At 71.1% G+C, this 43423-nt stretch carries 35 protein-coding genes and 1 pseudogene (1 of these 36 running past the window's edge); 26 read left to right on the top strand and 10 right to left on the bottom strand.

Annotated features, from left to right (window positions below; translation table 11 throughout):
- Nucleotides 1-254 precede the first annotated feature (254 nt).
- The 5 genes from AAH979_RS30285 (at nt 255) to AAH979_RS30265 (ending at nt 4105) form a co-directional block, all read left to right on the top strand.
- Nucleotides 255-1289, top strand: coding sequence for a GH25 family lysozyme (locus AAH979_RS30285; protein WP_346261548.1), 1035 nt, complete (start codon nt 255-257; stop codon nt 1287-1289).
- Nucleotides 1290-1300: 11 nt separating this feature from the next.
- Entirely contained in the window at nt 1301-2194 is an 894-nt protein-coding gene (locus AAH979_RS30280; RefSeq protein ID WP_346261547.1) for a hypothetical protein, read from the top strand.
- A gap of 19 nt (nt 2195-2213) precedes the next feature.
- Nucleotides 2214-2633 carry a hypothetical protein gene (locus AAH979_RS30275; protein WP_346261546.1) on the top strand — a complete coding sequence of 140 codons (420 nt, stop codon included), beginning with the start codon at nt 2214-2216 and terminating at the stop codon, nt 2631-2633.
- Nucleotides 2630-2776 carry a hypothetical protein gene (locus tag AAH979_RS30270; RefSeq protein ID WP_346261545.1) on the top strand — a complete coding sequence of 49 codons (147 nt, stop codon included), beginning with the start codon at nt 2630-2632 and terminating at the stop codon, nt 2774-2776. Before AAH979_RS30275 ends, AAH979_RS30270 begins: the two co-directional genes overlap by 4 nt.
- 66 nt (nt 2777-2842) lie before the next feature.
- Complete coding sequence (locus AAH979_RS30265; RefSeq protein ID WP_346261544.1) at nt 2843-4105, top strand: S8/S53 family peptidase; 1263 nt, start codon at nt 2843-2845, stop codon at nt 4103-4105.
- Here the strand turns inward: AAH979_RS30265 and AAH979_RS30260 are convergent, their stop codons facing one another.
- The 3 genes from AAH979_RS30260 to AAH979_RS30250 are packed head-to-tail and all read right to left on the bottom strand — an operon-like array spanning nt 4106 to nt 7695.
- Complete coding sequence (locus AAH979_RS30260) at nt 4106-6676, bottom strand: CHAT domain-containing protein (protein WP_346261543.1); 2571 nt, start codon at nt 6674-6676, stop codon at nt 4106-4108.
- Between the two features lies 1 nt (nt 6677).
- Nucleotides 6678-7142 (bottom strand): hypothetical protein, encoded by a 465-nt coding sequence (locus AAH979_RS30255; RefSeq protein ID WP_346261542.1) that lies wholly within the window; start codon nt 7140-7142, stop codon nt 6678-6680.
- On the bottom strand, nt 7132-7695 hold the full coding sequence (locus AAH979_RS30250; RefSeq protein WP_346261541.1) for a sigma-70 family RNA polymerase sigma factor: 564 nt from the start codon (nt 7693-7695) through the stop codon (nt 7132-7134). The genes AAH979_RS30255 and AAH979_RS30250 overlap by 11 nt, the downstream gene beginning before the upstream one ends.
- 150 nt (nt 7696-7845) lie before the next feature.
- On the opposite strand from AAH979_RS30250, the gene AAH979_RS30245 reads away from it, so the two are divergent.
- Genes AAH979_RS30245 through AAH979_RS30235 form a run of 3 tightly spaced genes read left to right on the top strand, consistent with a single transcriptional unit; the run spans nt 7846 to nt 11160 of the window.
- A complete protein-coding gene (locus AAH979_RS30245; RefSeq protein ID WP_346261540.1) occupies nt 7846-8538 on the top strand; it encodes a LuxR C-terminal-related transcriptional regulator in 693 nt (230 codons plus the stop codon).
- Between the two features lie 19 nt (nt 8539-8557).
- Nucleotides 8558-9928 carry a hypothetical protein gene (locus AAH979_RS30240; RefSeq protein ID WP_346261539.1) on the top strand — a complete coding sequence of 457 codons (1371 nt, stop codon included), beginning with the start codon at nt 8558-8560 and terminating at the stop codon, nt 9926-9928.
- Between the two features lie 5 nt (nt 9929-9933).
- A complete protein-coding gene (locus tag AAH979_RS30235; RefSeq protein WP_346261538.1) occupies nt 9934-11160 on the top strand; it encodes a hypothetical protein in 1227 nt (408 codons plus the stop codon).
- 230 nt (nt 11161-11390) lie between these two features.
- Here AAH979_RS30235 and AAH979_RS30230 read toward each other — a convergent pair whose 3' ends face one another.
- The gene (locus AAH979_RS30230; RefSeq protein WP_346261537.1) at nt 11391-12593 is read right to left on the bottom strand and encodes a cupin domain-containing protein; all 1203 of its coding nucleotides are present in this window, start codon (nt 12591-12593) and stop codon (nt 11391-11393) included.
- Nucleotides 12594-12843: 250 nt separating this feature from the next.
- On the opposite strand from AAH979_RS30230, the gene AAH979_RS30225 reads away from it, so the two are divergent.
- From AAH979_RS30225 to AAH979_RS30190, 8 genes are all read left to right on the top strand, one after another.
- Entirely contained in the window at nt 12844-13029 is a 186-nt protein-coding gene (locus AAH979_RS30225; RefSeq protein ID WP_346261536.1) for a thiomuracin/GE37468 family thiazolyl RiPP peptide, read from the top strand.
- A 14-nt stretch (nt 13030-13043) separates the two neighbouring features.
- The gene (locus AAH979_RS30220; RefSeq protein ID WP_346261535.1) at nt 13044-15794 is read left to right on the top strand and encodes a lantibiotic dehydratase; all 2751 of its coding nucleotides are present in this window, start codon (nt 13044-13046) and stop codon (nt 15792-15794) included.
- A 1-nt stretch (nt 15795) separates the two neighbouring features.
- Nucleotides 15796-16773, top strand: coding sequence for a lantibiotic dehydratase C-terminal domain-containing protein (locus AAH979_RS30215; protein ID WP_346261534.1), 978 nt, complete (start codon nt 15796-15798; stop codon nt 16771-16773).
- 3 nt (nt 16774-16776) lie between these two features.
- Nucleotides 16777-17871, top strand: a complete 1095-nt coding sequence (locus tag AAH979_RS30210) for a thiopeptide maturation pyridine synthase (RefSeq protein ID WP_346261533.1) — start codon at nt 16777-16779, stop codon at nt 17869-17871.
- Complete coding sequence (locus AAH979_RS30205; RefSeq protein WP_346261532.1) at nt 17868-19256, top strand: SagB family peptide dehydrogenase; 1389 nt, start codon at nt 17868-17870, stop codon at nt 19254-19256. Before AAH979_RS30210 ends, AAH979_RS30205 begins: the two co-directional genes overlap by 4 nt.
- A gap of 17 nt (nt 19257-19273) precedes the next feature.
- Nucleotides 19274-21355 (top strand): YcaO-like family protein, encoded by a 2082-nt coding sequence (locus AAH979_RS30200; protein WP_346261531.1) that lies wholly within the window; start codon nt 19274-19276, stop codon nt 21353-21355.
- Nucleotides 21356-21512: 157 nt separating this feature from the next.
- Complete coding sequence (locus AAH979_RS30195) at nt 21513-23348, top strand: TOMM precursor leader peptide-binding protein (protein WP_346261530.1); 1836 nt, start codon at nt 21513-21515, stop codon at nt 23346-23348.
- 30 nt (nt 23349-23378) lie between these two features.
- The gene (locus AAH979_RS30190) at nt 23379-23711 is read left to right on the top strand and encodes a hypothetical protein (protein ID WP_346261529.1); all 333 of its coding nucleotides are present in this window, start codon (nt 23379-23381) and stop codon (nt 23709-23711) included.
- Nucleotides 23712-23939: 228 nt separating this feature from the next.
- Here AAH979_RS30190 and AAH979_RS30185 read toward each other — a convergent pair whose 3' ends face one another.
- From AAH979_RS30185 to AAH979_RS30175, 3 genes are all read right to left on the bottom strand, one after another.
- A complete protein-coding gene (locus tag AAH979_RS30185; RefSeq protein ID WP_346261528.1) occupies nt 23940-24593 on the bottom strand; it encodes a response regulator transcription factor in 654 nt (217 codons plus the stop codon).
- Nucleotides 24594-24754: 161 nt separating this feature from the next.
- The gene (locus AAH979_RS30180; RefSeq protein WP_346261527.1) at nt 24755-25414 is read right to left on the bottom strand and encodes a TfuA-like protein; all 660 of its coding nucleotides are present in this window, start codon (nt 25412-25414) and stop codon (nt 24755-24757) included.
- The gene (locus AAH979_RS30175; RefSeq protein ID WP_346261526.1) at nt 25411-26757 is read right to left on the bottom strand and encodes a YcaO-like family protein; all 1347 of its coding nucleotides are present in this window, start codon (nt 26755-26757) and stop codon (nt 25411-25413) included. The genes AAH979_RS30180 and AAH979_RS30175 overlap by 4 nt, the downstream gene beginning before the upstream one ends.
- Before the next feature lie 645 nt (nt 26758-27402).
- On the opposite strand from AAH979_RS30175, the gene AAH979_RS30170 reads away from it, so the two are divergent.
- Nucleotides 27403-28044, top strand: coding sequence for a GNAT family N-acetyltransferase (locus AAH979_RS30170; protein WP_346261525.1), 642 nt, complete (start codon nt 27403-27405; stop codon nt 28042-28044).
- 22 nt (nt 28045-28066) lie between these two features.
- Here the strand turns inward: AAH979_RS30170 and AAH979_RS30165 are convergent.
- Nucleotides 28067-28318 (bottom strand): annotated as a pseudogene (locus tag AAH979_RS30165) (transposase domain-containing protein); the annotation flags it as partial.
- Between the two features lie 426 nt (nt 28319-28744).
- Here AAH979_RS30165 and AAH979_RS30160 point away from each other — a divergent pair.
- The 7 genes from AAH979_RS30160 to AAH979_RS30130 all read left to right on the top strand — a co-directional run bounded on the left by AAH979_RS30160 (nt 28745) and on the right by AAH979_RS30130 (nt 36825).
- The gene (locus AAH979_RS30160) at nt 28745-29440 is read left to right on the top strand and encodes a DJ-1/PfpI family protein (RefSeq protein ID WP_346261524.1); all 696 of its coding nucleotides are present in this window, start codon (nt 28745-28747) and stop codon (nt 29438-29440) included.
- A 23-nt stretch (nt 29441-29463) separates the two neighbouring features.
- A complete protein-coding gene (locus AAH979_RS30155) occupies nt 29464-30948 on the top strand; it encodes a PepSY domain-containing protein (RefSeq protein WP_346261523.1) in 1485 nt (494 codons plus the stop codon).
- Nucleotides 30949-31225: 277 nt separating this feature from the next.
- A complete protein-coding gene (locus AAH979_RS30150) occupies nt 31226-31786 on the top strand; it encodes a sigma-70 family RNA polymerase sigma factor (RefSeq protein ID WP_346261522.1) in 561 nt (186 codons plus the stop codon).
- A 509-nt stretch (nt 31787-32295) separates the two neighbouring features.
- Nucleotides 32296-32883: a copper chaperone PCu(A)C gene (locus tag AAH979_RS30145; protein ID WP_346261521.1), complete on the top strand. Its 588-nt coding sequence runs from the start codon at nt 32296-32298 to the stop codon at nt 32881-32883.
- Between the two features lie 23 nt (nt 32884-32906).
- Nucleotides 32907-34124, top strand: a complete 1218-nt coding sequence (locus tag AAH979_RS30140; protein ID WP_346261550.1) for a Dyp-type peroxidase — start codon at nt 32907-32909, stop codon at nt 34122-34124.
- A 38-nt stretch (nt 34125-34162) separates the two neighbouring features.
- Entirely contained in the window at nt 34163-34750 is a 588-nt protein-coding gene (locus AAH979_RS30135; protein WP_346261520.1) for a copper resistance CopC family protein, read from the top strand.
- Complete coding sequence (locus AAH979_RS30130; RefSeq protein ID WP_346261519.1) at nt 34747-36825, top strand: cytochrome c oxidase assembly protein; 2079 nt, start codon at nt 34747-34749, stop codon at nt 36823-36825. The genes AAH979_RS30135 and AAH979_RS30130 overlap by 4 nt, the downstream gene beginning before the upstream one ends.
- 327 nt (nt 36826-37152) lie before the next feature.
- Here AAH979_RS30130 and argG read toward each other — a convergent pair whose 3' ends face one another.
- Nucleotides 37153-38604 carry an argininosuccinate synthase gene (gene argG / locus AAH979_RS30125; protein ID WP_346261518.1) on the bottom strand — a complete coding sequence of 484 codons (1452 nt, stop codon included), beginning with the start codon at nt 38602-38604 and terminating at the stop codon, nt 37153-37155.
- 226 nt (nt 38605-38830) lie between these two features.
- On the opposite strand from argG, the gene AAH979_RS30120 reads away from it, so the two are divergent.
- Together AAH979_RS30120 and AAH979_RS30115 are read left to right on the top strand one after the other, a co-directional pair.
- Nucleotides 38831-40687, top strand: coding sequence for a sialidase family protein (locus AAH979_RS30120; RefSeq protein ID WP_346261517.1), 1857 nt, complete (start codon nt 38831-38833; stop codon nt 40685-40687).
- Nucleotides 40688-40857: 170 nt separating this feature from the next.
- Nucleotides 40858-42852, top strand: coding sequence for a beta-galactosidase (locus AAH979_RS30115; RefSeq protein ID WP_346261516.1), 1995 nt, complete (start codon nt 40858-40860; stop codon nt 42850-42852).
- Nucleotides 42853-42895: 43 nt separating this feature from the next.
- Here the strand turns inward: AAH979_RS30115 and AAH979_RS30110 are convergent, their stop codons facing one another.
- On the bottom strand, nt 42896-43423 hold the 3' portion of the coding sequence (locus AAH979_RS30110; protein ID WP_346261515.1) for a dihydrodipicolinate synthase family protein. The gene runs 405 nt beyond the window's last position; the window shows 528 of its 933 coding nt (coding positions 406-933); the start codon falls outside the window, past its right edge; its stop codon occupies nt 42896-42898.

Below are 43423 nucleotides of genomic sequence, written 5' to 3'. Positions count from 1 at the left end.
ACGGCGTGAGCGACTACAGAAGGTAGCAGGATCAGACAATACGTGGTTAGCCCTGCTCTTTCACGATGCGTGAGTGGTGGTTGATGCCGATGCCATGGGCACGCAGCGAACGGAGGTGGGTCAGGAACTCCCTGGTGCAGCCGGCGGCCCACCCCGCTGCCCTCCCGTTGTCCTGAAGCCGGCCGCCGGATCCGCCCGCCGGCTTCAGGGCTAACCCGGATGGCTGGTCCGGCCCCAGGACGGACCCTGGGGCCATGAGCGGGATCGAAGAGAAGTACCAGGAACTGCTGCATCAGGGCTGGGGGCCGGCCGTGCCGCTGCCGGTCGTACCCCTGCCCGTCCCCGGCACCCACGGACGCTTCTTCGGGTACGTGCTGTCCACCGGCGTCGCGGTCACGATCTACGAGCACCCGGACACCGGCACGTTCGAGGTGCACGGGGCGATCCTGGCCCGCTACCTCGAGCTCGGCGGCCCGCTGGCCCTCGGTTTCCCGGTCAGCGACGAGGTCGACGACGTCGTCGGCGGGCAGCCGGTAGGCCGGGTGAGCCACTTCCAGCACGGTTCGATCTTCTACCACAACGGCACCCTGGTGGAGCTGAGGGCGCTCAGCGCCCCCGGCGCGGCGTTCGAGATCGTCGACGGCATCGACGTCTCCTACGCCCAGGGGAACATCGACTGGCCGGCCGTCGGCCAGGCCGGTCTCGGCTTCGCCTACATCAAGGCCACCGAGGGCGACAACCACACCGACAACCAGTTCGCCCACAACTGGGCTGGCAGCGCCGGCCGCGTGCCGCGCGGCGCCTACCACTACTTCCATGCCCGCACGACGCCCGACGCGACCCGCGCCCAGGCCGACCACTTCAGCAACGTCGTGACGGCGGCGGGCGGCGGCGCCGAGCTGCCGCCGGCAGTCGACGTCGAGACGCTGCCGCACGGGGTGACCGCAGAGCAAGCCGTGGCGTCGCTCCAGTTCTTCATCAGCATCGTGTGGCAGGCGACCGGACAGCGTCCGCTGATCTACACGTACCCGTCGTTCTGGACCAGCCAGATGCGCGGGAACGCCGCCTTCGACGGTAAGCACCACCTGTGGATCGCGAGCTACGGCCGGCCGCTGGGCCACGGCGCCCACGCCACCCGGCCCAACGGCCCGCTGCTGCCGCGCGGCTGGTCGGACTACTCGGTCTGGCAGCACGCCATCGGCGCCGGCATCCCCGGCATCGCCGGCCTCGTGGACCGCAACACGGTCGCGGTGCCCGGCGGCCAGAGCCTCGTCGACTTTCTGCACTGACGGGAGACACCATGGACACCTTCCTCGGCCAGCCGATCACCGGCGGCGTCAACGCGACCATGGCTCAGGTCCTCGCCGCGGTGGAGGACGACCTGTGGCGCACGTGGAAGGCCTCGCCGGACGAAGGGGACTTCCACACCTGGGCCGGCTTGGTCGAGCCGATCATCGGCACCCGGCCCGGCGACGGCCGCCACGCGACCGGCGCGGCCGTCGATCTCAACGTGACCGAGTGCCCGTACATCGTCACGCGCACCGGTGAGACGTACGGCGGCGAGGCGGCCGCGCACGACCAGCAGGAAATGCGCCGGCGGGTGGTCGAGGTCTACGACCGGGCGGTCGCGTTCTTCACCGTCAGCGGCCGGCGATCCGACACCAGCATCCGGGTCAACGACACGATCGAGGTCACGTACGACCGGTTCCGCGAGCTGTCCGACGCGCTGGTGTTCTACCTGTCCTGGGCGGTCTCGGCCGCTCACGTACGGGTGAACCGGCCACCCATCGCCGACGCGCATGCCCTGCCCGACGGCCATCCGGCGCTGCGCGCGATCCCCGCACCCGAGCTGGCCCAGCCGGCCGACGCCGCCATCCCGGCGATCGAGTTCCTCTACGCCGACGAGTTCTGGGCCCAGAACCACCAAGGCTGGCCGTACGGGCCGGAGCAGCAGTACTGGCAGATGCTGCGCGACTACGAGACCGTGCGCACTCCGATGCTCCACGGGAACCCGGCCCAGCCGATCACGGCGACGCGCAACCCGGCCCACGGGTTCCTCCAGCTCCGTAAGGAGTTGGTGTGCTCACTGATTCACGTGGGTGACGCGATCATCGGCACCCGCCGGATGCGGTGGGGCGCCAGCGACTTCGGCGCTCGGGAGAGCGGCGACGTCATGCACTTCGACTTGGGATAGAGCTGAAGGGAGAAAGGTGATGACCGACAGGAAGACCATCGACGAACGACTGGACGTGGCCCGTACGGTCGGGCTCGTGGCCGAGCTGCGGGCGGCTGTCCCGGTTCTCGGCGGATCGGCCGACGACCGGGCCGCGGCGCGCGAACGGCTGGGCCACACCCTGGACGACTACGTGGCGGCCACCACACGGCTGGCCGACGTACTGTCCGACCGGGCCGACGAGGTGCGGTCCAAGCTGGACGCATTGCAGGAGAAGCGCACCGCCCTCGGCGAGCCGGACGCCGCCCACGCGTTCGAGAACGCGATGGTGCAGATCCGCACGCTGATCGACCAGACCACCGACGGTGACGTCGCCGCGTTTGCCAAGCTGATCGCCGGCCGGGTGGCGACGGCCGCGACTCAGCTGCGGACCGAGACAGAAGGGAAGGGCGGGCAATGATCACCGTGGTCGACCGATTTGGACAGGCCATCGGCTACATCGACGAAGCCGCGATCCTGCCGGAAGGCGGCGGCGACGGCACCGGCGGCGTGGGACTGCTGGAGGGGCTACTCGTCGTCGGACTGGCGATGCTGGCGCTCTAACGGCCGATGGTGCAAGGGGTGGCACCGGCGCCATGCTGGTGCCACCACGCCACGAGAGGATCCGCGATGACCATCGAATGGCTGCCCCAGGGAGCCGTCTCCCCGGTCGTCGCCGGCCGCGACGGCTGGTTCCGGCCGGACGAGATCCTGGTCGGGGTGGAGGTCGAACCCCATCTGCCCGACCTGCTGGCCGCCGCGGACGTGTCGGCCGAGCCGTACGTACCCGGCCACACGCCTTGGCGGGACCGGGTGGCCGGGCCCGACTACGGCGACGTCAACGAGCGTCTGGCCGCGGCCGAGGCTCACCAGCGGCTGTGGACGGTAACCGACCGTCGCGGCCGCGACCTGCCCGACCTGGCGGCCGCGTTGCGAGCGCGCGGGGCCAGTGTCCAGCTCAACCACGTGTTCGTCGGCGAAGACTGGTACCACGGCGGCCCCGGCGACCGGCCGCGGCCGGTGCCACCGCCGACGCACTGGCCGCTCGCCCCAGGAGAGGCGAACGGCGCGGCGCACGTGGCGGTCCTCGACACCGCGATGCCACCGCAGTGGCGTGAGCTACCCGGTGGCCTGCGGGCGCTCGTCGTCGAGCGGTTCCCGGTGCCGGACCGGATCGGCAACCCACTGGACGAGAACGAGGACGGGCGGCTGGACCGGCAGGCCGGGCACGGCTTCTTCATCTGCGGCCTGGTCGGCCGGGTCGCACCGGCGGCGGGCGTCGCGGTCTCCACCGTGTTGCACGCCAGCGGCGAAGGTGACGAGGCACGGATCGCGCTGGCCCTGCTGGAGGAGGCGACCGCACCCATCGTCAACCTCTCGCTGGGCGGCTACACCGAAGGCGACACCCCACCGGCGGCGCTGATCGCGGCCGTGCGCCGGATCCTCGCCGCCGGCCGGGTCGTGGTGGCGGCGGCCGGCAACGACGGCGAGGGCGCCGAGCGCGCCGAGCGGCCGTTCTGGCCGGCTGCCATCAAGGGCGTGGTCGCGGTCGGCGCCTATCAGACGGTCGAGGGGGGGCCGGCGCCGGCGCCGTTCACCAACCGGGGGCCGTGGGTCGACGTGTACGCGCCAGGCGTCCGGCTGTGCAGCGCCTACGTCGACGGGCACGAGGACGAGGCCGGGTCGGCCTTCACCGGCTGGGCCAGTTGGAGCGGTACGTCGTTCGCTGCACCCCTGTTCGCGGCCGAGCTGGCCCGGCGGTTGATCGCCGACCCCGCCGGTGGCACCGCGGCCGCGCACCGCGACCGGCTGCTGGCCGAGCTGCCGCCGGTGCCGTGGCCCGGCTTCACCGGCCGGTTGCTGCCGGCCGGCGACATCGAGAGCACCTGGTAGTCAGCCGCCGAGGCAGACGAAGCTCGCCGCCGCGGCGAAGGCGGCGTGGTCTGGACCGGCGCCGGCCCGGGCGGCGGCCAGTGCGGCGGCCGGGCGTTGCCCCGACCGCAGGCACCGGTGGAAGTCGCGCATCAGCGGCTCCGTCGCCCCGTCGGCCACCGGCAGGACGGTCGCGACGACCGATCGCGTGCCGAGCGCGAGCAGGGCCGATGCCAAGCCGAGCAGCTCGTCGCCGGCCCGCACGGCGGCGACGCCGGACTGGCAGGCCGGCAGTACGACCGTGTCTGGTGCCGTGGCCAGCCGCTCGAGGTCGTAAACGGTCAGTGGGCCGTCGGCCAACGTCAGGGCCGACAGCAGCGGGTTGTCCACGCGCAGAACACCGTGGGCAGCAACGTGGGCGAGCGCAGCACCGTCCATTCCGGACAGCACCGACTCGACCGTCGCCGCGCCGTCCAGCAGGGCCGTACCGCCGGCCAGACCCGCTACCTCCTGACGGGCGCCGGGCAGCCCCGGACCGGCGGCGAAGAGCCGGTGTCCGGGGCGCACGGGCCGGCGCTCGGCCCGCAGCCAGGCGGCCGCCGACGGAGCCAGCGTCACCGGCCGCCCCGACACGCTGGGGAGCAGCCCCCACGGCACGGCGTGCAGCAGGCCGGTAGGTACGACGACCAGCGGCCGGTCGCCGACCGCACGCCGCAGCGGGGCCAGGAGCAGCCGGTCGAGCGCTAGGCCGGCCGCCTCGGCCAGGTGCCGCATGCGGTCGGCGGCCGCCGGCGGCCCGAGGCCGAGGGCGAGCCGGCGCAGCGTGAAGTGGGACGCCTCCAGCGGCGCGGTCACCACCGCGGCCGGGCCCAACCGGTGCAGCGTGCAGCGTCGGGCCGCAAGAGAGACCGCCAGCAGGTCGTCGCGATGGCGGACGTACGCCACGAGTGCCCGCTCGCCCAGCTCCGCCGCCAGCGCGGCCGGGTCGGGGGGAAGGTCCACCGGCCGGTGCAGCGGTCCGCCGGCCGTGCGGCTGATCCGCACCACCCGGCTCTCGGCGGCCGCCCGCGCCGCCGCGGTGGGGCCGGCCGGGCCCGCCTCGGCTGCGAGCCGGCGCAGGTCGGCCAGTGCCGCGGCGAGCTCCGGGTCGTCCGGCGGACGGACCGGACGCAGCCGCAGCGCTCGCGCCCGCGACCGTTCGGCCCAGACGAGCACCGCCCGCGCCGGGCCGGAGGCCACCACCAGGTCGAGCCCGTCGGCGGCCAGCGTATGACCGAGCCCGGCCACGTGGGCCCGCATGTCGGTCGCCCCGAGTACCGCCTGGGCGTCGTCGAGTTGGCGCAGGCCGGCCCGGAGCGCGCTCAGGGCGCCGGGCCGGTCGCCGGCGGCCCGGCGCCGGTCGGCTTCGGCGTGCCACCAGCGCACCCGCAGGTCCAGGGGCGCGGTTGCCCGCCGTGGCCGGACGCGCCGGAGCTGGGCAGCGGCCGCCGCGGGGTCGCCGGCGCCGAGCGCGAACCGGGCCGCCACGACCCGCGCGTCCTGCTCGGCGCCGCGCCAGCCGGCCGCGGCCAGCGCCTCGGCGCAGGCCAGTGCGTCGCGCAGGCCGGCCCGGGGCCGGGCCGACGCCGCGCGCAGCGCGGCGAGCCGGGCCAGCAGGGCCCAGCCGTCGCGGCCCTGGCGGGCGAACGCCCGGCCGGCCGCGCGGGCCTGCGCCACCGCCTCGGCCGGACGGCCGTCGGCCACGGCCGCCTCGGCCAGCAGCAGCCGCGCCTCGGCCAGATCGGTCGCGTGCCCGCTGGCCCGCAGGGCCGCCACCGCCCGGACGGCCGAGGCGTTCGCCTCGGCGGTCAGCCCCACCGACATGAGCACCTGGCTGCGGTTGAGCCACAGCTGCGGCCGCGGCGTGCCGGCCCGGGCGTGTGCCGCCTCGGCCCGGTCGAAGCCGGCCAGCGCGGCCGGTACGTCGCCGCGGTGGGCGGCCACCGTGGCCCGGTTCCACTCGGCGTCCGCCGCGAAGCGGTGCAGACCCAGCTCGGTGTAGAGGGCCGCGGCCCGCACCAGGTCGGCGTCGGCCGCCTCCAGCGTGCCGCGATGTTTGTGCAGCAGGCCGCGGTTGTTGAGGGCCCGCGCCTCCCACAGTGTGTCGCCGGCCGACCGCAGGGCAGGCAGCGCGGCGGCGTACCCGGACAGGGCCTCGGCCAGCCGCCCGGTCCGCTGCAGGATCAAGGCCCGCTGAGCCGCCAGCCGCACGGCCGGCAGCCCGTCGAGCGCGGCGGCGGCTCGGTCGGCCTCGGCCAGCGCCGCCCGCAGCCGGCCCCGGTCGACCAGCACGAATGCGAGACTCATCCGCGCCTCCGCCGCGGCGTCGGCGACGGGCCCGGCGCTACGCACGGCGACCCGGAGGCGGCGCTCGGCCGCGGCCGGATCGCCCAGCTCGCGCAGCGCGAGCGCGGCCGCCCGGTGGGCCCGGGAGACGGCCGCGCGATCTGCCCCGTCGGCCCGTACGGCCGCGTCCGCCGTCTCCAGCGCGCGGCGGGGATCCGCGCCGACCAGATCCAGCGCGCGAGCGGCGAGCGCGGCGGCAGCCGACACGTTACGGCGCGATCCAGCCGGTCGAGATACCGCCGGTCGGCCGGCCCGGCAGTCGCACCCGCAGCGGCCCGTCCGGCAGATCGGCCACCGTGAACCAGCCGCTTTCGTCGAGCGGGGCGGCGTGCGGGCCATCGCTCGCGTCGACGACGGCCTCGCTCGCGTCGACGACGACCTCGCTCGCGGTGCTGGCGACCAGGCCGCGCACCGCCAGGCCGCCAGCGGTGCGTTGGATCTGGAGGTCGATCGTCGTGTCGGCGTGGGCGAAGGACAGGAGCCGGGGCTGGTCGTCGCCGCGGACCACCTGCACGGCGGTGTCGAGCGCGGAGTCGGCCAGCAGGGCGGCAAGCTGGTCGTCGAGCCTGCGGGTCGACAGCGCGTGCCGCGCGCTCGCCACGACGAGTTCGGGCGGCGGGTCGGCGGCCGCGGCGACCCGGGTCAGCTCGGCCAGCAGCTCGTCATCCGTCACGGCGGTCTCCTATGGCCAGTTGCGTTTCGGCCAGCGCGCGGCGCAACGCGGCCAGGCAGCGTTGCCGGGCCGGGCCGATGCTGCCGATCGGCATGTCGAGGGCGGCCGACACGTCGGCGTAGGCCGGCGGCGGCACCGCCATCAGCACGCGCAGCAACTGCTGGCATCGGCCCGACAGCGTGTGCAGGGCCCGCCAGAGGCCGGCGTCGCGCTCCACCCGCAGCATCCGGGCGTCGACGGGCGGGCCCGGGTCGGGCACGGAGGCGAGCCAGTCGTCGACCGCCGCCGGCCGCTCCCGCCGGCGCCGCAGTAACTGCAGACACTCGCGGCGGACGGTCGTGGCCAGCCACGCCCCGAGCCGGTCCGGGTCGACGACGTCGTCGAGGTGTTCGACCAGGCGCAGCCAGGTGAGCTGCACGACGTCGGCCGCGTCGGCCGCGTCGAGCCGGAAGCCGCGCGCCACGGACCACAGCAGACCGGTGTACCGGTCCACGATGGCATCCCAGGCCCGCTGGTCACCGCTACGAGCCGCCGCTAGGACCTCGGCCTCCATCGCTCACCTCCACGGCTTGCTTACCAGATACCTGCGACGGCGCCCCTGATCCGTCCGGTCCGTCTCGGCGATTGGAAAAAGACCGCCGCTCGACGGATCAGGCGCGCACCGGGCCGCATCTACTTGGCGTACCGACGTGGGAGGAAGAGGATGCGTACGGACCTGCACCAGGCGGCCCGCCCGGCCGCGACCCGCATCATCCTGGCCGGCACCGGTCTGGCCGGCGAGGCACTCGCCGCGGCGCTGCGCGGATCCGGCTGCACCGTCCGCCTCGTGACGCCGACCCTGGCCGCTCTCGATGCCGTCATGCGCCGGGTGGCGGCCGACGTCGTGGTCGTCGACCGGCGCGGCGCGGCGGCGGAACACATGACCGACACGCTCGTCGGGCTGCGCCGCACGCACCGGCTGGTCGTGCTGGCCGACCGCACCGACGAGCACCTGCTTGCGGCCCTGCTCGCGACCGGCGCCGACGGCCTTGGCTACCTCGTCGAGGAGGACGTCATCGGGCTGCCGGCGTTCGTCGCCGCGGTCCGCGCCGTCGCGGCCGGTCGCAGCGCGGTGGCGTCGAGTCTGCGGGCCCGGTGCGCCAACGCCGGACCACCGCCGGCGTGGCGCGATCCGGTCACCGCGCTGAGCGACCGCGAGCGCGAGGTGCTCGAGCTGATGGCCGCCGGCCGGTCCAACCAAGGCATCGGCGAGCGGCTGTTCCTCACCCCCAAGACCGTGGAGTCGCATATCCGCAGCATATTCGCGCGGCTTGATCTCGAACCGGCACCCGGCGACCACCGGCGGGTCCTCGCCGTGCTCACGTACCTCCACCGCGCGGCCACCGCCGCCGGCTGACTCGCAAGGAGTGGCTGACATGTCTGACGAATGGTTCTCGCGGCTCGGGCCGTCCGACGCCGCCGGTGCCAACGCGGCAGGCGACCTGTGGATCGCGCCGTCGCTCATCGCGCTGGTCGAGCCCGACGTGGCCTGGCTGGGGCTGCGGGAGCTGCATCACGCGGCGATCGGCACCGAGGGGTTCCGCTACGTGACCGACGCCGGCACGCTCTGGCCGGACGACGCGTTCACCGCGTACAGCAACGGGCTGTCGGCGGTGCTGGGCCAGATCGGCGTGACCTCTCCGGCCGTCGGCAACCACCTGCTCGGCTCGATCTGTGACACCGTCGACCTGTACGGCGGCTTCGACGGGCTCGAGTCGGCCGCCGCCGCGGCGTTCCAGTCCGCATCGCGGCTGGGCGGCGTCACGGCGGAAATGGACCAGTTCCAGTGGCTGGCGTCCTCGCTCGGCGCACCTTCCCACTCCGGCGGGGGCGCCCAGCACAGCACGATCTTCGACGTCGCGGGCCGCACGCTGGGTCAGACGCCCATCGGCCAGGTCGCACACGTCTTCTCCCAGGTGACAAGCCCACAGGAGATGTCGCGGGACCTGGCCGGGCTGGCCCGCGACTTCGGCGGCGGGTCCGACGTCCAGCAGGCGGCCGGCAAGGTCGGGGAGGTCATCGGTTCCACGGCGGCCGGCGCGGCTGGAGGCGCTCTCCTCGGCTCGGCCATCCCCGGAGTGGGCACGGTGGCAGGCGGCATCATCGGCGCCGTGGCCGGGTTCTTCCGGGGTCTCTTCGGCGGCTCCGGCGACCACCACAGCCGCGAGCATGCGTCCGGCGACAAGGTTCCCGTCCACTCCGACGTGCGGCTGGAGACTCGCGACGGCAAGCCGTACGTCGCCCACCCACACGGCCACGTGGGGCCCTCGCATCACGCACCGGCGTCGGGCCATCGCCCGCACCACGGGCTCGGCCACAAGACCATCGAGCCTCATCCGCACAAGTGCGAGGTCGAGGGCCGGTTCGACGAGGACTTCGCCGTGCCGTTCTGGGCCGCTGAGGCCCAGCTTGTCGGGGGCATGGTACCGATCGGGCCCGGCCGCCAGGGGCTCTTCCAGCGGTCGCCGACCGGTTCGTTGTTGATGGGAGAGCTGGCCGAGATCGACGAGCTCGGGACGCTGCACGACCCGGGTGCGGTCTTCCAGGAGCTGCTGGTGGCGCCCGAGCGGCGGCTGACCGCCGAGGGCGTCGAGCGGTGGGTCGAGCTCGTGCCGCGGACGCGGTTCACCACGTTGCGCGACTACCAGCGCCTCACGGTCGAGGCCCTGCGCCACGTCCGGGTCTCGCCCGAGACGTCCGTCCGCGACGCCGTCGCGGTCCTGCGCGAGTACACGTACGGGATGTGAACGAGATGACTCTGACGCTCAAGCCAGGTCTGGTCCGGGCCAACCTCCCGGCACCCACCCTGCGTTCCCTCACGACCCTGCACGCCCAGGCCCTGGAGGGGTCACGCGCGGCGTTCACCACGCTGTCCAACGCAACGGCCGGGATGCTCGGCCAGCTCGCGGTCCTGGACGCGGTTCCGCTGCGCGCGGTACTGGGCCACGCGTCCGCGGTCGCCCGGCAGGCCGGCACCCTCTGCGGCTTCGAGTCGGTGTTCCTTACCGCGGTGCTCGGCTGCGCGCCGACCGGTGAGGTCGAGCTGACCGCGGCCGTCGAGGCCTGGAACGCGGCCGTGCCCTCCGGGCCCGTGGCCGGCGGCGCCCGCGAGGTGCCGATCCTCGATCCGTCCAACGGCCAGCTCGGGTTCGTCGACGCCGAGGCGTTGCGCGGACTGGGTCGGGTCGCCTCACGGGCCGACTTCGTGACCCGGCTCAAGCCGTTGCTCGATGCGCCGGGTGGGGAGGCCGCCGGTCGAGTCGCCCTCGCACGGGCCGTCGTCGTGGCGGCCGGCGCCATCGCCGGGACCCGGCTGGTGGCCGGCCGGCCCGCGCATGACCCGCTGCGCCAACGGATCACGCAGGCGTTGGGCTCCACGGAGGACAGCCGTACGCTCGACGCTCTGGTCGCGGCCGGCAAGGCGCTGCTCGTTGACGTCGTGCACCTGGACGCGTCCCGGACGGCCGGCGAGAGCCCGGGAGACACGCTCACGCCGGTCGTCACGGGCTTGGTCGAGGCGGTGCATCCAGCTTGGGCAGGCAGCCGGCTCCGCGGGACGGCGCTCCCGGCTGGCGATGGCCTGGCCGCTCAAGTACTGGGCGACGGACCCAGCCTCTACCTGCAGGGCCTACCCCGTTGCGACGACCGGGGCGCAGTCATCGACCTCGGCTTTCTGCGTCCGCTGTGGACGGCGCGGGAACGGGACGAGGCGGAGGAGCACCGGCGGGCCCACGAGACCGGCGTCGGCCTCGGGCGGCCGCACGGACGACGGATCCCCACCCGACCACAGAAGCTCATCTCCCTTCTGCCGGGGCTGCACCCCCTGACCGGAGTGCCCATCGACCCGGTCACGGGCCTACCGCTGCCGGGCTACCAAGGGGAGTTCGCGACTGCGGTCGAGCAGCTGGTGTGGACGGCCGTCGCGCTGCGCGTCTCGCCCGAGGCGCCGGTGGCCGAGGTCGTGCTGCGGATGGCCTGACCCGGGCGGTACCGACGCGGCGCTCGGTTCCGCCGACGCCGTGTCAGCCACCTCGGCCCGCGGTACCCGCACGCCGCGGGCGGGAATACGCCGAGCGTGCGAACAGGACCCCACCCGCCCCACGGCCGGCTCGGAGCCATCGTCGCGGTAGCCATGGACTCCGACGACAATCCCCTCTCGCCCGAAGGGAAGCCGGCGATCACGCCATGTTGCCAGCCGAGCGTCTGCGGTCAGGCGGGGACGACGACTCCTTCGTCGATCAGCTCGCGCACGAGCCGGCGGGCCCGGTCAAGACCGATCGAGGCGCGGAGTTCCTCGACCGCGACCACGGTGCCGGGGTGGTCGATCATCTGCATGATCGTCTCGGTGACCGGATCGGGAAGGTGAAGGTCGTGGTCGCCGAGATGCAGGACGGTGCCGTCCACGCCCTTGGTGCTCGCCAGGACCGTGCCCGGTACGTACGTCACCACCTCGACGTCGTGGCTGAGCGCGCCCACGGCAGAGCTGACGGCGGGGCGGCGCGGCCCTGACAGAGTGCGCAGCGCACTGGCGCGCAGCGACTGCGCGAGGCGCTCGACGTCGAGGTCGGTCAGCCATCGCGTGAAGCGCTCGGTGACCTCGCCCGCGGCGCTGTCGATGCCGTGGGCGATGAGCCCGGGCGGGAGCGAGGTGCGGAACTCGGGATCCTCGGCCGCGAGGTCCAGGAGCCGTTCGAGCAGCCAATGCCGGGTGAACTGGAGTACGCCCACACTGATGTGCAGGGAGGCGCCTTCTTCGGCGTACCCGTTGTGAATCCAGCCCCGGGGCACCCAGAGCACGTCGCCGGGTGCGAGGCGGACCCGCAGGAACGGGTCCCCCTGTTCAAACCGGGTCCGCTCGGCGGGTGGAACCCGGACGCGCCCCCAGCGGTGCCGGGGTAGCGGGTCCGGCAGAAATGGCTGGTGCAGTTCCCAGGTCTTGTGCCCCACGGTCTGCACGATGAACACCGCCTCGGTGTCCCAGTGGTGCGCGAAACCCTGACTGCTCGGCGGGGTGAGAAAGGCGTGCGCATACAGCGGGTGACCGAGTTCGGCCGACAGCAGCCGACAGAACCGACTGAGCGGTTGCCAGCTGCGGTGCAGACCCATGAGTAGGAGAGTGTGCCCGGCGCGTAGGTGCGCGCCGACCCGGCGGGCGTCGACAGCTCCGGCAGCGTCCGGAAACGCCGCTAGGTCGGCGCTGACGAGGCTGCCCGGCTTCGCCATCACGTTGTTCTTGGTCATCGTCACCGACGACGCGGGGAGGCCCTGGTCGCTTATCAGCCGGTCGACGTCCTCGACGTCGAGGAGCGCGGCCAGCGCGACCGGGTCGCCATGATGGACCTCGGGCGTCTGGGGCCATTGTTCGATGAAATTCTCCGGCCGGGCCGTAAGGCACTCCAGCGCGCTGTTCATGCCACCTCCGCAAGAATGACTCGTGTCTTGCCCGCTCGCCATCATGTGATGATCTCGCTGGTCGCGCAAGGGCGGGGACCGGTGTAGCAGGACTACGCCTTTGGGTGCACGCCGTCGTAACAGAATGGCTGATACCTTCGTCGAATACCGCTGGCGAAATTTCTGCGCCTTCCCATGGTTGATTTCCTTGGCTTAACGTGCTCAACGGAAGATCTTCCGGTCATGCGAATTTCAAGCAAAGGAGAAAGGTGTGAATACTTCGGACGATCTCGACTTCGACCTGCAGGACCTGCCGATGGACGTGTTCGACCTGGCCGAAAGCGGACTCACGATCGAGTCGCTGACGGCGGGTCACGGCATGCCCGAGCACGGCGCGTCGCTGCCCTTCTGCTCGTGCAGCGCGAGCTGCAGCTGCTGCCCGAGCAGCAGTAGCTGACCTTGATTACGGCTGTGCCGCCGGTCGGCGACCGGCGGCACAGCCCTTGGCCGGGAGGGGCTATGGGCGCAAGCGTTGGCACGATGACGGACGAGGGCGTGGTCCTCTCGAGTGGCGCACGTGTGGACTCGCCTCCGATCCTGCGCCTTGCGGGGTTGCCTGCGGCGACTCTGGGCCGGCTGCGCCTGGTGGAGTCGTTCCGGCGCGCCGAGGAACAGGCGCGGTTGCGGCGGTGGCTGGCCCTGGAGGGACACGCGCTGTCGGACGCCCTGTTCACCGAGATCGGGGCGCTCGAACACACCGCCCTGAAGCCGAGGCTGGTCGGTTTGCGCAGGGCGGTCTACCGATCGAGGCGGCCACGCGACGAGGAGTGGAACGAGGCAATCGCGGGGCTGCTCGCCTCCGACGTCGCCGAGCGGATCTCTGCCTGGCTGTCGAAACTGGACATCCTGGATCGGAGCGTCGCCGAATTGCCGACGATCCTCGCCGCCGAGATCAGTGACCGGGAGCGGGTTCTGCGCGATGTGGCCGGGAATCCCGGTTTCCGTCGAGCGCTGTCACAGGCCAGCCCCGCGCTGCATGTGGAACTTGCCAAATGGCTGGCGGATCCGGCGCACCGGCCGAGGGCTCAGAGCATGGCCCGGCTCGCGAAGTACGTGGGCCGGGCGGCGGCAAAGACCAGTCCGTACAGTACCTTCACCGTCACTGGCCTGGGTGTCTGGGTGGATGGCTCGGCACCGGAGGTGTTCGCCGCCAAGCCACCGATCAGCGGGGTCCTAGAACTGGACGGCTTCCTGCTGCAGAGCATGATTCGGGCCCTACGCGACACTCCCGTGCTGAGAGCATCGCTGCGGGTGCGGGCGAACCCGAGTGTGACCAGGTCGCAAGGAAAGATCACCTTCTCCGGGCTGCCGCCCCGCGAGCCGATCGTGACCATGGCGGAGACCCCCGCGATCCGCGCCTGCCTGCGTACCCTGGAGGAGGATCCGCCGTGCACGCTGAGCGGGCTACAGGAACGGCTCGCCTCCGGCGCCAGGGCGCGCGACGGCGTTCGGCCGTTCCTGGACGCGCTGGTGCGGGCAGGCCTGCTGATTCTTGAGCCGCCGGTCACGGATCAGGCCCTCGATCCGCTGTCGGACCTGATCGCCTGGGTCACCGCACACGGTGGCGAGGACCTTGTTGACGTCGCGGTGCTGCTCGACCGGCTGCGCACGGAGGCCACCATGCCGGTGCCGGTTGAGGACGTCGACGCGCACTGCGCCCGCCAGGACCGCCTGCGTGACGCGGTCGCCGGCATCGTCACGCGCCTCGGGCTTCCCTTCCAGCCGGTGGCCGAAATGAGCAAGGCCGTCTTCCACGAGAACGCGGTGTTCCGTGAGTCGCCGGTCGAATGCTCGACCGGGCGCTGGCGTCCGGCACTGGAGGACCTCGACGCCGTACGGCGGTGGCTGGCGATCTTCGACCCGGCGCTACCGCTGCGGCTCGCACTGGGCGACTACTTCCGGGAACGCTTCGGCTCGGACGCCCAGGTCTCGATCCTGGAACTGTGCCGAGCGGTCCACGAGGAGATCGCGCGCGAGGATCGGGCCGGCGGATCCGCCTCCGGGCAGGAGGTGGCGCGGTTCCTGCGCGCGTCGCCGCTGGCCAACAGCACCGCCCTGGTCGCCAGTCCGCTGAGCAGGTTGCGGGAACTCGGCCGGATTCAGGAGGCCGCCCGGCGCGGCGTGCTTGGTCCCCCGGAGCCTGACGGCGTCATCCGCACCGCGGTCGCGGAGCTGCGGGCCATGGCGGCCGGCTGGCCGGAGTGGGTCACTCCTCCGGGGTCGCTGGGCTGCTACGTGCAGGTGATCGAGAGAGGACCACAGCTTGCGCTCGCGCTGAACGTGGCGCACTCGGGGTACGGGCGGGGGCGCAGCCGTACGACGCGGTTCACCACGCTGGCCGGCGGGACGGTCCCGCCCGGCCGGGCCTGGCACGCCGAGCCCGGCGAGAAGATCTTCGCGGAGTTGAGCGGGACCTTCTCGTCGGCGTTGAACGTCCGTACCTCCAGCACCGATCACGAGATCGACTATCCGTTCACCGTCACCGGTCGGCCCGCCTCCGAGCGGCTGCCGCTCGGGGATCTGACGGTGGTCCACGATCCGAGGACCGGTCTGGCGAACATCGTCTCGACCCGGCTGCGAAAGCAGGTCGTGCCGCTGCATCTGGGAATGATGGCCGACGTCCTGCTGCCGCCCATCGCCCAATTCCTGAGCTGGTCCTTCGGGGTGACCTACTACCTGCACCCCAGTTTCTCGCCGCTGGCGACCGATGCCGATCTGGCACCCCCCGATTCCCTCACCACCCAACCCCGGGTGGAGACCGGCCGGGTCGTACTGCGTCGGGCGCGGTGGCGGGTGCCCACCGCACAGGTACCCGCTCGCCAGAAGGCAGAGACCGATGCCGACTATCTGGTGCGTCTGGTCGGTTGGCTTCACGCGCATGGAATCCCGGACCGCTGCTATGTCCGCATGTGGAACGACGGGCTCTGGGGCAACGATCCGGCAGACGACAAGTGGGGCAAGTGGGTGATGGATAAGTCTCGCAAACCCGTCTATATCGACTTCGCAAACTGGCATTTGCTCGCGGTTTTCGAACGGATGCTGCGGGCACCGGGACCGGTCATGGTGTTCGAGGAGGCGCTGCCCGCGCCGGGCGACGCCACGGGACTCGCCGATGAGCCGGCCGCCGCCGAGTACCTCATCGAGATTTCGGACCGAGGGTGAGATGGAAGAGACCAACTGGGTCAGCGCCCACGCCTTCTACCAGGGAGACCAAGACCACCTGCTGGTCAACGCGGTCGATCCGCTGGTGACGGAGCTGATGTCCGGCGGCCGGGCACGTGGATGGTTTTACCTGCGGTACTGGGATGGCGGCCCGCATGTCCGGTTGCGCGTGCTACCGGCCGTCGGCGCCGACTCCGACGAGATCAGGGAAACTGTCGACAGGCGATTGGCAGCCTACTTCCGGGACAATCCCTCCACGCCGGTGATGACCGAGAACGCCTACGCGGAGAGCGCGGCCATGCTGGCGGAATGGGAGCAGACCGAGCCGCTCTTCAGGTCACTGCAACCCAACGACTCGGTCGTCCACGTCCCCTATCGCCGGGAGCACAATCGCTACGGCTACGGCGCCGCGATCGAGGCGGTGGAACGGCATTTCGTCCAGTCCAGCACTGTGGCGATGAGGCTGCTGAGGCAGGGGGCCTCCCCACGGGAGCGGTCGACCGCCGCGTACGCCATGATCCTCATCGCCTGGCTGAGCTGTGAACCGGATCCCGTACGACTACGGAACCGGATCGACTTCGGACGCGGGTACCAGGGCCGGGTGGCGCCCTTTGATCTGCCGCAGCCCTCGGCACAGCAGCTCGGCACGGCGGTGTCCGTGGCCCGGAAGATGCGGGCGCTGGTGGCGGCCAGCGCGCGGCACACCGACGCGGGAACACTGGCCAGCTGGGCCCGGTCGGTCGCGGTGCTGCGTGACGCGCTTGAGGACCAGCTGACCATGGGCACGCTGGACCCCCCGGATTCGGGCTGGGAGGGACCCGGGGGCATCGTCACCGCCGGACCGGACACCTCGGTCCTGACCATCATCGACATCTGCGCGCACCTGGTCTGCAACCGGCTCGCCGTCTCCCTCCCGGCGGAGATCTCACTGCGCCAGCTCGCCGGGGCGGCGATGTCGGCGCTCGCCGAGGGGAACTGAACCATGCGATGGCACTGTTTTCAGATTTACTACCACGCCGAGGAGAAGGATCGGCTCATCCTGGACGCGATCCGTCCGGTGGCGCGGCGGCTCGGCGGCCAGGTCGAGTCCGTCTACTACCTGCGGCACTGGATCCGCGGTCCGCACGTGCGGCTCTACGTCCGCTGCGAGCAGGACGTACTGGAAACGCTCGTCCGTCCGGCGGTCGAGGAGCTGGTCGGTCGCTTCCTGGCCGAGTCGCCCTCCGCCGTCCGACTGGATCCGCAGGAACACCTGCCGATGCACCGGCGCCTGGCCGAGCTGGAGTCGGAGAGCGGGGACCTGCTCCCGTGGTATCCGGACAACTCAATCCAGTTCACCACCGAAGCGGACCCCCCGCCGTCCGAGGCGACATCCGCCGGTCTACTGGCGGATTTCTACTCGGACACCACCGAGCTCGCCTTCCGGATGACCGAGGACATCGCCTCCGGCGCACAGCGGCTGGGGATCGCGTTCAATCTCATGATCGCCACGGCGCACTCCCTGTCGGGGGTCGGGCTCGCCCGCGGAAGCATCTCCTTCCGCTCGCACGCCGAGGCGTTCCTGCACGGATTCCCGGAGGGCGAGGGCCTGCGCGGCGCCTGGGACGAGCACTACCGCCGCAGTGCCTCGGCCCTGGGCGGACGCCTTCGGGCCCTGGTCTCCGAGCTGGACGGCGCGACGTCGGCCGTACCGTACGTCCGTGACTGGCTCGACGCCCTCCATCCGTACCGGGATCGGGCCAGTCGGCTGGTCGGCTCCGGGCTGCTGACGGAGAAGGCCCCGCCGCCCGGCGCCAACATCGTCGACCTGACGCAGGTCAGTCCGTTCCATCGGGAACTGTTCGCCAGCAGCGCCTGGCAGGAGCAGACCGAGGCCACCGAGTGGTTCCTGAGCTACAAACTGGTGCTCAACTACACCTACCTGCACCTGACCCGGCTGGGCGTCAGCCCGGTCGAACGGTTCCTGCTGTGCCACCTGGCCGCTTGTGCGGTGGAGCAGGCGCACGGAATGTCGGCGGTGGAGCTGATCAGGACTCTCGCCGACCCGTCGATGGCTGGCGCGGAGGCGGCGCGATGATCGAGTCGTTGGAAACCGCAGCGATCACCGAACGCCTCTCGCTGGTTTCCGGCGTCTACAGCGTGATCAGCGAGGATGGCCGGCTGCAACTGCTGGCCGGCTCTCGGGCCGAGACGTTCGGCGCCGCAGAGACGTGGAAGCGCGACCTTCTCCAACAGCTCGCCACGGTACCGTGTCCGGCCCGGGAACTGGCGGTGCAGGGAGATGCCGCCGGCTTCCTGGCGGCGCTGCGCGCGGGAGGATGGCTGCAAATCGAGGTCGGCCGGGAGGCAGGACGGTCGTACAGCATCGAGCCGACCAGGCGACCGGCCACCGCGTCGCCGCCGATGCCCGACGCCCTCCTGCTGTCGCGGTTCGCGGTCGTGCACCGGGAACGAGACGGGCGGGACCTGGTCATCGAGTCGCCACTGGCCGGGGCCCGGGTCCACGTCCATGACCCCGCATTGTTCGCCCTGCTGACGGGGGAGACGCCCACGCTGATCGGTCCGGCAGAGGCGTCGCGGGTTCTCGCCGACAGGTTCCTGCACGACCTCTACCGGTGCGGACTGGCGGTACCCGCGGCCGGCGCCGAGGACGAGGCGTTCCACCTCCGCCAGTGGAGCGCTCATGAGCTGTGGTTTCACCAGCGCAGTCGGATCGGGCACCGGGACCGGCTGGGCAGCGGGTACGGCCGCACCCGCTGGGCCGATGGACTGTTCGAACCGTTGCCCGCCCGGCACGAGCCCTATCCAGGACCTGTCGTCACACTGCCCACCCCCGACCTGGAGCGGCTGCGGCGCCTCGATCCTCCGCTCGCCGCGGTCATGGAGGATCGCCGCTCCATCCGTGCCCATGACGATGACGCGCCGATCACGCTGGAACAGCTCGGTGAGTTCCTCTACCGGTGCGCGCGGATGCGGGTCGACTCCGGTCCCGAGGGCGAGCGGCAACTCGGTCGGCCGTATCCGTCCGGCGGGTCAGTGTACGAACTGGAGTTGTATCCCGTCGTACGCCTGGCCTCTGGGCTACCGGCCGGGGTGTACCACTACGACGATCACGACCACGCGCTCCGGCTGGTCCAGGGCCCCGGGCCTGGCATGGCCCGGCTGATCGCCGCGGCCCGCCGCGGCACGTTCGAACAGTTGATCCCGCAGGTACTGATCGTCGTGGCGGCTCGTTTCGGGCGGCTGGCATGGACCTACGAGCAGATGCCGTACTCGCTGGTTCTCAAACACGTCGGCGTGCTCTACCAGACGATGTACCTCGCCGCCACGGCCATGGGACTGGCTGCCTGCGGGCTCGGCGGCGGCGATCGCGAGACGCTCAACGAGGTGACGGGCGTCGGCTACACGGCCGAGAGCGCCGTGGGCGAATTCCTGCTCGGCAGCCGCCCCGCCACGCGATGAACGGAAGACCGGAGACGATGGGCCTACTGTTGCGTCCCGACACCTACTACACCAGCTCGGAAGGCGGGCTGTACCTGCTGACCTACGAGGGTCCGGTCATCGTGGGCGGCGAATCGGCACATCCCCTGCTGGCCCGGCTGGCGCCCTATCTGGATGGCCGCTACTCCCTGACCGACCTGACCGCGAACCTGACCGGCCAGCGGCGGGACATGGTGCGGCAGCTGATCGGCGTGCTCATCGCGAAGGGTGCGATCACCCCAGATGGCCAGGCGCCGTCCGGAAGTCCTGAGCAGGTCGACGGCTACCACAATGAAATCTCCTTCCTCAGCTACCTCACAGACTCCGCCCTCCAGACGTTCCAGGACTACCGCGCCGAGACGGTCGCGGTGGTCGGGCAGGCGGATCTGGTGCCCGCCGTGGCCGCTGCCGCACTCCGCTCGGGACTGGCACAGGTTCGCATGGTGACGCGGAAAGAGGTCGGATGGGACGTCATGCTGACCGAGGCCGAGCGTGGCCGCCGCGACCCGGGGCAGCACATCAGCCGTACCCCACTGGACGCCGAAGCGGACGCGGACGCCATTGCGGCGGCGCTGCACGGCGCGGGCCTCGTCCTGCACGTCCGCGACCGCCCGACGGTCGACCAGGTGCGGCTGCTGGAACAGGTCTGCGCGGCCTCGCACACCGACCTCCTGCAGGCGCTTCTGCTGGAGGACACCGTCTGGTTCCTGTCCTCCGGCCCACGCGCGGGAGCCGGCGCGCGATGGCCGTCCGTCGCGCGTCGGCGCCTCGCGCGCCACGCCGCCGTCGATGGAGCGGCCTGGCGGGAGCAGGCGGGCAGCGCGGCCCGCTCCGTTGCCGCCGCCCAACTGGTGTTCCGGGCGTTCCGAACGGTTACCGGAGCGGCCCGGCCGGAACCGGCGGGGATTGTGCGTCTCGACCAGACCACCCTCAGCAGTGCGGTCCACGCCGCCGTGCCGCATCCCTTCGAAGCGGAGGCCGAGGCGCCGACCGCCGCGTCGCTACTCGGGCGCATCGAGGAACGCCGCGCCGCCGCGCCCCTCGACCAGGAGACCTTCTCCCGGCGCGCCGCCCGCTGCATGGACGATCGGCTGGGGGTCTTCGGGCGACCCGTGGAAGGCGACCTCGGCCAGCTTCCCCTGCACGTGTGCCAGATTGAGGTGTCGGATCCGGTAGGGCTGTCCGGTCAGTGCCCCGACCCACTACGCGTCTTCGGCACCGGCCTGGACTTCGCTTCCGCCCGCCTCGCCGCCGGGCTCAACGCGTTCTCGGCCTACGGGTCGCTCATGCTCGACCCGCGCCGGCTGGTCGGCATCGACCACGAGCCGGTCTTCGCTCCGGACGTGGACCCGGATCTGGCCCTGCTCGACGACCGTTTGCGTGCCGGCTACCTGCAGGGCTGCACGCTCACCGACGGCCGGATTCGCCTCGTGCCGGTGTCGCGGGCCTTCCCGGCGCTGCGCCCGGCCCATCGAGCTCGACCGCTCCCGCCCGGGATTGCCTCGGCGTACAGTTGGCAGGAGGCCGTGACGGCCGGCACCCTCGCGCAGGTCAGGCGGTTGACCCTCGGCGAGATGACCGCAGCCCGGCGACCGTTTCCCCGAATCGACATGGACGCCGTTCCCCTTGATCCGGTCGGGACGCGCTACCGCGGGATCCTGGCGGCCGTGCCCGAGGAGGTCGTCGTTCAGGACATCACGGGAACGCTCTCGGTGCCGACCGTGTTCTGCTGGGTAGGCCGCGAGGCGCGGGGTTGCGCCAGCGGTCTGTCGATGGCCGAGGCGCTTCGCGACGCCCTTGCCGAGGCGGTCGTGTCCTACCAGTCGTTGCTGCACGGCCAGCCCGCCTACGCGCCACCATCGATTCCCGCGCCGTCGATTCCCACGCCGTCGATTCCCGCGCCCGCGTCCTCGCGCGGCGAGGCCCGCCGGAAATCCGGCTCCGATCCGCTGGACCTCGACGCCGTCGTGGCCATCCTGACGGCACACGGCCGGGAGCCTGTGGTCGTACCGCTCGACCACGATCCGGAAGTGAACGCGGTGATGCCCAACACCGTGCACATGGTGGTGGCCCGTGGTTGAGGTCAGACTGTTCGGTACGGGCACCCTCGCCGACGCCATCGCCCGCGGCATCGGCCGGCCCGGCGACGTGATCGGAACGGCCGAGTGCCGCCCTGTTGCCGGGGCTGCCGGAGGGATACCGGGCGGCACCGCGTCGGCGACCGCCGAGACCGTCGTCGTGACCGCGACCGACGCCTGGGACATCGGCGACCGTGCGGCGGTACGCGCCGCGAGCACCGAACGGCGGCTGTCCTGGCTGCCGGTATACACGGAGCTGGGCCGGGTGGTGATCGGGCCCCTGGAACGCGCGGGTGAGCCTGGCTGCGTGGACTGTGCGGAACTGCGGCGCCGGCGCAACCGCCTGCATTCCCGCGCCCATGAGGCCGTGATCGCCGAGAACCGCCCGATGTTGAGTACCCGGGCCTCCGCGTGGCTCACCGGCCTGGCCGCCGATGTCGTCGCCGCGCTCGTCAACGACGAGATCGCGCGGCTGAACCGGGATCCGTCCGCGCCGCGGACACGATGCGCTCTGATCTGTCTCGATCTGAAGACCCTGGAGGTGACCCGCCACCCGTTCCTGCCCGATCCGACCTGCCTGGTCTGCGCGGACCTCCCGGAAGACAGCGCCGCGGCGGCCGGAATCGTGCTGCAACCCCGCGGGAAGAGCGCCCCCGACCGCTACCGGACCCGGACACTGGCCGAGCACCAGGATTCGCTGGTCGCCACCTACGTGGACCCCGAGTGCGGGCTCATCAGACTGCTGGCCCGGGACAACAACGCGGGTTCGGTGGTGGCGGCGGCCTGGATGGGACTGTGGGACGGCGCGACGGAGGGCGGCTACGGACGGACCCGCAGCTACCGGTCCAGCGAGCTGGTCTCGATCTTGGAGGCGCTGGAGCGGCACGGCGGAATGCAGCCCGGAGGCAAGCGGACGACGGTGCACGGCAGTTACGCCGATCTGCGCGATCGAGCCCTGGACCCCAGGGAACTCGGCCTGTATCCACCGGACCGCTATCGCATCGAGGGATTCCGCTACCGACCGTTCGACGTCGACCAACGGTACCGCTGGGTGTGGGGACAGTCGTTTCGGCGCGATGAACCAATCCTGGTGCCCGAGGCCTACGCCTACTACCGCATCCATCGCTCCGACAACGAACCGGCGCCCTTCGTGTACGAGATCTCCAACGGCTGCGCGCTGGGCGGATGTCTGGAAGAGGCGATACTTCACGGCATTCTCGAGATCGCCGAGCGGGACGCGTTCCTGATGACGTGGTACGCCCGTATGACGGTGCCGTCGATCGACCTGCGCTCTTCTCGCCGCCGGATGGTTCCCCTGATCGCCGAGGCAATCGAGGCGGAGACCGGCTATACGGTCAAGGCTTTCGACATCACCCTTGAACAGGGCGTTCCCTGCGTCTGGGCGATGGCGGTGGACCCGTCCGACGACGACGAACGACCCAAGGTGGTCTGCGCCGCCGGCTGCCACCTTGATCCGGAAACCGCGGCCGAGAACGCGTTGAGCGAACTGGGGTCGATACTGGTCGACCTCGTGCGCCGCTACCCGGGACAGCGGGACCACGCCGAACGGATGGTGCAGGACGCGTCGCTGGTGACGGAGATGGCACACCACTCGCTGCTGTACGGCACGCGTGCCGCCTTTGCGCGCTTCGACTTCCTGATGTGCTCGTCGCGTTCCGTGACCTTCTCCGAGATGAGACAGCCCGAGGGGTTCCGGAACGCCGATCTCCGCGACGACCTCCAGGAACTGATCCGTCGCTATCTCGACGAGGGCATGGACGTGATCGTCGTCGACCAGACCACGCCCGAACAACGCGTACAAGGGCTCTCCTGCGCCAAGGTGATCATCCCCGGAACTCTGCCGATGACCTTTGGCCACGCCCTGCGCCGCGTGGACGGGATACCTCGGCTCTACGAGATACCGCACCGGCTCGGATATCGCGGGCGACGCCTGGAGCCCTCGGACATCAATCCGCACCCCCACCCGTTTCCGTGAGAAGCCCTCGTGATCAAGGAGCCTTCCAGGATGTACCTGCAGTTCGTTCTCTGGGATCTGAGCAAGTCGAACGTCTCCGTCGAGGACCTGCGCGGTTACCTCCGTGATTACGCCGTCGAGGCGTACTCCCAGCTACCGGGGATGCGGCTGAAGATGTGGTTCGCCAACCCCGACCGCCAGGTGTGGGGCGCGGTCTACCTGTGGGACGGAGCCGAATACATGGACGGCCCGGCACGGGTGAGCCGAGCCGTCGAGCTGATCGGGTACCCGCCAACCTCGGTGAGCGTCTTCGAGTTGGAGGCCGCTGCGGAGGGCAACAGCGCCTACGACGGTCTCATGACCCTCGGCCGGGCCTTCGGCTGAGCCCGTCAACCCGGGTAGTCGTTCACGTCCTACCCGTGTGGTCATGGTGGCGGGCAGCAAGGCGAGACCGAGGGCAACGATACCGGCGCGGAAACGCGCCGCTCGCCAGGACCATCACGATCATGGTGGAAACGATTCACTGAACCTTTTCAACCTGGACCGCGCGGCGCGTACGCACCGCGTCCGACCGTGCGGTCCGTCGGACCGCACGGGGAGGTTGAAAAAGGTTCACTCTGGAGGTCCGGCGCGCCGGTTGCCGCCTGTCCCCAGCTCGAGCAGGCCGCGACCGAACGCCTTCCGGATAGCCTGGACGCGTGACGTGACGTCGAGCTTGGCGTAGACATTCGTCAAGTGTCGCTTGACCGTCGTCTCGGTGATGAACAGCTGCTCGGAGATACGCCGATTGCTCATGCCCGCGGCCACCAGCCGCATGATCTCAATTTCCCGGTTCGTCAACGGACCAGGGGCCGCTGTGGCCGGCCGCAGCTTGCGTAGCTCGCCGATGGGGGCCGAGAGGATGAAGCGATCCTCCTTCCGGTGCACAGCGTGAATGACGCAGACCAGTTCGTCCAGTTGCACGCCCTTGGCGAGACAGGCATGCACGCCCGAGGTGAGCACCTTCCACAGGAAGAGATGATCGGCGGAATCGGTCAGGACGACGATCTTCGAGCCGGGCCGCTCGTCAAGGATGGACGAGACCAACGTGTCGGGGAAGTCGTTACTGGCGTCGGTGATCAGAATCGTGGTGTGCGACGCCTCCCCGGCGAGAAGCGGGGGCGCGGTGACGGACGGGCGGCCGTCGTACACAAAAAAATTTGGCACCTTTCTCAGCAACTCGGTGAGACCGTGCTGAAGCAGCGGCGTTTCGGTCACGATCTCCATCGTCATCTGCTGTGGGCAACGCAGGAAAACATCTCGCGAGTCCGCGCCCGAATTCTCCAAAGTCAACATTGTGCTCCCCGTATAATGTGCCGAACGAGGACTTGGTCCGGCGGCCCGCGACGGGCGATGGCCCGCATGACCGCCGGAGAGCCCTTCGACGGCTAGTGGAGGTCCATTCGGCGAAGCATGGCCATGGCGTCGTCGCGCTTGGCGTCCGGGGCATCCGTGTCGAGGAACTCCCGTAACGCCACCAACTCCGTGTCGCTGAGCTCCTCCCGCACGACCGGTAGCCGCAGAATCCCGGCATAGGTGCGGTCTGGGAAGTAGAGCGCCTTGGCCGCCGTCAGCAGGGTCGCGGCGCTATCCGAGGAGATCACTCCGCCGTCCACCGCCGCGGCGATCGCTACCCGAATGTTGACCATCGGCTCGCACAGGGCGCGCAGCGAATCCGGGTCGAAGGTGATCGCCACCTCGTCGTCGGCGTCGATCGTGCCTGACCGGTACAGCTCGAAGACCTGTCCGACCCCCACCATGCCCTCCGTGGCCAGTTCGGCAGCGCGCAGAGCCCCCATGCTTGAGGAACCGAACACCTGCACCGGCTCAGGATGCCGGTCAATGGCCCGTAGTACCTCCTTGGGGGAGATCATCAGCCCCTGCAGGAACTGGCCGTCCACGATGCCGATGTGGGTTGGCGGTTCCGGCTCGGCGAGCAGGATGTCGATGTCCCCACGCTTGACCGGAGGGCGCACTTCCACCGGCGCGAGTTCGGCGATCGTGGCCGCGTCGATGCTGGGCCCGGCGAAGACGACGGCGCGGGTCATCGTCCGGCTCCGGCAGTCTGGGTCGCCCGTTCACGCGGCTTCGCCACCAGCTTCAGCGCCTCGTTCCAGCGTGCGTTCGCCCGCTGACCGAGCCTGCTCTGATCGATCGCCCAGGACTCGAGCCCTGGAACGATCACCCGGACCACGTGCACCGGGAAGCCCGGCGGCGTGCGGTCGACCACGATCACCCTCTCCAGTCCCTCGTCCCGCAGCCGTCCGAGCATCAGCCGGATGTCGGCCATGACGTCGTCGTTCGGGAAGCTACGCACATCGCCGAAGCGCACCGGTGAATCGGACTCCCGCCATGGCCACACCGAGGGGTCCACCTTCCCACCGCGGGATACGTGGTGGCTCCAGTTGTCGACCTCGGCCGTGGGCAGACTGATGTCCTCGCGCATCCCCTGGATGTCCACGGCCCGGCTCTGGGCGAGTTCGGTCAGCGCTCGGATGACCGCGACTTCGGCGTCGGGATGCGTCCCGTACCCGGAGTGACTGGGAGAAAAGGTCTCGGCCAAAGACTCGCTGACCACGGCGGCAAAGGTCGGAATTCCTACCGAGGAGGTGATGTCTCTGATGATCAGCGATATTCCCGCCCCCTGGATCCGCTCGGCGAACCAGCGTGCCGACTCGGGAAGAGTTGTCAGATCCACACTTGGGGTGCTGTCCTCCAGCGAGGTCACCGCGCCCGAAGGTGTGGACGCGCCGAGCTTGTTCCGCATCATGTGGGTGAGGCGGTTGCTGACCAGATCCGCCAACGTCAGGGCATCGCGTTCGATGACCTCGCAGAGAGCGTGGCAGATGGCCTCCTCGAGCGAGTTGCCCGATGCCAGCCCGTTACTGGTATTGATGGCGAAGCACTGGACCTCGTGGAAGCGGATGTAATAGCCGGCCAGGCAGAGCGGCACGTAGACCGGCTCATCGCGTAGCAGGTCGTAGCCTTGCGTCCACGAGATCGGCACGTCCGGACGGTATGCGTGGCCTGGCGCGAGGTTGTGGTCCGCGGGGTTCAGCACCGGCTGCCCGGTGGCGTCCAGATCGGTGTACGAGGCGATGCGATCTGCCGTCCTGGGCTGCCAGGCCGCGAAACGCTCCACCGCCTCCATAATCGCCGATGCCTTTGCGTCGTCGTGGGTGCGTCCCTTGCCGTTATAGACCGAGAGCAGGTCATGGGATCGCGGCACGATGGCGTTGTAGACGGGAATGCCGATGCGGTCCAGCCACGTGATGTCGGCGACCCGGGATACTCCAACGGTCCGTAATAGGGGAGTGACGCGCTCAAGGGTCTGGAGCGTGGGAACCTCGCGGGTGGGCCCAATCTTGGGGACGCGCTCGCGCAGCTTCAACGGACCACCACCGTCGGTCTGACGGGTGCGGCAATAACGGTGAAGCTGAAAAGGTGGCCGGGTTCACGCATCTATCAAGCTCTCCTCTCCGTAAGGACGTGGCTGATTCAGATTGCGTCGCACGCTTCTGCGAATTTCGAATGGACGAACTCCGGCCGGAGCATATTGCAGATGTTACGGTGGAGACCATAAACGATCATGATACACAACCACATATACCGGTGATACATACGATGTCTGGCCGGCGTCACCATGACCGTGGCCAGGCCCGAGTGAACGGCGGTCGGCGATAGTCTGTCCGGCAGGACGCGAATCGCACAGATTTCGCTTGGTTGACCGCGTTTCCGGGCGACCCCGGTCGGTATCGACCCCACTCCTTCATGGATGACACAGGGCTACTCATGCCGCCGTCTGTACGTGCTCGTCAACCCAAAGGCGATCACGTTCGGTAGCTGGCCACTGGACTGAGCGGTATCCCGAACCGCCGGGGAAGATCCGCTCCCGTACCTCGTCGAGGAACTGGCGCTCACGCTCGCAGTGGATCCCGGCAGCGGCAGATCCCGTAAGATCGCCTTCGGAAACCCCTGGTCATGGCCGTGGCAGACTGGTCGGACCAGCTGGACGGGTGTCGGGGAGTGGCTAGAGATGATCGAAATCCGTAGCTTCGCGGAAACTGACCGCGCCGCGCTGCGTGAGCTGTTCGGCCGGGCGGGCGAGGGCTCTCCGTCTTCCTTGTTGTGGGGGCACGAAGCGTCGGAGGCCACCATGTACCTGGAACCGTACATGAGCCAGGAACCAGACTCGTTGTTTGTCGCCGTGACCGGTGGCCATCTCGTCGGCTACCTGGCAGGGTGCCTAGACAGCTCGACCTTTCCCAGCGAGAAAAAGCGCATGGAGAAGGCGATCGTGAAGTATCGGCTGGTATTCCGACCCAAGCCCGCGGCCTTCTTCGCTCGCGGCATGGTCGACATGGCGTCGGCCGCGATCCGGCGAAAGCCCACCGCAAGGGGCTTCGACGATGCCCGTTGGCCGGCCCATCTGCACATCAACGTGACGCCCCTGGCGCGGGGAACCGGCGCAGCCGACGGCCTGATGAAGCGATGGTTCGATCGACTCATCCAGACCGGCTCATCCGGGTGCTATCTGCAGACCTTGGCCGAGAACACGCGTGCGGTGCGGTTCTTCGAACGCGTCGGCTTCGCCAAACATGGTCCGACTCCATTGGTCCCCGGTGCCAGGCAGGGCGGCAGGCAACTCCACCAGCAGACGATGGTCTGGCAGCCGTGACTGCCGCGGTCGCAAGAAGTCACCGTAGGATCGCTGCGCTCGGCGACGGTGAGGACGGTGCCGGGCCGAGTCGTTGCCGGGCCTGCCGCCGGGCGCTGCCGGACGGGGCGGTGACGGGTAGGGCGGGCAGACCGGCGACGAGTTTCGACCCCACCTGTCGGTAGCCGAGATCAGCGAACCAGCAGCCGGCCAGCAGCAGGTACACCACGACCCGGGCTGGCAGCAACCGGATCCGTTGCTGGGTACGCCGGGTCGCGGCCAGTACCTCGTCGACATCAACCACCCCTTGACCAGCCACGCCCACGCCTAACTCGCGTTCCTGCTCGGAGGGGCCGGCGAGCAGGGCCTCCAGGAGCGCTGCCGGTGCGGAGGGGGTCGGGACCTGGCGGGTCACGACGACGAGCCGGTCGTCGCGGACGTAGTGGAGCCGCTCGCCCACCGCACCGGTCGGCGATGCGGTGGGTGCCGTCACGGGCGGAAACCCACCTGCTGAGGGCTCGACCGGGCGGGGGACCGGGTCCGGTCGCACGCCGCACCCGGCTAGCGTCACGAGCGCGACCATGCCCTCCATCTCCGCGATCGACGTCCAAGTGAACACCGCACTTCATGCTGACGATCTTCTATGGAACGTGCGGAACCAGACTGGTGTTTCCGCCGACTATCTCCCTGGTGTGTCGTGACGGCTGGAGAGGGTGGGCTGGTGGAACGCAGACGTTTCATGGTCGGGGTCGGCGCGGTGGCGGCTGGCGCGGGAATGGCCGCCGGCCCAGGGATGGCCCGGGCGTCGGGGCCGTTGCGGGTGCAGATCGTGATGTTCGACGGCGTGGAGGAACAGGACTTCGCCGGACCGTACGAGGTCTTCTCGCTGGCCGGTCGTCTGTCCGGTGGCGAGATCCAGGTCTGCTACGTGACCGGCGGGCGGCCGCGTACGGTGACGGCGGCGTTCGGCACGAGGGTGGCGGTGGAGCGGGGCTGGTCCCCCGAGACCGCTGACCTCCTCGTGGTGCCCGGCGGTGGTTTCGGCCGGCCGGAGGAACCGGGTATCTGGCCCGAGATCAACAAGGGTGATCTGCCGCGCAAGCTGGCTGCCGCCCGACGTCCGGGGCTGACGATCGCATCGCTGTGCACCGGCGCGATCATCCTTGCCGCCGCGGGCCTCACCACCGGCCGGCCGTGCACCACCCATGGAGGCGCGAAGGCCGAGCTGGCCGCGCGTGGCGGGCTGGTGAAGAACGCTCGGGTCGTCGACGACGGCGATCTGGTGACGGCCGCAGGCATCACGTCCGGCCTGGAGCTTGCCCTGCACCTGGTGCGGCGAGAGGTGAGCGCCGACGTGGCCACCCGTACCGAAGGCGTACTGGAGTACGAAGCCCGCGGCACCGTCTGGACCATCTGACCGCCAACCTCCTGGAGGCCCTCGTGTCGACTACCGCGACACCGTCATCGGAGCCGGAAACCCCGATCGCACCGCCCGCCGCCAGCGCGCCGCCGGGTGCACCGGCCGCGCGCCGGCGGTCGATCGGACCGCTGGTGCTGCGGCTGCACTTCTACGCCGGAGTCCTGATCGCGCCGTTCCTGGTCGTGGCCGCGCTGACCGGCCTGGCGTTCGTGTTCACACCACAACTGGACACCCTGGTCTACGGACCCGAGTTGCGCGTCGACGCAGGCGGCGCACCCGCCCGCCCGCTGGCCGAGCAGGTAGTCGCGGCCCGCGCCGCCCATCCAGACGGTGACCTGGCGTCGGTGATCCCGCCGGTGGCGGCGACCGACACCACGAAGGTGGTCTTCAACCTGCCGCACCTGGGAGAGAAGCAGCACACGGTGTACGTGGACCCGTACACGAACGAGGTGCGCGGCACCCTGACCACCTGGTTCGGGGAGACCCCGCTGATGACGTGGCTGGACGACCTGCACCGCAACCTGCACCTGGGTGTGGTGGGGCGGCACTATTCCGAGCTGGCGGCGAGTTGGCTGTGGGTGGTCGTCCTGGGTGGCCTGGTCCTATGGCTGCGCCGGCAGTGGACCGGCCGACGCAAGCTGCGTCGCACCGTCCTGCCCGACCTTGCCGCGAATCCAGGTGTGCGCCGTACCCGCAGCTGGCACGCGGCCACCGGGATTTGGCTCGCGATCGGGCTGCTTGCGCTATCCGCGACCGGGTTGACGTGGTCGCGCTATGCCGGCGGGAATTTCGACATCGTCCAGAACGAGCTCAACGCGCACAGCCCCACCCTGGAGACCGCTCTGCCCGGCGCCGCCCCGGCTGCTGGCGCCGACAGCGGCGGGCATCACGGCGGCGGCACGACGACCGGAGATCTCGACCCGACCGATGTCGACAGGGTCGCGTTGATCGCCCGCGAGGCTGGCGTGGACGGGAAGGTGATTGTCTCGCCGCCCGCAGGGCCGGGCACGGCGTGGGTGGTGGCGCAGGACGACCCCTCCTGGCCGTACGGCTGGGACCGCGTTGCCGTCGACCCGGCCACCGGCAGCATCGTGGCGCGCTCCGACTTCGCCGACTGGCCGCTGCTGGCGCAGCTGTCCAAGCTGGGCGTTGCGTTCCACATGGGTTTCCTGTTCGGGATCGTCAACCAGATCCTGCTGGCCGCGCTCGCCGTCGGGCTGCTGTGCGTGATCGTGTGGGGGTACCGGATGTGGTGGCAGCGCCGCCCCACCCGCGCCGACCGGCGTGCGCCGCTGGGCGCCCCGCCCGGTCGTGGCGCCTGGCGGCAGGCGCATCCGCTGGCGGTGATCGTCGTGCTTGCGATCGCGGTCGCGGTGGGCTGGGCGTTGCCGATGCTCGGTGTCACCCTCGGCGCGTTCCTCGTCATCGACCTGGTCCTCGGCGTGGTCCAACGCCGGCGGGCGCGGCGGGTGGTACCGACATCGCCCGCACCCGTCCGGAGCTGATGGCCGGCCGGCATCGGTCTGCCGGTCGGCCCGACTCCGCACCCAAGGTACTGGCCGGATCTGTCGCGGTACCGCCTGTACGGCAGGGCGGCCCAACACGGAGTTCCAGAGGGTCCCGGTGCCCGGGTCGTACGCGGAGCCTCGCCGGCGCCGGACGACGACGCAGACCGGGTGTCGCGGCCGCGGGAGTGAGGGAACAGGTGGCAGTTTCGATCCATTGGGTGCCGCGGCGCCCGTGGGACATGCGGGGGATGAGGGTCGCGGCACGATGACCGGCATGAACGGCGATGCGACCGTCACCGAGTTGGCGCTGGCCGCGGGCCGTGGCGACCGGGAGGCGGCTGCGGCGTTCGTGGCCGCGACCCAGCGGGACGTGTGGCGGTTCTTGGCCCACCTGTCCAGTCCCGCCGAGGCGGACGACCTGACGCAGGAGACCTACCTGAGGGCGCTGCGCAGCCTGCCGAAGTTCGCCGGCCGCTCGTCGGCCGCCACCTGGCTGTTCACCATCGCTCGCCGGGTCGTGGTCGACCAGGTCCGCGCCGCGGCGGCCCGGCCCCGGCTGGTCGCGGGCGGCGACTGGCAGAGGGCCGCCGATACCGGCCGGGCTGGTGGGGCCGGGCGGTTCGAGGAAGGCGTGGTATTGCGCCACCTGCTGGATGGTCTGTCAGCGGAGCGGCGGGAGGCGTTCGTGGCCACCCAGGTTCTCGGGCTCTCGTACGAGGAGGCCGCCCGGGTATGTGACTGCCCGGTGGGCACGATCCGGTCCCGGGTCGCCCGGGCGCGGGAGGACCTGGTCGCCGCGATGGCCGAGCCGCCCCGCAGGCTTCGGGCCGTCTGACGTCAGGGGGCCCGGCGTCAGGCGGCCCGGCGTTCGTCGGCCCGGGCGTGTGCCGTTCCCGTCGCCGGGTCTGGCCGGAGATCGGCCGCAGGTGTGGCACCGGTGGCTCGGGGGCGAAGGTGACCGGCCACCACCGGTGGCGGTCCTGTCGATCGCGGGTGGTGCGCCGGACGACCGGCGGCAACCCCGGGAACCACCACGGACGGCTCCGTCCCGGCCCTGGGCAGCGCCACGATCGCCGACGGGTAGCACGCCGCCCCGTCCGTCGACGTACCCAGCGCGCCCACAAGCCCCGTTAGCGGATCACCCCTGGTTCCCTCTCACCGCTCTCGCGCCTGTCGCCCCACCCGCCACGGCAGACGGACGGCAGGAGGGTCCGCATCGCCGAGCCCCGGGTTTGTTGGCCCGGACCCTGACCGGCTCGGCCAAGCGGATCAACGGGCCGGAACCAACCACCGATCCACGACGACCAGTAGTAGAACGAGAAGCGAGAACCGGAGGAAATGCAGATGCGCAGGTCGGTATCACCCGGCGTACGCCGCTGGGCGGTCAGGTTCGCTGTCACCGTGGCGGCGGTGCTCGCCGCGACGGGCTGCGGCGGAACCGCAGACACCCCAGGGGCCGCTCCCAGCCCGGCCCCGTCGGCGACCACCGACAGCGCCGTGTTCATGGTGCGGGACCCGTGGATCAAGGCGGCCGACAAGGGTATGACGGCGGCCTTCGGGACCCTGGTCAACAACACCGCCAGCGATGTCACCATCACCGGTGTGAGCACCAGTGTCTCCCCGATGGAGCTGCACGAGATGACGATGAAAGACGGCAAGATGGTGATGCAGCCCAAGACCGGCGGGATCACGATCAAGGCCGGCGGCAGCCATGTGCTGGAGCCCGGCGGCGACCATCTGATGCTGATGGAGCTGAGCAAGCCGGTCCGGGCCGGTGACGAGCTGACCTTCACTCTCACCTTCGCCGACGGGACGACCACCGGGTTCACCGCGGTGGCCAAGCCGTTCACCGGCGCCGAGGAGAGCTACGACCCGAGTTCGGGCATGCCGATGACCCCCGGGCAGCAGATGACGATGAGCCCGGCGCCGTGACCGAACCTGCCGAAACCCGCACGGTGAGCCGGCGGCGCCTGCTCACTGGCGGTGCCCTGGGAGTCGGTGGCGCGGTCGCCGGGGCGGCGGCGGGTGTCGCCGCGACCGCCGCCGGCCGGCAGCCACCGGCACCGGCACCGGTCGACCCGGGCGCCGCCACCGCCGTCGGTACGGATGTCGAGCCGTTCCACGGCGCGCGGCAGGCCGGTATCGGCACGGACCCGCAGGCGCACGCGGCATTCGTCGCCTTCACCCTGCACCGGGGAGTCGACCGGGCGGCGCTGGGCCGGCTGATGCGGCTGCTCACCGACGACGCTGCCCGGCTGACCCAGGGACGGGCGCCGCTGGCCGACACCGAACCGGAACTCGCCGTACTGCCGGCCCGGCTCACCATCACCTTCGGGTTCGGCCCCGGGCTGTACGTGGCGGCCGGCCGGGAAGACCGTCGGCCGCCGTCCGTCGCCGAACTGCCGGTCTTCGAGATCGACCGGCTGCAACCGGCCTGGTCCGGTGGTGACCTGCTGGTGCAGATCTGCGCCGACGATCCGCTGACGGTCACGCACGCACAGCGGATGCTGGTCAAGGACGCCCGTCCGTTCGCCGCCGTCCGCTGGGTGCAGCGCGGATTCCGGCGCAGTCGTGGTGCGCAGGCCGACGGGCACACCCAGCGCAACGTCATGGGCCAGCTCGACGGCACCGCCAACCCCCGCCCCGGCAGCGCCGCCTTCGAGCAGTCGGTCTGGGTCGGCGACGGCCCGGACTGGCTGCGCGATGGCAGCACCCTGGTGCTGCGGCGGATCCGGGCCGAGTTGGAGACCTGGGACAAGCTCGGCCGGGCCGACAAGGAACTCGCGGTCGGCCGGCGCCTGGACACCGGCGCGCCGCTGAGCGGCCGGCATGAGCAGGATGAGCCCGACTTCTCGGCCGTGAACGAGGCAGGGCTGCCAATCATGCCGGACTTCGCGCACGTGACCCGGGCCCGGGTGATGGACGACCGGCTCAAGATCCTGCGCCGGCCGTACAACTACGACGGGGTGCCGGACGCCGCCGGGCGGGCCGACAGCGGCCTGATCTTCGCCGCCTACCAGGCCGACATCGAACGGCAGTACCTGCCGATCCAGCGCCGGCTTGCCGAGCGGGACCTGCTCAACGACTGGATCACCCCGATCGGCTCCGCGGTCTTCGCGATCCCACCCGGCTGCGAGCCCGGTGGCTGGATCGGCGAACAGGTGCTGGGGTGACCGGCGCGATGCCGAGCAACGACGAGGAAGGACGGCCGATGCGAGGCGTCGGATGGCGGCTGGTGGCGTTGGCCGTACTCACGGTCACCGGCGCCGTGGCGGGCGGGCTGCTGGCAGCCCGCCCGGCGGCTGCGCACGCCCAACTGCTGGGCAGCGATCCCCGGGCCGACTCGACCGTGACCACACAACTCGACGAGATCACGCTCACCTTCAACGAACTGGTCCGGGGAAACTTCAGTACCGTGGTGGTCACCGGTCCGGACGGGGTCCGGCACGGCGCCGGCCAGCCACGCGCGGTCGACAAGCGGGTACACCTGCCCGTCGAGCCGGTACGGTCCGGAAGCTACCGCGTCGCGTACCGGGTGGTCTCCGCCGACGGGCACCCGATCCAGGGACAGTTCCGGTTCACCGTCGCGCTGGCTCCGGCACTGGAGCCGACCGGCGCCCCGGCCGGCCCGCCGGCAACCTCCGACGGCCCGTCCGCGTCGCCGGCCGCCGGGGTGCCGACTGCGGATACCGGCGCCGGAGCCGGGCTGTGGGGGGCCGGTGCGGCCGGGCTCGGCGTTGCGCTGGTCGGCGCCGGGTTCGTCCTGGTGCGCCGACGGCGCCGGACCTCGGCGCGGTGAGTGCCGGATCGCGGCAGAGCACGGCCACCTCCGGTCTGTCGGTCTCCCGCCCGGCCCGCAGACACGGCTGGCTGCCCGCCGGTGCCGGGCTGGCCGGGCTCGGCGTGCTCTTGCTCGCGCTCGCCGCCGGAGACGGTCTCAACGCCACCATGATCACCGGCCTGCCCGACCCGGGCCCGGTCACCCGCTACGCCCTGCCGATGGTCCGGCTGCTGGCCGACGCGCTGGCCGCCCTCACCGTCGGGCTGGCGGTGACCGCCGCGTTCCTGCTACCCGGCGACGGCCCCAGCGTCTCCGCACCGGGGTACCTGCTGCTGCGTCGGGTCACCGCGCTGGCCGCCGGCTGGGCGGCCACCGCCCTCGTCTTGATCGTGCTGACCGTCTCGGACCTGCTCGGCGCCCCGTCATCGCAACTCGGTGCCGCGACCGTGGTCAGCTTCGCCACCTCGATCTCCCAGGGACAGGCCCTGCTGCTCCAAGCCGGGCTGGCCGGGCTGGTCGCGGTACTGGCCTGGACCGGCGTGTCCCGGACGACCGCCGCGACCACCGCCGGACTCGCCCTGGTGGCGGTACTGCCGCCCGCGTTCACCGGGCACGCCGCCGGCGCCGGCAACCACCAAGTCGCGGTGACCAGCCTGGCGCTGCACATCCTCGCCGCCACCGTCTGGGTCGGTGGGCTGGCCGCGCTGCTGGTGGTGCGCCGTCACCGGCTGCTCGCCGACGCCGCCGCCCGGTACAGCCGGCTCGCCTTGGCCTGCTGCGTCGGGGTCGTACTCAGCGGCCTGACCAACGCCTGGGTACGCCTCGGCGCCTGGGACCAGCTCTGGCAGTCCCGCTACGGCTGGCTGATCCTCGGCAAACTCGCCGCCCTGCTGGCGCTCGGCGGGCTCGGCGCGGCACACCGCTGCCGTACGCTCCCCGCGCTGCGCGCCGGAGAACGCGCCGCGTTCGTCAGGCTCGCCGCCGGGGAACTGGTGGTCTTCGCCGCCACCTTCGGCCTCGCGGTGGCGCTGTCGCGCAGCCCTACCCCGATCCCGACCGACCCGGTCGACGCGGACCCGCTCGTCGAACTGCTCGGCTTCACCCCACCCGCCCCGCCCACCCCGGGCCGGCTGCTCGGCGACCCGCTGCCGGACATGTTCTTCCTCACCGGCTGCGCCCTCGCGGTGGCCGGATATCTCGCCGGGGTATGGCGGCTGCACCGCGCCGGACACCGCTGGCCGCCTACCCGCACCGCGAGCTGGCTGGCCGGAATGCTGCTACTCGTCGCGGTCACCAACCTCGGCATCGCCCGCTACGCCTACGTGCTGTTCAGCGCGCACATGGTCCAGCACATGGTGCTGTCGATGGCGGTGCCGATCCTGCTCGTCTGCGGTGCCCCGATCACCCTGGCGTTACGGGCGCTGCGCCGGCCCACCGACCGGCAGATGCGCGGCGCCCGGGAATGGCTGCTACTGCTGATCCACAGTCGACCGCTCCGGCTGCTGACCCACCCGCTGATCGCTCTCGGCATCTACCCGGCCAGCCTTTTCGGCCTGTACTTCAGCGACCTGCTCGGCACCCTGATGCGCTACCACCTCGGCCACCTGGCCATGCTGACCCACTTCGTCGCCACCGGATACCTGCTCTTCTGGGTACTCATCGGCGTCGACCCGGGACGGCCACGACTCGCCCCACCCCTGCTGGTGATCATCCACTTCGCGGCCATGATGGCACACGGCTTCTTCGGCCTGGTCCTGATGCAGTCGAGCACCGTCATCGCCCCGGACTGGTACACCGCCGTGCACCCCGACTGGGCATCCTCCCCGCTGGCCGACCAGCGCCTTGGCGCCGGCATCGCCTGGGCCTTCGGTGAACTCCCGGCCGCCATCGTCATGATCATCCTGCTCCGCCAGTGGGCCCGTGCCGACCAGCGTGAACAGGCCCGACTCGACCGGGCCGCCGACCGGGCGGACGCCACCGGAGAGGAGGACGACCTGGCCCGCTACAACGCCTTCCTCCGCGCCGCCGCCCGCGGCTCCCACGGCAGGCGCGCCGACGACCGGTACGGTGCCACCATGCGGGACGAGGAGTAGGCAGACCTGCCCCGCTCCCGGCTGGCTGGTCTGGGCCTGTCGGACGGCGTCGGCGAGCAGTCCCGGCGCCAACTGCTGGCGTTCCGGTGCGGGGGAGAAGCCGGCCGCCGTGATTACCTTTCCGGTCTCGACCACCCGCTACGGCACGACGGCGGCACCGAATTCCGAGGACACCACGCTCACCGGCACCCGGCACGACGAGTCCGGTACGGGTGCCATCGTCCAGGTGTGCCGGGCTACGGCGCACTCCGTGATTGACGGTTACGCCGTTCGGCTGTTGACGACGCCCGATCGCGCGCCTGCGGTACCTCGGAATGAGCCGACAGGTCAGTCGGTGCCGGCCTCCATCGCGGCGTGGTCGAGCAGCTTGTCGACGTCGGAGACCTCGCCACGGGAGGCGATCGCCTCGGCGCCGCCCTCGGGCATCGCGCCGATCAGCCCGGTCGAGGTCGGCTGGGCCGTACCGAGCAGTGCCGGGTGTGGACTGCCCCCGACCATGCCGAGTCGGGCGTACTGCTCGAGCTTGGCACGCGAGTCGGCGATATCGAGGTTGCGCATGGTGAGCTGGCCGATCCGGTCGACCGGGCCGAAGGCGGAGTCCTCCGTCCGCTCCATCGACAGTTTGTCCGGGTGGTAGCTGAACGCCGGGCCGGAGGTGTCCAGGACCGAATAGTCCTCGCCGCGTCGCAGGCGCAGGGTCACCTCGCCGGTGACCGCCGTACCGACCCAGCGTTGCAGCGACTCGCGCAGCATCAACGCCTGCGGGTCCAGCCAGCGGCCCTCGTACAGCAGCCGGCCGAGCTTCCGTCCCTCGGTGTGGTAGCTGGCCAGGGTGTCCTCGTTGTGGATCGCGTTGACCAGCCGCTCGTACGCCGCGTGCAGCAAGGCCATGCCGGGCGCCTCGTAGATGCCCCGGCTCTTGGCCTCGATGACCCGGTTCTCGATCTGGTCGGACATGCCCAGGCCGTGCCGGCCGCCGATGGCGTTGGCCTCCAGCACCAGGTCGATGGCGGAAGCGAACTCCTTGCCGTTGACGGTTACCGGCCTACCCTGCGCGAACCCGATGGTGACGTCCTCGGGGACGATCTCCACCGCCGGGTCCCAGAACCGCACACCCATGATCGGATCGACGATCTCGATCCCGGTGTCGAGGTGCTCCAGAGTCTTGGCCTCGTGTGTCGCGCCCCAGAGGTTGGCGTCGGTCGAGTACGCCCGCTCCACGCTGTCTCGGTAGGGCAGGCCGTGGGCGAGCAGCCACTCCGACATCTCCTTACGGCCGCCGAGCTCACCGACGAAGTCGGCGTCCAACCACGGCTTGTAGATCCGTAGCGAGGGGTTGGCGAGCAGGCCGTACCGGTAGAACCGCTCGATGTCGTTGCCTTTGAAGGTGGAGCCGTCCCCCCAGATCTGCACGCCATCCTCAAGCATCGCGCGCACCAGCAGGGTGCCGGTGACGGCGCGGCCGAGGGGAGTGGTGTTGAAGTAGGTACGGCCACCGGACCGGATGTGGAAGGCGCCGCAGGCCAGGGCGGCCAGCCCCTCCTCGACCAGCGCCGCCCGGCAGTCGACCAGCCGGGCGACCTCCGCGCCATACGCCATCGCGCGCCCCGGCACCGATTCGATGTCGGGCTCGTCGTACTGGCCGACGTCGGCGGTGTACGTGCAGGGCACTGCGCCCCTGTCACGCATCCACGCGACCGCTACCGAGGTGTCGAGGCCCCCGGAGAAGGCGATCCCGACACGTTCACCGACAGGCAGGGAGGTGAGTACCTTGGACACGATCAACAGTATATGCACAGTCTCGCATGATCATGCATCCGGGGGGTACTGCTCCGGAGCGTCCGTGGCGGACAGGACGGCGTGGGATCCCTCTCTGGTTAACATCCCACGTTGGACGTAGGATGTTGCGTCACAACCTCCTCTTGGCAGGAAGGGCGACGACATGCAGGCTGGTCATCCTCCGCAGGGTCGTATCGGGCGCCTCCGGTGCCGGCGGGCGGGTGCCGTGTCGGTCCTCGCCGGCCTGCTCCTCAGCGGATTCGGCGCCCCGGCGGGCGCGGTCCCGGAAGGCCGGCTCGTCGCCGGCGCGATCGGCGAGAACGCGCCGTTCGTGGCCGAGCAGGTGCTCTACAAGCAGGGCGACTTCGGCTACGCGTGCTTCCGGATTCCCGCTGTGGTGCGGGCGACGAACGGCATGCTCCTGGCGTTCGCCGAGGGGCGGGTCAAGGACTGTGGCGACGACGAGGACATCGACCTCGTGCTGCGCCGCTCCGCCGACGGCGGTCGGACGTGGGGGCCGCTCCAGGTGGTCTCCGAGGGCAACGGCACCACCCACGGCAACCCGGTGCCGATCGTCGACGAGCGTACCGGCCGGGTGGTGCTGGTGAGCACGCACAACGGCGCGGAGCCGTGTCCGAACGGCTGCGACCGGGATCCCTGGGTGCAGCACAGCGACGACCACGGGGCGACCTGGACGGCTGCCCGGGAGATGACCGAGGGCAAGCGTCCGGAGTGGAACTTCTGGTACGCCACCGGCCCGATGCACGGCATCCAGCTCGAGCACGGCCCGCACGCCGGTCGGCTGGTCGTCGGGGCGAGCTTCGAGAGCTGGGACCGGGTCGGCGCGCACGTCTACGGCTCGCACCTGCTCTACAGCGACGACGGCGGACTGACCTGGAACATCGGCGCGGAGACCTCCCGCGACGACGGTACGGTCATCGCCCAGGAGCTCACCGTCGTCGAGCTCACCGACGGGCGGATCTACGCGTCGGCCCGCGAACGCGGCACTGACGGCGGCAACCGGGCGTACGCGATCAGCAGCGACAGCGGCGAGACCTGGGACGCGCCGTTCCGTACCGTGCCGGCGCTGGCGACGACGGACGTGCAGGCAGCGCTGCTGCGGTTCGACGGCGACCGCATCCTCTACTCCTCGCCGATGCACCCCGGCGCCCGGGAGGCGATGGGGATCCGTTCCTCCTACGACGAGGGGCGCAGGTTCGAGACCTGGGACCAGGGCAAGGTCTTCTACTGGGGCCCGTCGGCATACTCGGACATGGTGCGCCTGGACGGTGACGAGGCGGCGCTGATGTACGAGGCCGGCACCGTCACGCCGTACGAGCAGATCCGGTTCGCGCGGTTCAACGAGGCGTACCTGGATACCCCGAACGGCGTCCCGCCCGGCATCCCCGGGCCGCCGGCACCCGGCCCGACCACCCCGGACGTGTCGCCGTACCGCAACGAGGCGTACGTCCGTGGCGGTGCGCAGACCACCGACGGGCGGTTCGGCAACGGGCTGAGCCTGGACCGGGTCGACGACCGGGTGGAGGTGGAGTTCGACGACTCGATCGACCTCGGCGGGAAGGACTTCACGCTGACCTCCTGGATCCGGTACTCGGACCGGACCGGCGCGCACGCGATCCTCTGGTTCCACCGGGTGGACCGGGGCACCAACCCGCCGGCGCTGTGGCTGCGGGCCGAACCGGCCAGCAACCGCATCCGGGCGATCCTCGCGGTCGACCGGTTCGACGTCACCGTGCAGTCGCAGAGCGCGTACAACGACGGGCAGTGGCACTTCGTGGTGCTGCAACGGGCGCGCGGCGAGCTCCGGCTGCTGGTCGACGGCGTCCAGGTCTCGTCGGCGCCGGCACCGGCCGGCTCGCTGACCCTCGGCAAGGAGTTCGGCACCGGCGGGCTGCACATCGGGCAGCGGATCGACGGCGTGGACCGCTTCCGGGGCACGCTGGACGAGGTACGCGTCTACCGGCGCGCCCTCACCGACACCGAGCTGGACCTGGTCCAGCGGCGGAACCTCCCGGTCGGTGGCAAGCTCGGGCTGCGCCTTCCGTTCGACAGGGTCACCTGAGCGACCCGGGATCGCGTGGCGATGGCGCTCACACCGCCGTGGGCGCCATCGCCCCGCCTCGACGGCGTCCGGAAACCGGTCATGGACCGTCCGAACGGCGAGGACGTCCTACCTCATGCTCCGCCCGTGACAGATTCCACGGTACGAAGATCGAAGGGGAAACCCGTCCGATGACCATGCCCAACAAGATCATGTTTGGTGGCGACTACAACCCCGAGCAGTGGACCGAGGACGTCTGGGTCGAGGACATGAAGCTGATGGTCGACACCGGCGTCTCGCTCGTCTCGGTCGGCATCTTCTCCTGGGCGAGCGTCGAGCCGCGCCCCGGCGAGTACGACTTCGGCTGGTTCGACCGGGTGATGGACGGCCTCGCCGACGCCGGAATCGGCGCCAGCCTCGCCACCATGACCGCCTCGCCGCCGCCCTGGCTCGCCCGGCTCCACCCGGAGACGCTGCCCGAACGGGTCGACGGCGTCCGGCTGTGGCCCGGCGGCCGGCAGCAGTACTGCCCGTCCAGCCCGATCTACCGGCGGTACGCGGGCCGGCTGGTCGAGCGGCTCGCCGGCCGGTACGCCGGGCACCCGGCGCTGCGGATGTGGCACATCGGCAACGAGTACGGCTGCCACGTGCGGGCCTGTTACTGCGACGTGTCGGCCACCGACTTCCGCGACTGGCTGCGCGACCGGTACGGCGACCTCGACACGCTCAACGAGGCGTGGTCCACCACGTTCTGGTCCCAGCGGTACGGCGACTGGGCGGAGGTACTGCCGCCGCGTACCGCGCCCACCTTCGCCAACCCGGCACAGAAGCTGGACTTCGCCCGGTTCAGCAACGACGCGATCCTCGCCTGCTATCTGGCCGAGCGCGACGTGGTCCGGCGGCACACCCCGGAGACTCCGGTGACCACGAACTTCATCGGCCTGGTGCACAAGCCGATCGACTCGTACCGGTGGGCCGCCGAGCAGGACGTGGTCAGCCTGGACAGCTACCCGGACCCGTTCGACCCACGGGCGCACACGGCGGCCGCCTTCGGCTACGACCTGGTCCGCTCGGCCCGCGGCGGGCAGCCGTGGCTGCTGATGGAGCAGGCGCCCGGGGCGGTGAACTGGCGGGTGCGCAACGCCCCCAAGGGCCCCGGACTGATGCGCCTGTGGAGTTGGCAGGCGGTGGCACAGGGCGCCGACGCGGTGCTCTTCTTCCAGTGGCGGCAGGCGGTCGGCGGCGCCGAGAAGTTCCACTCGGCGATGGTGCCGCACGGCGGGACGCGGACCCGTACGCACCAGGAGATTCGGGCGCTCGGCCGGGAGCTGGCCCAGGTCGGCGAGCTGGCCGGCACGCGGGTCCGGGCCGAGGTCGCGCTGGTGCACGACTGGGCCAACTGGTGGGCGCTGGAGTCCGACGCCCACCCGGCCGCGCTGGACCTGCTGGAAACGGCGCAGGCGCACTACGACCCGCTCTTCGACGCGCACGTCAGCTGCGACGTGGTTCCGCCGACCGCGGACCTCTCCGGATACCGGCTGGTCGTCGTGCCGAACCTCTACCTGATGTCCGCCGAGGTCGCGCAGCGGCTGCGCCGGTACGTCGACGGTGGCGGGCACCTGGTCGTGTCGTTCTTCACCGGCATCGTCGACGAGTGCGACCGGGCGTACCAGGGCGGCTACCCGGCGCCGCTGCGTGACGTGCTGGGGTTGCGGGTGGACGAGTTCTGGCCACTGCCCGCGGACGGCACCGTCGCGCTGGAGTTCGGCGCGCGGCAGCACACCGGCACGGTCTGGTCGGAGTGGGTCGAGCTCGAGGGAGCGGAGGCGGTCGCGACCTTTGCCGGCGGGGAGCTGGCCGGCCGGCCAGCGGTCACCCGGCACCGGTACGGCGCCGGGGTGGCCTGGTATCTCGCCACCCGCCCGGAGCCGGTGATGATGCGGGCGGTGCTGGACCGCGCCCGCGCCGAGGCCGGGGCGGCGCCGGTGCTGCCCGACCTGCCGGACGGGTTGCAGGCGGTGGTCCGGCACGGCGACGACCGGTCGTACCTGCTGCTGCTCAACCACGGTGCCGAGCCGGTGACGGTACCGCTTCCCCGCCCGGCGGTAGACCTGCTCGGCGACCGTGACCGGACGGTCGACACGGTGACCGTCGCGCCGCGCGGCGTGGCGGTACTCCGGTCCTGAGAGGACGGTGCTGCCCCGCCCGCCCCGGTGGTGGGGCGGGGCACTACGCCTCCGGGAAGAGTTCGGGCAGCCGCTCCCGGGCCAGCGGTCGCAGCCGCTCGGCGAGCGCGGGATCGACCGAGCCGTACGGCCAGCGGACCCGGGTGCCGATGTCGGCCCAGTCGCCGACGTGGGCGAGGAACTTGTCGAGTGCGGAGTTGGCGTACCCCCCGCGCTGGAGCGGCTGGACGTGTTCGGTGAAGAACGCGTGGATCCGGCGCTCGACGTCGAGCGCGGCGACCGGTCGCTCGGCCATCATCCGTTGCCACGCCATCGCCCCGGCCGGGCTGAGTGCGGCGATGTTCGAGTACGAGCCGGCGGCGCCGTGCCGGCGGCCGGTCGCCAGGTCGTGGCCGGCGACGAAGATCGCGATCCCGGCCGCGTCCCGCCGCATCCGGGCGTACCATTCGGCGTCGCCGCCGGCGACCTTGATCCCGATGAGCGTGCGGACCTCGCGGCGGATCACCGGGTACAGCTCGGCCGGCACCTGGGTCTTGGCGTGCGGCGGGTTGTAGAGCACCAGCGGCACCGG

This window comes from Plantactinospora sp. ZYX-F-223 (genome assembly GCF_039649625.1).
GTDB lineage: Bacteria > Actinomycetota > Actinomycetes > Mycobacteriales > Micromonosporaceae > Plantactinospora.
This window is presented reverse-complemented; position numbering and strand designations above follow the sequence as displayed.

What these genes read in the sequence shown, in the direction of transcription:
- AAH979_RS30240 (WP_346261539.1), top strand. Translation starts at nt 8,558, where the DNA reads ATGTCTGACGAATGGTTCTCGCGGCTCGGGCCGTCCGACGCCGCCGGT.
- AAH979_RS30230 (WP_346261537.1), bottom strand. Translation starts at nt 12,593, where the DNA reads ATGAACAGCGCGCTGGAGTGCCTTACGGCCCGGCCGGAGAATTTCATC.
- AAH979_RS30115 (WP_346261516.1), top strand. Translation starts at nt 40,858, where the DNA reads ATGACCATGCCCAACAAGATCATGTTTGGTGGCGACTACAACCCCGAG.
- AAH979_RS30235 (WP_346261538.1), top strand. Translation starts at nt 9,934, where the DNA reads ATGACTCTGACGCTCAAGCCAGGTCTGGTCCGGGCCAACCTCCCGGCA.
- AAH979_RS30180 (WP_346261527.1), bottom strand. Translation starts at nt 25,414, where the DNA reads ATGACCCGCGCCGTCGTCTTCGCCGGGCCCAGCATCGACGCGGCCACG.
- AAH979_RS30285 (WP_346261548.1), top strand. Translation starts at nt 255, where the DNA reads ATGAGCGGGATCGAAGAGAAGTACCAGGAACTGCTGCATCAGGGCTGG.
- AAH979_RS30250 (WP_346261541.1), bottom strand. Translation starts at nt 7,695, where the DNA reads ATGGAGGCCGAGGTCCTAGCGGCGGCTCGTAGCGGTGACCAGCGGGCC.
- AAH979_RS30210 (WP_346261533.1), top strand. Translation starts at nt 16,777, where the DNA reads ATGCGATGGCACTGTTTTCAGATTTACTACCACGCCGAGGAGAAGGAT.
- AAH979_RS30135 (WP_346261520.1), top strand. Translation starts at nt 34,163, where the DNA reads ATGCGAGGCGTCGGATGGCGGCTGGTGGCGTTGGCCGTACTCACGGTC.
- AAH979_RS30275 (WP_346261546.1), top strand. Translation starts at nt 2,214, where the DNA reads ATGACCGACAGGAAGACCATCGACGAACGACTGGACGTGGCCCGTACG.
- AAH979_RS30145 (WP_346261521.1), top strand. Translation starts at nt 32,296, where the DNA reads ATGCGCAGGTCGGTATCACCCGGCGTACGCCGCTGGGCGGTCAGGTTC.
- AAH979_RS30215 (WP_346261534.1), top strand. Translation starts at nt 15,796, where the DNA reads ATGGAAGAGACCAACTGGGTCAGCGCCCACGCCTTCTACCAGGGAGAC.
- AAH979_RS30205 (WP_346261532.1), top strand. Translation starts at nt 17,868, where the DNA reads ATGATCGAGTCGTTGGAAACCGCAGCGATCACCGAACGCCTCTCGCTG.
- AAH979_RS30200 (WP_346261531.1), top strand. Translation starts at nt 19,274, where the DNA reads ATGGGCCTACTGTTGCGTCCCGACACCTACTACACCAGCTCGGAAGGC.
- AAH979_RS30265 (WP_346261544.1), top strand. Translation starts at nt 2,843, where the DNA reads ATGACCATCGAATGGCTGCCCCAGGGAGCCGTCTCCCCGGTCGTCGCC.
- AAH979_RS30245 (WP_346261540.1), top strand. Translation starts at nt 7,846, where the DNA reads ATGCGTACGGACCTGCACCAGGCGGCCCGCCCGGCCGCGACCCGCATC.
- AAH979_RS30185 (WP_346261528.1), bottom strand. Translation starts at nt 24,593, where the DNA reads ATGGAGATCGTGACCGAAACGCCGCTGCTTCAGCACGGTCTCACCGAG.
- AAH979_RS30270 (WP_346261545.1), top strand. Translation starts at nt 2,630, where the DNA reads ATGATCACCGTGGTCGACCGATTTGGACAGGCCATCGGCTACATCGAC.
- AAH979_RS30190 (WP_346261529.1), top strand. Translation starts at nt 23,379, where the DNA reads ATGTACCTGCAGTTCGTTCTCTGGGATCTGAGCAAGTCGAACGTCTCC.
- AAH979_RS30170 (WP_346261525.1), top strand. Translation starts at nt 27,403, where the DNA reads ATGATCGAAATCCGTAGCTTCGCGGAAACTGACCGCGCCGCGCTGCGT.
- AAH979_RS30150 (WP_346261522.1), top strand. Translation starts at nt 31,226, where the DNA reads ATGAACGGCGATGCGACCGTCACCGAGTTGGCGCTGGCCGCGGGCCGT.
- AAH979_RS30280 (WP_346261547.1), top strand. Translation starts at nt 1,301, where the DNA reads ATGGACACCTTCCTCGGCCAGCCGATCACCGGCGGCGTCAACGCGACC.